Origin of the sequence: Bifidobacterium crudilactis (assembly GCF_000738005.1) — a bacterium.
Lineage (GTDB): Bacteria > Actinomycetota > Actinomycetes > Actinomycetales > Bifidobacteriaceae > Bombiscardovia > Bombiscardovia crudilactis.
On sequence record NZ_JHAL01000001.1, the window covers coordinates 519,045 to 574,389 of the forward strand.

The 55,345-nt window shown below is 57.9% G+C and carries 45 protein-coding genes, 2 tRNA genes and 2 pseudogenes (1 of these 49 running past the window's edge); 37 read left to right on the top strand and 12 right to left on the bottom strand.

All coding sequences use genetic code 11. The features are described 5' to 3' along the window. The 5 genes from DB51_RS01995 to DB51_RS02015 all read right to left on the bottom strand — a co-directional run. On the bottom strand, window positions 1–140 hold the 5' end (the start) of the coding sequence (locus tag DB51_RS01995; protein ID WP_034250855.1) for a P1 family peptidase. The gene continues 826 nt to the left of window position 1, outside the view; 140 of the gene's 966 nt are visible here — the first part of the coding sequence; the start codon lies at window positions 138–140; its stop codon lies off the left edge, out of view. 194 nt (window positions 141–334) lie between these two features. Continuing rightward, a complete protein-coding gene (locus DB51_RS02000) occupies window positions 335–1,852 on the bottom strand; it encodes an ABC transporter substrate-binding protein (protein WP_162174602.1) in 1,518 nt (505 codons plus the stop codon). A 209-nt stretch (window positions 1,853–2,061) separates the two neighbouring features. After that, window positions 2,062–3,492 (bottom strand): amidase, encoded by a 1,431-nt coding sequence (locus DB51_RS02005; RefSeq protein ID WP_051867164.1) that lies wholly within the window; start codon window positions 3,490–3,492, stop codon window positions 2,062–2,064. 686 nt (window positions 3,493–4,178) lie between these two features. Further along, complete coding sequence (gene fucP, locus DB51_RS02010; RefSeq protein WP_034250856.1) at window positions 4,179–5,519, bottom strand: L-fucose:H+ symporter permease; 1,341 nt, start codon at window positions 5,517–5,519, stop codon at window positions 4,179–4,181. A 127-nt stretch (window positions 5,520–5,646) separates the two neighbouring features. Continuing rightward, window positions 5,647–6,036 carry a VOC family protein gene (locus DB51_RS02015; protein ID WP_034250857.1) on the bottom strand — a complete coding sequence of 130 codons (390 nt, stop codon included), beginning with the start codon at window positions 6,034–6,036 and terminating at the stop codon, window positions 5,647–5,649. A 390-nt stretch (window positions 6,037–6,426) separates the two neighbouring features. Between DB51_RS02015 and DB51_RS02020 the strand changes: the two genes are divergently transcribed. Both DB51_RS02020 and DB51_RS02025 read left to right on the top strand, forming a co-directional pair. Beyond that, window positions 6,427–7,980 carry a hypothetical protein gene (locus DB51_RS02020; RefSeq protein ID WP_156958185.1) on the top strand — a complete coding sequence of 518 codons (1,554 nt, stop codon included), beginning with the start codon at window positions 6,427–6,429 and terminating at the stop codon, window positions 7,978–7,980. Between the two features lie 235 nt (window positions 7,981–8,215). Beyond that, a complete protein-coding gene (locus DB51_RS02025) occupies window positions 8,216–9,022 on the top strand; it encodes a YaaA family protein (RefSeq protein ID WP_162174603.1) in 807 nt (268 codons plus the stop codon). Between the two features lie 222 nt (window positions 9,023–9,244). Here DB51_RS02025 and DB51_RS02030 read toward each other — a convergent pair. Beyond that, window positions 9,245–9,321: transfer RNA gene (locus DB51_RS02030), tRNA-Met, on the bottom strand. A gap of 380 nt (window positions 9,322–9,701) precedes the next feature. Here DB51_RS02030 and DB51_RS02035 point away from each other — a divergent pair. The 11 genes from DB51_RS02035 to DB51_RS02090 all read left to right on the top strand — a co-directional run bounded on the left by DB51_RS02035 (window position 9,702) and on the right by DB51_RS02090 (window position 19,605). After that, entirely contained in the window at window positions 9,702–10,760 is a 1,059-nt protein-coding gene (locus DB51_RS02035) for a homoserine O-succinyltransferase (RefSeq protein WP_034250859.1), read from the top strand. A 254-nt stretch (window positions 10,761–11,014) separates the two neighbouring features. Further along, the gene (gene atpB / locus DB51_RS02040; protein ID WP_034250860.1) at window positions 11,015–11,827 is read left to right on the top strand and encodes a F0F1 ATP synthase subunit A; all 813 of its coding nucleotides are present in this window, start codon (window positions 11,015–11,017) and stop codon (window positions 11,825–11,827) included. Between the two features lie 66 nt (window positions 11,828–11,893). Continuing rightward, window positions 11,894–12,124 carry a F0F1 ATP synthase subunit C gene (gene atpE, locus DB51_RS02045; protein WP_034250861.1) on the top strand — a complete coding sequence of 77 codons (231 nt, stop codon included), beginning with the start codon at window positions 11,894–11,896 and terminating at the stop codon, window positions 12,122–12,124. 48 nt (window positions 12,125–12,172) lie between these two features. Beyond that, a complete protein-coding gene (locus tag DB51_RS02050; protein WP_034250863.1) occupies window positions 12,173–12,703 on the top strand; it encodes a F0F1 ATP synthase subunit B in 531 nt (176 codons plus the stop codon). A gap of 42 nt (window positions 12,704–12,745) precedes the next feature. Beyond that, window positions 12,746–13,576: a F0F1 ATP synthase subunit delta gene (locus DB51_RS02055; protein ID WP_034250864.1), complete on the top strand. Its 831-nt coding sequence runs from the start codon at window positions 12,746–12,748 to the stop codon at window positions 13,574–13,576. 46 nt (window positions 13,577–13,622) lie between these two features. Then, window positions 13,623–15,254: a F0F1 ATP synthase subunit alpha gene (atpA, locus tag DB51_RS02060; RefSeq protein WP_034250865.1), complete on the top strand. Its 1,632-nt coding sequence runs from the start codon at window positions 13,623–13,625 to the stop codon at window positions 15,252–15,254. A gap of 3 nt (window positions 15,255–15,257) precedes the next feature. Further along, entirely contained in the window at window positions 15,258–16,190 is a 933-nt protein-coding gene (locus tag DB51_RS02065) for a F0F1 ATP synthase subunit gamma (protein ID WP_034250867.1), read from the top strand. An 8-nt stretch (window positions 16,191–16,198) separates the two neighbouring features. Continuing rightward, the gene (gene atpD / locus DB51_RS02070) at window positions 16,199–17,689 is read left to right on the top strand and encodes a F0F1 ATP synthase subunit beta (RefSeq protein WP_034250869.1); all 1,491 of its coding nucleotides are present in this window, start codon (window positions 16,199–16,201) and stop codon (window positions 17,687–17,689) included. Next, entirely contained in the window at window positions 17,689–17,982 is a 294-nt protein-coding gene (locus DB51_RS02075; RefSeq protein WP_034250871.1) for a F0F1 ATP synthase subunit epsilon, read from the top strand. Before atpD ends, DB51_RS02075 begins: the two co-directional genes overlap by 1 nt. Before the next feature lie 219 nt (window positions 17,983–18,201). Next, window positions 18,202–18,978, top strand: a complete 777-nt coding sequence (gene nucS / locus DB51_RS02080; protein WP_034251303.1) for an endonuclease NucS — start codon at window positions 18,202–18,204, stop codon at window positions 18,976–18,978. Between the two features lie 390 nt (window positions 18,979–19,368). Further along, the gene (locus tag DB51_RS02090) at window positions 19,369–19,605 is read left to right on the top strand and encodes a glutaredoxin family protein (RefSeq protein ID WP_034251305.1); all 237 of its coding nucleotides are present in this window, start codon (window positions 19,369–19,371) and stop codon (window positions 19,603–19,605) included. A gap of 152 nt (window positions 19,606–19,757) precedes the next feature. Here the strand turns inward: DB51_RS02090 and DB51_RS02095 are convergent, their stop codons facing one another. Then, a complete protein-coding gene (locus tag DB51_RS02095) occupies window positions 19,758–20,747 on the bottom strand; it encodes an FKBP-type peptidyl-prolyl cis-trans isomerase (protein ID WP_034250875.1) in 990 nt (329 codons plus the stop codon). 76 nt (window positions 20,748–20,823) lie between these two features. On the opposite strand from DB51_RS02095, the gene DB51_RS02100 reads away from it, so the two are divergent. The 3 genes from DB51_RS02100 (at window position 20,824) to DB51_RS02110 (ending at window position 24,318) form a co-directional block, all read left to right on the top strand. Continuing rightward, window positions 20,824–22,251 carry a hypothetical protein gene (locus tag DB51_RS02100; RefSeq protein WP_051867167.1) on the top strand — a complete coding sequence of 476 codons (1,428 nt, stop codon included), beginning with the start codon at window positions 20,824–20,826 and terminating at the stop codon, window positions 22,249–22,251. Next, a complete protein-coding gene (locus DB51_RS02105; RefSeq protein ID WP_051867168.1) occupies window positions 22,248–23,255 on the top strand; it encodes a DUF8094 domain-containing protein in 1,008 nt (335 codons plus the stop codon). Before DB51_RS02100 ends, DB51_RS02105 begins: the two co-directional genes overlap by 4 nt. Window positions 23,256–23,349: 94 nt before the next feature. Further along, a complete protein-coding gene (locus tag DB51_RS02110; protein ID WP_034250877.1) occupies window positions 23,350–24,318 on the top strand; it encodes a co-chaperone YbbN in 969 nt (322 codons plus the stop codon). A gap of 87 nt (window positions 24,319–24,405) precedes the next feature. Here the strand turns inward: DB51_RS02110 and DB51_RS02115 are convergent, their stop codons facing one another. Next, window positions 24,406–25,038, bottom strand: coding sequence for a CYTH domain-containing protein (locus DB51_RS02115; RefSeq protein WP_034251310.1), 633 nt, complete (start codon window positions 25,036–25,038; stop codon window positions 24,406–24,408). A gap of 160 nt (window positions 25,039–25,198) precedes the next feature. Here DB51_RS02115 and DB51_RS02120 point away from each other — a divergent pair. After that, window positions 25,199–25,271 (top strand) — tRNA-Arg (locus tag DB51_RS02120). Between the two features lie 52 nt (window positions 25,272–25,323). On the opposite strand, the gene DB51_RS02125 is transcribed toward DB51_RS02120, so the two are convergent. Next, window positions 25,324–26,343 (bottom strand): LacI family DNA-binding transcriptional regulator, encoded by a 1,020-nt coding sequence (locus DB51_RS02125; protein ID WP_034250878.1) that lies wholly within the window; start codon window positions 26,341–26,343, stop codon window positions 25,324–25,326. Between the two features lie 273 nt (window positions 26,344–26,616). Here DB51_RS02125 and DB51_RS02130 point away from each other — a divergent pair, with 273 nt between their 5' ends. From DB51_RS02130 to DB51_RS02150, 5 genes are all read left to right on the top strand, one after another. After that, window positions 26,617–28,017, top strand: a complete 1,401-nt coding sequence (locus DB51_RS02130; RefSeq protein ID WP_034250879.1) for an extracellular solute-binding protein — start codon at window positions 26,617–26,619, stop codon at window positions 28,015–28,017. A 214-nt stretch (window positions 28,018–28,231) separates the two neighbouring features. Continuing rightward, window positions 28,232–29,071: a carbohydrate ABC transporter permease gene (locus DB51_RS02135; RefSeq protein WP_051867193.1), complete on the top strand. Its 840-nt coding sequence runs from the start codon at window positions 28,232–28,234 to the stop codon at window positions 29,069–29,071. Then, entirely contained in the window at window positions 29,068–29,883 is an 816-nt protein-coding gene (locus tag DB51_RS02140; RefSeq protein ID WP_034250880.1) for a carbohydrate ABC transporter permease, read from the top strand. The genes DB51_RS02135 and DB51_RS02140 overlap by 4 nt, the downstream gene beginning before the upstream one ends. A 50-nt stretch (window positions 29,884–29,933) precedes the next feature. Next, complete coding sequence (locus DB51_RS02145) at window positions 29,934–32,477, top strand: glycoside hydrolase family 31 protein (RefSeq protein ID WP_084674494.1); 2,544 nt, start codon at window positions 29,934–29,936, stop codon at window positions 32,475–32,477. Between the two features lie 184 nt (window positions 32,478–32,661). Continuing rightward, a complete protein-coding gene (locus DB51_RS02150; protein ID WP_034250881.1) occupies window positions 32,662–33,057 on the top strand; it encodes a Rid family detoxifying hydrolase in 396 nt (131 codons plus the stop codon). A gap of 153 nt (window positions 33,058–33,210) precedes the next feature. Here DB51_RS02150 and DB51_RS02155 read toward each other — a convergent pair whose 3' ends face one another. Next, the gene (locus tag DB51_RS02155; protein WP_034250882.1) at window positions 33,211–35,529 is read right to left on the bottom strand and encodes a glycoside hydrolase family 3 N-terminal domain-containing protein; all 2,319 of its coding nucleotides are present in this window, start codon (window positions 35,527–35,529) and stop codon (window positions 33,211–33,213) included. A 590-nt stretch (window positions 35,530–36,119) separates the two neighbouring features. Between DB51_RS02155 and DB51_RS02160 the strand changes: the two genes are divergently transcribed. The 14 genes and pseudogenes from DB51_RS02160 (at window position 36,120) to DB51_RS02225 (ending at window position 52,594) form a co-directional block, all read left to right on the top strand. After that, entirely contained in the window at window positions 36,120–37,091 is a 972-nt protein-coding gene (locus tag DB51_RS02160; protein WP_238548272.1) for an ABC transporter permease, read from the top strand. A gap of 9 nt (window positions 37,092–37,100) precedes the next feature. Beyond that, a complete protein-coding gene (locus DB51_RS02165; RefSeq protein ID WP_034250883.1) occupies window positions 37,101–38,027 on the top strand; it encodes a carbohydrate ABC transporter permease in 927 nt (308 codons plus the stop codon). Window positions 38,028–38,153: 126 nt separating this feature from the next. Then, the gene (locus tag DB51_RS02170) at window positions 38,154–39,779 is read left to right on the top strand and encodes a type 2 periplasmic-binding domain-containing protein (RefSeq protein WP_202961982.1); all 1,626 of its coding nucleotides are present in this window, start codon (window positions 38,154–38,156) and stop codon (window positions 39,777–39,779) included. A 185-nt stretch (window positions 39,780–39,964) separates the two neighbouring features. Further along, window positions 39,965–41,359, top strand: a complete 1,395-nt coding sequence (locus tag DB51_RS02175; RefSeq protein ID WP_051867169.1) for a glycoside hydrolase family 30 protein — start codon at window positions 39,965–39,967, stop codon at window positions 41,357–41,359. After that, a complete protein-coding gene (locus tag DB51_RS02180; protein ID WP_034250885.1) occupies window positions 41,356–41,643 on the top strand; it encodes a YesL family protein in 288 nt (95 codons plus the stop codon). The genes DB51_RS02175 and DB51_RS02180 overlap by 4 nt, the downstream gene beginning before the upstream one ends. Beyond that, a complete protein-coding gene (locus DB51_RS02185; protein ID WP_034250886.1) occupies window positions 41,643–41,975 on the top strand; it encodes a YesL family protein in 333 nt (110 codons plus the stop codon). Before DB51_RS02180 ends, DB51_RS02185 begins: the two co-directional genes overlap by 1 nt. 96 nt (window positions 41,976–42,071) lie before the next feature. Beyond that, a complete protein-coding gene (locus DB51_RS02190) occupies window positions 42,072–42,716 on the top strand; it encodes a TetR/AcrR family transcriptional regulator (protein WP_034251322.1) in 645 nt (214 codons plus the stop codon). Between the two features lie 231 nt (window positions 42,717–42,947). Further along, window positions 42,948–44,729 (top strand): annotated as a pseudogene (argS, locus tag DB51_RS02195) (arginine--tRNA ligase). 48 nt (window positions 44,730–44,777) lie between these two features. Continuing rightward, entirely contained in the window at window positions 44,778–46,331 is a 1,554-nt protein-coding gene (locus DB51_RS02200) for a diaminopimelate decarboxylase family protein (protein WP_051867170.1), read from the top strand. Window positions 46,332–46,441: 110 nt separating this feature from the next. Next, on the top strand, window positions 46,442–47,755 hold the full coding sequence (locus tag DB51_RS02205; protein ID WP_034250887.1) for a homoserine dehydrogenase: 1,314 nt from the start codon (window positions 46,442–46,444) through the stop codon (window positions 47,753–47,755). Between the two features lie 11 nt (window positions 47,756–47,766). Continuing rightward, window positions 47,767–48,834, top strand: a complete 1,068-nt coding sequence (gene thrB / locus DB51_RS02210; protein WP_034250888.1) for a homoserine kinase — start codon at window positions 47,767–47,769, stop codon at window positions 48,832–48,834. A 53-nt stretch (window positions 48,835–48,887) separates the two neighbouring features. Further along, window positions 48,888–50,213, top strand: coding sequence for a Maf family nucleotide pyrophosphatase (locus DB51_RS02215; RefSeq protein ID WP_034250890.1), 1,326 nt, complete (start codon window positions 48,888–48,890; stop codon window positions 50,211–50,213). A 168-nt stretch (window positions 50,214–50,381) separates the two neighbouring features. Beyond that, entirely contained in the window at window positions 50,382–51,185 is an 804-nt protein-coding gene (locus tag DB51_RS02220) for an ABC transporter ATP-binding protein (RefSeq protein ID WP_162174604.1), read from the top strand. Continuing rightward, complete coding sequence (locus tag DB51_RS02225; protein ID WP_034250892.1) at window positions 51,182–52,594, top strand: FtsX-like permease family protein; 1,413 nt, start codon at window positions 51,182–51,184, stop codon at window positions 52,592–52,594. The genes DB51_RS02220 and DB51_RS02225 overlap by 4 nt, the downstream gene beginning before the upstream one ends. Window positions 52,595–52,621: 27 nt before the next feature. On the opposite strand, the gene DB51_RS02230 is transcribed toward DB51_RS02225, so the two are convergent. Next, entirely contained in the window at window positions 52,622–53,566 is a 945-nt protein-coding gene (locus DB51_RS02230; RefSeq protein ID WP_034250894.1) for an AEC family transporter, read from the bottom strand. Between the two features lie 183 nt (window positions 53,567–53,749). On the opposite strand from DB51_RS02230, the gene dapE reads away from it, so the two are divergent. Further along, window positions 53,750–54,973, top strand: coding sequence for a succinyl-diaminopimelate desuccinylase (gene dapE / locus DB51_RS02235; protein WP_051867197.1), 1,224 nt, complete (start codon window positions 53,750–53,752; stop codon window positions 54,971–54,973). A gap of 197 nt (window positions 54,974–55,170) precedes the next feature. On the opposite strand, the pseudogene DB51_RS10395 reads toward dapE, so the two are convergent. Beyond that, window positions 55,171–55,345, bottom strand: a pseudogene (locus DB51_RS10395) (ornithine carbamoyltransferase); the annotation flags it as partial.

Genomic DNA, 55,345 nt, shown 5'->3' on the forward strand with positions numbered 1-55,345 from the left:
GCGGGCCCTCCTCCTCGTATGGCGACCCCGGCCGGGCTGAGATGGTCGAAAAGAAACACCGTGGCACCGGTTCCTCCCGCGTCATCGGTGTAGTTCGCATAGGCGAATCCGCCCACTGATGTTATGTCTATGTCCTGCATTGAGCTTCCTTGTGCTGGTCGATATTCAGGTGATTGCGTGGAATCCTGCCGGTGTGCGGTGTCCGCACTGTGCTCTGTTTCAGCTGCGTGATGGAGTGCATGTGTGCCGTTTTCCTGCACGCCGATAAGAAAGAGGTGCGCATCCCTGGGGATGCGCACCGGTGGTTATTCCGAGGGGACTTGAGGCCGCGGTATCAGGAGCGCTTGGCGCCGGTCAGGTCCAAGGCGATGCCGACATCGTTCTTGTTGATGCCGCTGACGTTGTTCTTGGTGACCACCAGCAGCTTGGGGTTGTAGAGCCAGTCCGCGGGTGCGTCCTTCTGAATCTGGGTGATTGCCTGATTCATATAGCTGTTGAACTCCTCGTCATCGCCGCTCTTCTTGGCGTTGGCAAAGGCATCCTGGACAGTCTGATTCGAGTAGTTCCAGTAGTAATCCGAGTTGCCGTAGTTGAAGACATTGCGCGGTTCGACATGCAGGATGGCCGTCATATCGTAATTCTTGTCGGTCAGGGTGTTCTGAAGCCAGACCGCCGGGAATTCCTGAGTTTCCAGGTTGACGGTGAAACCGACCGCCTCAAGTTGGGTCTTGACGACCTGGGAGATGGATTGCGCATAGCTCAGGCTTGGCACGGTGAAGTTGATGGTCGGATTGCTCACGCCGGATTCCTTGACCAGTTCCTTCGCCTTGCTCTGGTTGTAGGCGTAGGCATCTGATTTCTTGTACCAGGCATCGGTCGGTATGGAAGGCGAGGAGATGACGTTGCCGTAGCCGTTGAGCACCGTGTCGACGACCTTGCTTCTGTCGACCGCGTACATCACCGCCTGCCGCAGGTCGGCATTGTCGAATGGCGCTTTCTTGGAATTCATGGCGAGCACCAGAATGCCTTGCGCATTGCCGACATCGATTCTGTAGTTGTCGTTGTTCTTGAACTGGTCGAGCTGGTCGTAGGCGGTGAAATTGTAGATGGTATCGATGTCGCCGCTCAGCAGTGCGTTGGAGCAGGACGTGGTATCCGTGTAATACATCAGTTCAACGGTTTTCAGACTCGGCTTGGTGCCCCAATAGGACGTATTCTGAGCCAGGGAGAGCTTGCTGCCGACAGCATAGCTTTTGACGGTGAACGGTCCTGTTCCTACGGCTTCGGTTTTCAGAGAGTCCACTGCCTTGGGGTCGAACATCGCTCCCAGCGGGCCTGTGAGCCAGAAGAGCACGTTGCGATCAGGCGATTTCAGCACCACTTTCGCTTCGTCCGCCGACGGCGTGTCCACATGGTCGATTGCCGAGAGGTTGGTCGGGGTGTTGGCCTTCCATGTGTTCAGACGTTCCAGGTTGTATTTCACCGTGCTGGAGTCGAAGCTGTCACCGTTGGAGAATTTGACTCCCGACTGCAGTTTGAAGGTGTATGTCAGTCCATCCTCGCTTACGGTCCAGCTTTTCGCGAGCAGCGGTTCGATGGTTTTGCCGTCGTCCTTGAGCTTCACGAGGCCTTCGTACACGTTGACCATCAGAGCTTGGGGTATCGCGGCTCCTGAGGTTTGGGTCATGTCGAGGTTGGCCGGTGATGCGGTCAGCCCGACTTTGAGGTCCGTCGATGCCGATGACGCGCTGGACGAGCCGGTGCCTCCCGCGCAGGCCGCTGTGAACAGCAGACTTGCCGCGGCAAGTGCGGCAGCGACGATACGGACGATGCCCTTCTTGTGTGCTTTCATGGTTTCCCCTTCGATGGTGATGGTCGGTTCATACGATATTGAGCGAACCGGGTCCATGGTGACTGGGTTGGAATGACTGGGTAGGAATATGTGGGTGGGATTGACTGGTAGGAACTGGATGGGTGGGGATTATCGGGTACGGCTTGCGGTCGGGCTTGTCTCAGGAATGATGAGCCGACCGGTGCCGTGAAGAAATCGCCTGACGGACCTCATGCTGACGGTTTTTCCCAGATTCTCGGCCATGAGGTGACCACGGCCTCTGCGGGCTTGATGTCCTCGTAGAGTTTGCTCATCCATATCACGCCCGCCTCGTCGAATCGCTGACCTGCTATCTGCAGTCCAATCGGTTTGCCGTCGGAGCTGAAGCCGCAGTTCACGCTCGCGGCAGGTTGCCCCGACATGTTGTATGGCAGGCAGAAGGCGATGTGAGACATGGCGTGCTCGACGTCATTGCTCGGCATCGGCCAATCAACCGGATAGGTGACATCCGGGGAGACGGGGGAGAGGATGAAGTCGACATCCTTGGTGGCGGTCAGTGTCCGCTTTGCCAAGGCCAGCTGCTCGTCACTGCCGCGGACTGCTTCGGCACTGGTGATGGCTGAACCGGCAAGGCACCATTCGGAGATGAAGGGGAGCATCACAGCCTTGCCGTTTTCGGGAAGGTTGACGTAGTCCTTGTAATGCACGGCTCTCCAGAACAGGTCGATGAGGTCGATGCTGTCCCCGACGAAAGGCTCCAGTATTTCGACATGCGCCCCTGCCTGTTCGAACAAAGCCGCAGCATTCGACACCGCTTGTCTGACTTCCGGTGTGACGGGAGCCCCGGCCCCCGCATCGAGCAGCAGGCCGATGCGTATGTCCTTGAGCTGTCGCTGCGTGTCGAGCCAACCCTGAGCCGCTGTCGGAAGACTGTACGGATCGCGCCAATCGGGTTGTGAGGTCAGGTTGAGCGTGGTGCCGATGTCGTCGAATCTGCGTCCCATGATGCCGATGGAACGGCCGTAGTAGGGAGGGTCCACCGGAATGCGGCCGAATGTCGGTTTCAGACCGACGGCACCGTTCCAGCTTGCGGGAAGCCTTACGGAACCTCCTATATCGCTGCCGAAGTTCACAGGCGAGTATCCTGCTGCGGATGCGGTGCCCGCCCCCGCGCTTGACCCGCCCGGATTCCAATCGGCGTTCCAAGCGTTGCATGTCGTCGGGTGGTCGGTCGAAACGCCGGACGACAGCATGCCCCACTCCGGCATGGCTGTTTTCCCGAGCGTGATGCATCCTGTGGCGTTGAGCAGGTCGTAGACGGGGGAGTTGAGTGTTGCGGGTTCTGAGTCCGCAAAGGATTTTGAGCCCCAGGTGGTGACCTCGCCAACGACATTGACGTTCTCTTTGATGGTCAGTGGAACGCCATCCAACGCTCCGAGTGCCTCGCCTCGCCGCCAGCGTTCCTCCGATGCCTTCGCAGCCTGAATAGTCGATTCCTGCCTGTCATAGCGTTTCGCCATCGCATGCAGTACGGGTTCGGCCTCATCCATCAGAGCGCTTTTGTGGGCCAGCACCTCGACCGGTGACAGCGTCCCCTCACCGTAGGCTTTAGTGAAATCCTCGATGCTGAAATCGTCGATATCGCTGAGTGACGCTGTCATGCCGATGCCTCCTCATATACGGGTCGGGCACATGACGAAGCAATGCGTCAAGGATGCCCTCTGCCCTCTGTTGTTTTCCGAGTCCAAACCGAAGCGTCGCTTCCCGAATCGGCCTGGTGCTCATCCACCGCTTCCACTGTCGAGTCGCGTCGACCAATGTGCACGTTGCCGACCATGTTCAGTTGGAACAGGTGCGGTTTGAGGCTATGGTGACGTGTTCTCGTCCCCCGCGATGTGTGTGTCATCCTCCACATTGAACATTTCGCGTTCATATCTGCCCGTTTCGTTTCCGTTAACGCATCTGCCTCATCCTCGTTGAGGTATGGGCGGGGAATCCGGACGATGTGGAAAGGCCGACGGTGTTCTGGTTCCCGGCGTTCAAGTCCGGCAGCGACACGGAGGCGGGGCATTTCTGCTATACCGCTGCAGGACGCGCAACGATTGGCAGTTCTTCAGGGACAGGCGTCCGGATATGTATGGAGCCATCACTCAGGCCTGATGAGTCGTGAATGCGTGATGCCCCGCGCCCATATATGTATGGGCGCGGGGCATCACGCATGATTCCTGCTGGTCTGAGCTCAGGTCAGGCCAGGTCGGTTCACAGACCGACCGTCTCGTTCAGTGCTCTGTTCAGCGCTCAGGTGGATTGCCGACGGAGTGCTGAACGAGACCTTGCCGAGGTTGCATCATTGCTTTGCCAGCGCGAGTTCCTTCTTCTGCTGCGGGGTGAGAGTGTCGTGCTTCATCTCGGACCAGAAGTACCAGGCGACGACCAGCAGTTCGATTGCCGGCAGAATGAAGGAGAACTGCATGGAGGTGGCATCGGAGAGCGCTCCCTGCAGAGCCGGAAGAACCGCGCCGCCGACGATGGCCATGACGATGATTGCCCCTGCCGTTTCGGTGTAGCGTCTGTCCTGAACGGTTTCCAAGGTGCGTGAATAGATGGTCGGCCAACCGGGCCCGAGGAAGAAGCTGACTCCGACCGCAAGCCATACCGCAGCGATATTGTGGATGGACACGGTGCCGACCAGCATCAGTGCGCCGAGTGCCAGGTAGACGGCGAGCACGCGTGTCTCTCTGAACTTGGAAAGCAGATAACTGCCGAAGAAACGGCCGACGAAGAAGAAGGCGTAGCTCCACAACATGAAGTTGGAGGCATCGCGGTCGCTGAAGGACGGGAACATGTTCAGTGCCAGACGCATCGTGAAGGACCAGATGCCGGTCTGGGCGCCGATATAGATGAACTGGGTGAGGATGCCCCTCTTGTAGCGGTTGTTCTTCGACAGATAGGAGAGCGTCTCCTTCAGGCTTGCGGAGGCTATCTTGCCTTCGGTGGTCTTCGGGCGCCCGGTGGGGAACTTCGTCACCGCGAACAGGATGATGAGCACTCCGAGGGCGATGAGCACGTACTTGTAGGGTGACAGCGTCCTGCTGAGCTGCGCGGTCCCATAGGCCTGGGCTGCGGCTTTCGAGAGTCCTGTCATCTCCGTTTTGAGGTTCGTGTCCTGGAAGACGAGGTATTTGCCCAGCAGAATGCCGACGATTAGGCCGAGTGCGTTCATGGTCTGCGAGATGTTGAGCCGCAAAGTGCCCAGACGCTTGGGGCCGAGCAGTGTGGCGTAGGTGTCGCCTGAGGTTTCCAGGAAGCTCAGGCCGATTGCCTCGATGAAGATGGCGAACAGAAAGATGCCGTAGGTTGCGAACTGGGATGCCGGGAAGAACATCAGGCAGCCGAGTGCGAACAACGACAGACCGGCGATGATGCCCGCCTTGTAGCTGGTCTTCTTGATGAACAGGGATGCCGGGATGGCGATGATGAAATATCCGCCATAGAAGGCGCTCTGCACGAATGCCGTGGCGAAGTCGCTCAGGTCGAAGACGGCCTTGAACTGCGTGATGAGTATGTCGTTGAGGCTCGATGACACCGCCCAGATGGCGAAGAGAATCGATACGAGAACGAATTGCAATATTGGCGTGCGGTTGAGATAGCCGTCGGGCTGTTCAATCCAGCGTTGTTTTGATGACACAACTTCCCCCAAAGTCTGTGTGCCTGAGTATGCAGACCTCTGCAAAGGTCTGGGAATGCCGGGGCATTGATGTTGCCGTGTGTGGCGATGACTGGTGTGTGACGGTGAATTTCCGGATTGTCGGAAATCAGAGAATCTGGCAGAACTCTATGGTTTCGCCATTCGGCCCGAGGACGTTGAAGTATGCGATGCCGTTGTCCCAGAAGGAGGGGATGTGCTGAATCGAACCTTCCACGAAGTTCAGGCCCAGCTCTTGCGCCGCTGCGAAAGCCTTGTCGATGTCCGTGGTATTCAGAGCGAAGTGGTTGATGGCACCTGTGGTATTGGGCGTGGAATCCACCGTCCAGACCTCAAGCGTGAGATTGGCGAACCTCAGGAAGGTGCAGGTGCTGTCCCCGTTGGGGAAGCTGCCTGCCACCTCGAAGCCCAAGGCCTGGTAGTAAGCGATTGTTTCATCCATCTTGGTGGTCGGTATGCCAACATGCTGGATGCCAGTGATATATGCGGTCAGGTTCATGACGTCTCCATTGTCCGTACTGTATTAACCTCGTTAATATACTAGCACCGTTAATGCATACATACCTAGTTGAATCTGGTTTTGAGACGTGAGTAGGGGGATGAAGCTATTCCCACGGTGTGTTGAAGATGAGTTGGTTGAGATTCGCGCGAAACCGACATGCCGCAACCATGCGGCAGACGGATTTCCAGCATGATGTCACGCAGCGTGCCCTGCGAGGCATCATGGAAGCGCGAAAGCCTCGTGCGGGCACGACATCATACGGAGTGTGAAAGCGGCCGGAGTGACGTTCCAGGTAGATTGAGTCATGGGGTTGGGAGCATTCCCCCGCGGTTCTTGTCGGTCTGATGGCAGTTCGTCTGCGGGGGAGTAGTGGGGTTAAGGGGTGTGGTGGTTATGGGTCGAGTGGATTTTCGTGGCGTGCCGGTTGAGACGGCGTTGGCCCGTGTACGTTTGAGGACTGCGGTGCTGCTGAGCCTGTGCTGGGCGTCTGCTGTTCTGTTCATGGGGTTCACACTTCCTTCCGCCGGTCTGGTTCATCCCCCGGCGTGGATTCAGGTATGCCAACTGGTGGTGTTCATTGTGGGCGTCTCCTTACTGCTGGTGACCCGTGCGTGGAACAGACAGGTCGGTCTGGCACTTATGGACAAATTGGAACGTGATTTTGATTTCGCTTGGTACGAGCGGTACATGGATATGGCCGTGGCAGAGGCGAAGGGCGAGCGGGCTCGTCGCAGACTTAGTGTGCACACTGCTCTGGCGAAGGCGCGACTGCGGTATATTCGGGGAGATTTCGACGGGGCGTTGGTCTTGCTGTCCGGGGTGAATCTGCAATGGCTTCGTCGTCGCGGCCAGCGCGCAGTTTCCACCATGGCTTGCTGTGTGCAAGGGTATATGGCTGCTTTGCTTGCAGGTCGTCAGGGTGAGATGCTGGCCTATTATCGCCTGTTGACGGGTTTCGCGGCTCCGAACCGTCACTACCGGGAGATGAAGGAGCATGCGCTGCTGGTGTTGTCTCAGCGAGCTGGGGTGATAGCTGGCAGCGGTGCGATGAGCGCTGTGGAATTCCGGCGAGAGGCCGCCCCTTCAACGCCGTTTGTACAGCTAGAGAACGCCTATTTTTTAGGATTGGCGGAGTATGCGCGGGGTAATGCGAGTCATGCCGATGAGCTGATGCGTCAGGTCGTCGAGCTGGCCTCGGCCAACGGGGAAGTGTATTTCGTGCGAAAGGCTCAGGAACGCATCGGTTCTGTTGGTCAGCGGACCGGAGCAGATGCGCCTGTTGACATGGGTGTAGTGCCGTCAACGAGTGCGCAGTCATCGGATGTGAGGGTTCTCGTGCTTCCTGAGCAGCGTACCGGGTGGAATCCTATGGCGGTTGCGGGGTTCATACTCTCGCTTCCTCTATGTGTCGTCGGTTTTGTGCTGTCGTGCATCGGGCTGAGGCAGATTGGCAGGCATGGCGGACGCGGCCGTGGTCTGGCCATCGCCGGAGTCGTGGTGTCGCTCATCGCGATGGTGAGTGTGGGCTCCCAGGTGTACTCGTGGAGTAGGGATGGGTGCATTCCGCAATACCAATCCGCAGCTGGTGTCGACCCGTCGTCGAAGCCGAAGGATGTGGAGCTGCTGTTGGACGCTTCTGCTTACCCGGAACAGAGGAAGCTGTGCACGTTCATCAACCCTCATACCCCGGCTTCGGTACGGGCACAGGGCAATACGCTGCAAATCACGTACACCTTCGACGGCGAGCCGACCGTGACGTCGACGCTTGAGAACACAGCAGCCAGACAGCTCGACGACAACACCGCCGCTTATGTCGGTGAAGCAACGTTTTACATGAGCCTGGTCACGGACCCACACGTGCGTATCATCGTGATGTATCAGACCAGCACCGGGACGCGTGTGACCGAACGCACATATACGCCATACAAGCTCGCTTCATGACCTGCTCCGATTTCGGAGATGCCATCTTGGATACCGCATAGCTGACGTCGCAGATATCGTTACGTTCTTATGCGTCCGGAGGCTGTATGCTTCCGAAAGACACGACGAGTTACCCGGTGCACCGTGGTGCTGGAAATTCGTCGATGAAACGTGTCCCTACTGTTACATAGGTTGTACGCACGCTGATAGTTTCGCCTTGCATCCGACAATCGGGCCTGCCGATAGAATGTTCGACGTGCGTATTCTTCTTCCGCCATCCGAGGGCAAAACGTGGCCAGACTCCGGGCCTGCATTGGCACTTCGGGGCCTGTCGTTTCCTGAACTCACCGATGCACGAAGGCGTGTGCTCGAAGCGCTCATCGATGTGTCCGGCATGGAGGATGCCGCCGGGATTCTCAAAGTCGGCAAACGTGTCATGCCCGAGGTGCAGGCGCAACGCGAACTTCGCGATATGCCCTGTGCACCCGCATATCAGGTGTATACCGGCGTGCTGTTTCAGGCCGCACAGTTGCATGACGGCGACGAGGTGATGATTTTCTCGGGCTTGTTTGGTGTGACCACTGCAGAAGACCTCATTCCGGCATATCGCTTGTCGATGAACACGTCCCTCCCCGGCATAGGCAGCTTGAAAACGTTCTGGCGGCGTGAATTGACCAAGGCCGGATTCGGTCGAGCAAACTGCGTGGCAAAGCACGGCACGACCACAGATGCGGCTATCGACGATTCCGTGGGGACCACTGTGGATATGCGTTCCGGAGCGTATCAGGTCACGACTCCGCATGGGCAGTGGTGGGATCTGCGTGTGCTTGATTCACATGGCAAGGTGGTCACTCATGCGGCCAAGCACTATCGAGGACTGCTGACGCGAGCGTTGCTCGATGCGCGGCATGAATCACAGGAAGGGCACCCGGGCGTTTCTGCCGATATCAGGGAGCATGAGAAATCCATAGATGTGGCGCGGGTGGCACGAAGCTTGGGAGACGTTGAGATTGCGAACGATGGCCTTCGCCATCACATCACCTTAAGACTCCAAGAGAGTTGAGTCGGCGCGTTTTGACGCCTGAGCGCCGAGAGTCCGGTATCCCATCAACCGGGAATTAGATAACTGCACTAAAAGGACAGCTTTTTCGCCCAGAATATGCCGAATTGCTGTCCTTTTAATGCAGTTATCGTGTTGGGCGCCACCCGTGCATGCCAAAATGCGAAGAGCCGCTTAACCCCTAAAAGAAGAAAGACCAGGAACCTTGCGATTCCTAGCCTTGATTGGTAGCGGGGTCAGGATTTGAACCTGAGACCTCTGGGTTATGAGCCCAGCGAGCTACCGAACTGCTCCACCCCGCGACGGCTGCCTTACGACAGCTCTATCTACTTTAGGGGTGAAGCTGAGAATGTCAAACCGGTGTGGCGCACTTTGCTGGCAGAGGAAGTTTCTGCTTCGCCGAAGAACCAGGACAGTCGGACCGACGCCGTGGCGGTTCCTGACATCAGCGGAGACGGGTAGACTCTGCCGATCAGACCCGCCGCGCCTCCCATGTCCGTACCCCATTGCCGCAGAACCGATGCTCCACCCGATGCCCCACCTCGCGCCCCACCATGTTGCTCCGCCAAAGATGTCCACCACAGTGCCGCATGCTGCTATCACCCCTACCTGCAACTCCTCATAAGCACAGCTGATAGCGAGAGGGCTGTTCACTTCGGTCAGGCTTGCAATAATGGAGGGCATGCCAATCAATATTCCAAGTGGTCTGCCAGCAAGGGCGATTCTCGATTCGGAGAGAATCTTTGCTTTGGAGCGCCCAGAAGCCGAACAGCAGGACCTGCGTCCGCTGAGACTCCTGATATTGAACCTGATGCCGAAAAAGATTGAAACCGAAACAGAATTATTGCGGCTTATTTCCAAATCACCTCTTCAGGTTGAGGTCGATTTCATGAAAATCGCCAGTCATAAGGCCACGCACACCAGTCGAGACCACCTCCTGAAGTTCTATGAGCCCTTGAGTGAGGTTCGGGACAACTATTACGACGGATTCGTCGTCACCGGGGCCCCCGTGGAGCATCTGCCCTTTGACGAGGTCGATTACTGGGACGAGTTCAAGGAGATATTGGATTGGGCTTCATCGCATGCCTTCTCGACTCTGTACTTGTGCTGGGGGGCGATGGGTGCTCTCAACTACCGTTACGGTGTACGCAAGCACGTTCTCGACAAGAAAATTTTCGGTGTCTTTCCGCAGTATTTGCAGGACGAGTACTGCTTCATCACCAATGGATTCGATGAAATCATTCTGCAGCCGCATTCCAGGCTTGCGTCGATGGACGAGGGCGACATCGCCGCGAACCCTGATTTGCAGGTGCTTACCTGGGGAGAGGAGTCAGGTCCCGGTCTGATAGCCACGCGCGATTTTTCCGAAGTGTTCGCCTTGGGCCACTGGGAGTACGGAAAATACACCCTTGCGGACGAGTACGCGCGGGACATGAGCAAGGGCATGACCAATGTGCCGTTCCCGAAGAACTACTATCCTCACGACGACCCGTCGCAGGAGCCGCTGTTCGCCTGGCGAGCGCACGCGAATCTGTTGTGGCGCAATTGGCTGAACTGGGTCTATCAGACCACGCCGTATGATTTGGGCGCGGTTCCGGAGCTCAGGGCAAACAAACGTCTGGGCACGGATCGTTCGATTCGTCATGCACCCGGAAGCCCACGCCGAGACGGATACGCCATATTCGCAAAAGACGGGTATGGTGTGATTCAGAACGTGCGGGGTACGAACGAAACGGCATGATTCCAAGCCTAAGCGGGCGAGACGGCGCAAAACGCCGTCAAAGCCTTGCGGCACAAGGGCTTAAGGGTCATGTCCACATTCGCAAGTAGACCATTCACTAGCCATTCGGAGCAGAATGTCCGCGTCTACGGGATTCGCTTCCCGAAGGTGCTGGCGGACTGCTTTATGGGTGATGTGAGGAAACCTTCGCGTCACAATGTCATCGAATACTGGCGTTATATTTAATGCTGGTCGGGAAAAGCAGGAGGCGTTAGATGACGGGTTTGTACGGTGCACAAACGCTGGTAGCCGCGTCGAACGAGCCGGATTATCCGACTATCCAAGACTTCCTTCCTCCGGAGATCCTCTTCCAAGGAACTCCTTTCGCGATCAATCGCATCATCCTGGTTCGTATCATCGCCACCGTGGTGCTGTTGCTTGTCCTCGGCATCACTGCTTCGCGGGCGAAGCTCATTCCCGGAAGATGGCAGTCGGCCGTCGAGTGGGTTCTGGACTTCGTGAAGAACAGCATCGTGTACGAGGTCATGGGGGAGCTGCGCGGCAAGCGCTATGTGCCGATGATCACCACGGTGTTCATGACCATCGCCGTATTCAATCTTTGCGGTGAGATATCAGGTCTGAACATCGCTGCAACGGCGACCATCACCATGCCTTTGGTATTCGCCATCTGGACCTTCTGCCAGTATTGGGGCGCGGCGATACGTGAGAAGGGTCTCGGGAAGTATCTCAAACAGGAACTGATTCCTGAGGGAGTTCCTGCACCCGTGCTCATTCTCGTTGCTCCGATGAATCTTCTCGAGATTCTCGTCATCCGCCCGCTCTCACTGACCATCCGTTTGTTCGCCAATATGATGGCGGGGCATATCGTTCTTGCCCTGTGCCTGGCCACCACGCAGTTCTTCCTCTTCGAGGTTTCGAACAAAGCGATGATGCCCTTGGGCGGTCTGATGTTCGTCGCCGGTTTCGCGATGACCCTGTTCGAGATGTTCATTGCCTGCCTGCAGGCCTTCATCTTCGCAATTCTTTCCACTGTATACATCAATCTCAGCTACCCGGAGAACGACTAGACTTCGAGTGGTCATCGGTTTTTTCGAGGTAACAAGCTCGAATAAACCACCAGAAAGGAATCAACTATGGATATGGTTACTCTCGCACAGGTCGCTGGCAACCTGAGTGCTATCGGCTACGGCCTTGCGGCTATCGGACCTGGCATTGGTCTGGGTATCGTCATCGGCAAGACCATTGAAGGCACCGCACGCCAGCCTGAGCTTGGTGGCCGTCTGCAGACTCTGATGTGGATCGGCGTTGGTCTTATCGAGTTCCTTGCACTGCTGGGCATCGTCTGCGGCTTCCTCTTTAGCTGAACGTCGAATGATGGCAAGCAATTGGATAGGTGAAAGGAGGGTGACGAAGTGACGATAGCAGCAGAAAACGGAATCAGTCTGTTCCTGCCGAAGACCTACGACATCGTGTGGTCTTTGATAATCCTGGTGATTGTCGCGGTGTTCTTCTACAAGTTCTTCCTGCCCAAGTTCCAGGCGATCTTCGATGAGCGTGCAGCCAAAATCGAAGGTGGCATCGAGAAGGCGGACAAAGCCCAGAAGGATGCCGAGGCCGCGAAGAAGAAGTATGAGGATCAGCTCGGCGAAGCGCGTATCGCAGCATCGAAGATTCGTGATGACGCACGGGCGGAAGCCTCGCACATCATTGCCGATGCTCGCAGTCGTGCGGAAACCGATGCTTCGCAGATCACCTCCAATGCACAGCGTTCCATCGAATCGCAGCAGCAGCAGGCCTTGGTGAGTCTGCGCGGTGAAGTCGGCACTCTGGCCACCGCTCTAGCAGGCAAGATTCTCGGATCGAAGCTGGAAAGCGAAGAAGTGCAGAAGTCGATGATCGATTCGATGATCGAGCAACTCAATGACGGAAAGAAGGAGCGCTGACGGCCCGAACAGGGTTCGTCTCACGCTTCTGAAGGAGGTGACATGCGAGGAGAAACGTCGCTGAACTCCGACCGGTGCGCCCGGGAGAAGTTCGCACCGATGCTGCGCGAGGCCAATGTGCAGGCGGGCGTCGTGTCAAGCGAGTTATTCGATTTCGCCAACCTGCTGGATTCGAATCCGCGGATTGAGCGGGCGCTCACCGACCCTTCTCGTCCGGCTTCGGACAAGAAGGAACTGGTCGATAGGCTTCTCGAGCAGTCAGGAGCGTTGCCCTTGACCAAGGAGATTCTCGAGGATCTCGCCCAGCGTGGTTGGAGCAAGGTGGAGCATATAGCGAATGCCGTGGAGGATCTCGCTGTGGATGCCACGCTCTATTACGCGGACGTCAAGGGAGTGACCGCAACCGTGGCCATCGAGCTCGCGAAGATTCATTCCGCGTTCCTCAATATGGCCCAGGTTCGTTCGCGGCTTTCCGACACACAGGTCAGTGCAGACACGAGAATCAAGTTCCTCAAGCAGTTGCTTGCAGGGCAGCGTCTGAACCCTCTGACTCTGGTGCTGGCGGAACACGCGACCAGGGATCTGCGCAACCGTCGTTTCCTGTCGACGCTTTCGTGGCTTATCAACGAGATCTCCCGCCATATGGGGGAGCAGGTGGTCACCGTCGTTTCGGCCGTGCCTCTGACGCGCGAGCAGTTCAGCGGCATCATCAGCGCATATTCAGCCAAGCTGGGCAGACCGGTGCATATCAATTCCGTGGTGGATCCCAAGGTCCTTGGGGGCTTGAGAATCCAGTTCGGCGCTGAGGTGCATGACAACACGGTCGTCGCACAGCTGCAGCAGCTGCGGCGCAAGGTTGGGGTAAGCGCGTGATACGCATGCGAAAGACTTACAAACAGTATAAGAAAAAGGAGTGATCATGGCGGAACTTACCATTGATCCTGCCACGATACGCAAGGCGCTCGATGATTTCGTCGAGTCGTACAAGCCGTCGGAAACACCCACCCAGGAGGTCGGGTATGTCCGTACGGCTGGCGACGGCATTGCGCACGTGGAGGGGTTGCCCGGCTGCATGGCCAATGAGTTGCTGACTTTTGAAAACGGCACTCTGGGCTTGGCGTTCAACCTGGACGCCCGTGAAATCGGCGTGGTTATCCTCGGTGATTTCGCAGGTATCGAGGAAGGCCAGGAAGTCAAGCGGACGGGTGAGGTGCTTTCCGTCCCCGTTGGCGATGGCTACCTCGGTCGTACGGTGAACCCTTTGGGCGAGCCTATCGACGGTCTTGGCGATATCAAGAGCGAGGGGCGACGCATTCTGGAGGCTCAGGCCCCGGATGTGATGCACCGTCATCCGGTGGACGAGCCGATGTCGACCGGCATCAAGGCCATCGACGCCATGACGCCAATCGGCCGAGGCCAGCGTCAGCTCATCATCGGTGATCGCCAGACGGGAAAGACCGCTCTGGCCATCGATACGATTATCAACCAGAAGCAGAACTGGGAGTCCGGCGATCCGAAGAAGCAGGTGCGCTGCATCTACGTCGCCATCGGGCAGAAGGGTTCCACCATCGCTTCGGTGCGTGCCTCCCTCGAGGATGCCGGTGCCATGGAATACACCACCATCGTGGCATCTCCGGCTTCGGATTCGGCAGGCTTCAAGTACATCGCCCCGTACACGGGCTCGGCAATCGGCCAGCATTGGATGTACAACGGCAAACACGTGCTCATCGTCTTCGATGATTTGAGCAAACAGGCCGAAGCATACCGCTCCATCTCGCTGCTGCTGCGTCGTCCGCCGGGGCGTGAAGCGTACCCGGGTGACGTGTTCTACCTCCATTCCCGCCTGTTGGAACGCTGCGCGAAGCTTTCCGACGGACTGGGCGGCGGTTCGATGACCGGTCTGCCGATCATCGAGACGAAGGCCAACGATGTTTCCGCTTACATCCCGACCAACGTCATCTCCATCACCGATGGCCAGATCTTCCTGCAGTCGGATCTGTTCAACGCCAATCAGCGCCCTGCCGTCGATGTGGGCATCTCGGTGTCCCGAGTCGGTGGCGCCGCTCAGACCAAGGCATTGAAGAAGGTCTCCGGAACGCTGAAGATCTCCCTGGCCCAGTACCGCTCATTGGAATCCTTCGCGATGTTCGCATCCGATTTGGATGCTGCGTCGAAGGCCCAGCTGACCCGTGGAGCACGACTGACCGAGCTGCTGAAGCAGCCTCAGTTCACGCCGTACCCGATGGAGCAGGAGGTCGTTTCGGTATGGATCGGCACGCACGGCAAAATCGATGACTTGGATCTCAAGGACGTGCTGCCCTTCGAGAAGGGTCTGATGGATTATCTCGATCACAATACGAATGTCCTCAAGACCATTCGCGAGACCGAGGACTTCACCGATGACACGGAGCAGGCTCTGGAAGCTGCCGTGACCGAGTTCCGCGGAACCTTCGTCACCAAGTCCGGAACACCGCTCGAAGGTGCGAAGAAGAACAACGAGGCGGGTCCGGCTCCTATCGAGCAGGAACGAATCGTTGCGGGGGCGAAGTAAGCTATGGGCTCCCAACTCGCATTCAAGTCAAGGATCGCCTCAACCGCGTCGCTGGAAAAGATTTTCAACGCGCAGGAGATGATCGCGTCCTCGCATATCTCCAGAGCCCGCAATGTGGCTTTGGACGCGAAGCCGTACACTGATGCGATTTTCGATGCGGTCCAGTCCCTGGTGGCGCACACGCATATCACTCATCCGATCGTGCAGAAGAACGAGGAGAACGACCGCGTCGCTGTTCTCGCTCTGACGGCCGACAGAGGCATGGCAGGAGCCTACACCTCGTCGATCATCCGCGAGACGGAAGGCTTGCTTGCCGGCCTTGATAAGTCCGGCAAGAAACCGGAGTTGTACGTGTACGGGCGCAGAGGCGTGTCCTATTACAAATACCGTAATCGGGACATTGCCGGAACCTGGGAGGGCGACAGTGACCAGCCTGGCGTCGAGGTGGCGGAGGAGATTTCCAAAGCCCTGCTCGAAGCCTATATGACACCCGCCGCAAAGGGTGGTGTGGCTGAGCTCTATGTGGTGTTCACCGAGTTCGTAAACATGGTGGTGCAGAAGGTCCGCGTGTTGAGGATGCTTCCGGTCGAGTTGGTCCATACGCCGAAAGCGGTCCATGTCGACATCGAACCGTCAGTGCCGCAGGAGGAGAAGGATAAGGCAGCTCCTCTCTACGCCTTCGAACCAGGTGTCGACGAGGTGCTCGACGCGATTCTGCCGAAATACATCCAGTCTCGAATCCACGAATGTCTCCTGACGGCTGCGGCTTCGGAAACGGCTTGCCGACAGAACGCCATGCACACCGCTACGGACAATGCACGAAATCTCATCGACGATCTGACACGTAAGCTGAACGCTTCGCGTCAGTCTTCGATAACGCAGGAACTTACCGAAATTATCGGCAGCGCAGATGCGTTGAACAAAGAGGAAGGGTAGGAACGCCAATGGTTGGAGAGCAAAGCACTCAGACCACAGCGGCGCCTGACGAGGTCGCAGAACCGGATCAGGGTCGTATCACACGTGTCCAAGGCTCGGTTATCGACATTGAGTTCCCGGTGGGTCATCTGCCGGATATCTACAACGCCTTGACCGTCAAGATCAATTCGGTGGGAAATACCGAAGGCGAGACCCTGCATGAAATCACCCTTGAGGTCGAGCAGCACCTTGGCGACTCCATCGTGCGTGCGGTCGCACTGAAGCCTACGGATGGTCTGGTCCGTGGCGCACTCGTGACGAATACGGGAGGCCCGATCGAGGTCCCCGTGGGCGACGTGACCAAAGGACATGTCTTCGACGTGGCCGGTCACATCCTCAACGCCAAGGATGACGAGCACATCACCATTTCGGAGCGTTGGCCGATACACCGCAATCCACCGGCATTCGACCAGTTGGAGTCGAAGACCGAGATGTTCGAAACGGGCATCAAGGTCATCGATTTGCTGACGCCATATGTGCAGGGCGGCAAGATCGGACTGTTCGGCGGAGCCGGTGTGGGCAAGACCGTGTTGATTCAGGAGATGATTCAGCGTGTGGCTCAGAACCACGGCGGTGTCTCCGTGTTCGCAGGTGTAGGTGAGCGTACCCGTGAGGGCAACGACCTGATCGGAGAGATGGCGGAAGCCGGCGTGCTCGAGAAGACTGCGCTGGTGTTCGGACAGATGGATGAGCCCCCGGGGACTCGTCTTCGCGTGCCGCTGACCGCTCTGACGATGGCGGAGTACTTCCGTGACGTGCAGAATCAGGACGTGCTGCTCTTCATCGACAACATCTTCCGGTTCACGCAGGCGGGTTCCGAGGTTTCCACACTGCTGGGGCGTATGCCTTCCGCAGTGGGTTACCAGCCGAACCTTGCCGATGAGATGGGCGCCCTGCAGGAGCGCATCACCTCCACCAGAGGGCATTCGATTACGTCGTTGCAGGCTATCTACGTGCCCGCCGACGATTACACCGACCCTGCTCCCGCGACGACATTCGCCCATTTGGACGCCACCACCGAGCTTTCCCGCGATATCGCTTCGAAGGGTATCTACCCGGCCGTGGACCCGTTGTCGTCGAACTCCCGAATCCTCGACCCTCGATACGTCGGTCAGGCTCATTACGACTGCGCGAACCGCGTCAAGGCGATTCTGCAGCGCAACAAGGAGCTTCAGGACATCATCGCACTGATCGGCATCGACGAATTGTCCGAAGAGGACAAAACCACCGTCAACCGTGCACGTCGCATCGAGCAGTTCCTCGGGCAGAACTTCTACGTGGCCGAGAAGTTCACCGGACGTCCTGGTTCGTATGTTGCCGCTGACGAGACCATCGAGGCATTCACCCGTATCTGCGACGGCGTGTATGACGATGTTCCCGAACAGGCCTTCACGGGGATCGGCGGAATCGACGATCTGGAGAAGAAGTGGCATGACATGCAGAAGGAATACAACGCATAATGGCCGGTGAAGAGAAGTCCACGATGCAGGTGAACATCGTAGCCTCCGATCGTCCGGTGTGGTCCGGAACCGCAAGGTCCGTGACCATACCGGCCTCCGAGGGCGGCATGGGCATACTGCCGGACCACGAACCTGTGCTGACCGTCATCCGGGAAGGTGTGGTCACCGTGACCGAGGCAGAGGGCACGCAGCACTCCTTCAACGTCAATGACGGTTTTATCGCCTTCGATTCGAATAAGCTGACGGTCGCGGTCGAACGCGGTTCACAGCTGAAAGACGGGCAACAGGATTAGGTTCCGTTCCGTGCCTGTTGCGCCGGAAACCGTCCAGCGGCGTTTGAACGGTATCCGTGCGAATTGAGAACGGTTGCGCGCAATAAGGTGCCGAAACGTGGAGCATCGCCTGAGAGGGCGTGTCTCTCCACGTTTCGGCACCTTTGCCGTCTGTGGGTGTCTAAGCGGTGATCGTATGCCGGTTGTGACACGGTCGACCTCCGCGCTATGGTGACACCTATGCGCATAATCGTTGCCGACTGCACCGCCGTATATACAGGGAGACTCAATGCATCCTTGCCTTTGGCCAGGCGGGTGCTGCTTATCAAAGAGGATTCCAGCTGTCTGATTTTTTCGGAGCTGGGTTCATACAAGCCGCTGAACTGGATGGCGGCTCCTTGCACGCTGCGTGAACTGGAACCTGACGGTGACGCGACGGCACTGCAGCACGAGGAATTCCTTGATGCCGCACTTCAATCGGATGCAGGGGCGTCTGCGGCTCAGTCCGACAAAGAGGCCATGCAGCTTCCGGAGAAGATTATCAGGGTCAATTCGACCAAATCGGATGATGTGCTCACGGTCTCCTTGATGAACATCGTCAGTGACCAGTATTTCGCGTTGGGCACCGACCCCGGTTTGACGAAGGACGGCGTCGAAGATCACCTGCAACGCTTCCTTGCACAGCAGATTGAACGTCTTGGAGAGGGAACCAGCCTCGTCAGGCGTGAGTATCCGACGGCTATCGGTCCGGTTGACATCATGGCGGTAGATGCCGAGGGCAAGCATGTGGCCGTGGAAATCAAACGACACGGTGGCATAGACGGTGTCGAGCAGCTGACCAGATACTGTGAGTTGCTGAACCGCGACCCCCTGCTTGCGCCTGTGCGCGGCGTCTTCGCCGCCCAGACGATTACACCCCAGGCCAAAACCCTGGCGGAGGATCGGGGATTCTCATGCCTGCTGCTTGACTATGAGGACATGAAGGGTGTGCAGAGCGACGAACTGACTCTTTTCTAGTGCAAACACGGGCAGGGATGCGGTTGTGTAGGGATATTCAGTCGCACAGCGTGTATCCGCGCGATTGATGAATACCGGAATGGCGGCATTCCAACCTTCCTCCGTGCAAGCCGCGGATCGGGCATTCGGCAATCCCTACATAACCGTGTTCGGTGCAGAGGACACCGTTAAAATGTCGTCTTCGTCACATCTGCAGCCGCTTGGCGCATCACGGTGTCTCGACGGTATCTTCGAATTGCCTGAAATATCAAGGAAATTGAGCACGGACACTAGATATAGGGGTGCAAGCGTCAACACGCCACGAGAGATAGTGGTTTTGTTTTCAGACTACACGCGTGTAATCTCCAAGAACACGAGAATTACACGAATGTTTTTTTGGGAGTGATCACGATGCCGATAACCGTCTTTGCGAAGCCTCATTGCCCGCAGTGCGATGCCACCAAGCGTCAGTTCAACAAGCTTGGCGTCGAATACGATGTCGTGGATCTCACCCAGGACGCACAGGCTTTGGAAGACTTTCGTGCCGCGGGATATCGCCAGGCACCCGTCGTGGTCGCAGGCGAAGATACCTGGACCGGTTTCCGTCCGGACATGATCAAGAAGGTCGCCGAGTTCATCAACGCCTGATAGCCGTCGCTTTCGGCGGCTGCTGTTCACCGAAGCTTTGTTGATGCCCACAGATTGATTTGTCGTTGACATAAGAGGTGCGCCCCCATCCGAGGACTGAGTCATCAGTCTCGGATGGGGGCGCACCTCTTGTATTGCAGTCCGCGTCGGGATTAATATGCCGCGAGGATATCGACCACGAATACCAGGGTCGAGTTCGCCGGGATGCTTGATTGCGCTTCCGAACCATAGCCCAGGCTCGGAGGAATGATCAGCAGGACCTGTGAACCCACGGTCTGTCCGGCAAGACCCTGCTTCCAACCCGAAATCACCTGACTCAGGCTGAAATCGGTGGCGGTGCCTCTATCCCATGAGGAGTCGAACTGTTTTCCGGTGCTTGCGAGCCATCCGGTGTAATTCGCGCTGACGGTCTGCGTATCCTTGACTTCGGCTCCGCTGCCCTTGATGAGGGTCTGGACGACCATGTCACTGCCCGGCTTGTAGTCGTTCATGTCCAGTGACGGCTTGCCGGTCTTGTCGAGCGTGACCTTCGGCAGATTGGAGGGAATATCGGTGACCGCAGTGCCTTCGGCGCGTGTCAGGGCCTTGGACTTGGAGACCAGGGTCATCACCATCAGATATGTGGTGGCGTTCGATGACGTCGTCGCCGTGCTGGTGGAGGTGTCCTTGATGCCGAAGGCTATCGTCGTGTTGATTTTCTGACCTTTGAGCAGGTTATAGTAGGCCGAGTTCATCGAGGATGTCCGTATGACCATCGAGCAGTCGGGGGTGTTCTTCTCCCAGGTCGAATCCAATTCCGAGCCGTTGACGGCGCTGATGGCGATGCTCTGAGCGCAGACACGGTCGCCGTCCTGAAGCGCCTCGCCGTTTCCTTCCTGAAGGATGGAGTAGGTGTTGTTCTGAACGTCGAAAGGCTTGGAGAAGCTTACCGTCGGTTTTTTGCCGAGTTCGCCTTTTGCCTCGACGCCGGTCATTTTGGAGAGTTTGACGCTGGAGCTGGCGGAGGAGGACGAGGAAGCGCTGGAGGAGGAGCTATCGGAAGCCGAACCGCTTCCGCAAGCCGCCAGACCGAGGCACATCGTCAGGGCGCAGCACACTGAAAGCGCCTTGCCGAACTGGTGTTTGCTGAGTATATGTCGCATATTGGCTAACTCTAACGCCTTGTCCTGATTTTGCGATTAAGCCGAGGGTTTGGGGAACCTGTAGAATAGCGGTGTTATGGATGGAAAAGCACACGAAAAGAACGAAGACTCCGCAGGGGGAGCACCTTCGCGTCGCAGCAGGCTGATGAGGGGTGTCGTCACTCCCGTCCTCGGCCTGCTCGCCGTTGCATGCATCGTGTTGGGGATTATGAACGCGACCGTATGGAAGCCGAGTCGGAACATTTCGGCTGACACATCGGTGACGTCACGGTACATCACCACGGACCCGGGTGTTCTGAACCTTGTGGACGATCAGGTGGATGTGACTCTCAAGGCCTCGGATGCCCAGGCGACCGTATGCATGGCCATCGGTTACGCGCAGGATGTGTCAGGGTGGCTGGCAGGTCATCGGTATACGAGAATCACCGGTCTCGATACCTGGAACACGCTGGAACAGCGCAGCACTGCCGCCGCATCGGCGCAGTCCTCAGAGAACGCGGTGGCGTTCCAGGATTCCGATATGTGGCTAAGCACGAAATGCGCCACAGGGTCTGTCAGCATGAAGATCACCGATGACAGCAATCGCACGGTGCTGATAGCCGACACCGACGCGAGTGCGGCTCAGGACGCGAATTCTCAGGGCAGGACGTCGATGACGATGAGCTGGGTACGCACCCAGGTCCCCGATTTCGCCATGCCCTTGTACTTTGCCGGAGGTCTGCTTGCGGTTCTCGGTGTGATGACGGCATCGGTGTTCGCCATGGAACCGGAGCGAAGGCGTAAACGCGAAGCCGAGGGCCATGAGGAACAGGAGCCCGAGATTACCGTACTCCAGGCCTTCACCGGCACCTTGTCACCTATAGGACGAGGCATACGTTCGGCGGTCAGGTCGAAATCCGCTTCGAAGTCTGCGGACAAGGACAGGAACGGCAAACGACGCGACAGGTCCCGTAGGCACCTCACTCAGGATGAGGCCTTCTCCACGGAGCCGGAGGAAAGTCTGGGCACACCCAAGATTATCGACGCCGGTTCGCGCAACATGGTTGCCGACCAGCAGCACAAGCACAGGCATCACGGTCTGCAGGCCGTTGTCGCCGCGGTCGAGGATGAGATGCATCCCGTTCACGAATCAGGTGACGGCGACGCTGAACGCCATAGCAGGCACGAGAACCCGCACGAGAATGCACAGGAAGATAGGTCTCGTTCAGATGCCGAGCGTTCCGAGACGGAGCGTGAACACCGTTCGGAGCGTTCATCACGGCGTGCGCAGCGCATGAATCGCAGCTCGAAGCCATTGACGCACTCTGAAGATGCAGTACAGGCATCTTCCTCCGAAGAGACGACGGTTATCAGCAACGAGGATCTGGCGGCATTCTTCGCCAGATTGTCCTCGGAGGAAGCCAAGAAGGATAACTCGGCGGAAGACAAGGCCGACGATTCCGCAAACCGTGACGCCGAGGTGAGTGAAAGTGCCGGTAAGAACACGGCAGGGGAGGAGCAATGACTATCAGAAAAGGTATGAAGGCCACATTCTGTGCGATTCTGGCGGGTTCTCTGGCGTTTACCCTTGCCGCCTGTGAGGGGCAGGTGCCGCAGGTCTCCACATCCACGTCGAGTTCCAAAGCTCCTGATCTGACTCAGAAGCAGGAGAAGGCGATACGGGACAAGATTCTCGACAGTCTGAACAAAGCCAATGAGGCGAAGGACCCTTCATTGCTTGAGTCCAGGGTCACCGGACCGCAACTGCAGATACGTACCAGCGAATTGAAGGTCGCTCAGGCCACCGGCACGCTCGATGCGAAGACCACGATTCCCAGTGACATCATGCAGACGGTCATTCCGACCGATAGCGGTTGGCCGCGTTCGGTGTTCACCATCACCACCACCACCTCGGACCAGCAATCGAAACGACTTCTGGTGCTTGATCAGAATTCGGCACGGGAGAACTTCAAGCTTTGGGGCGTCGCACGGCTCTTTCCCGGGGCTCAGTTGCCGAAATTCCAGGTTCCCAGCATCGGCTCCCAGATGGGACAGGTGAATGACAGCGGACTCGTCGCCACTCCGGCCCAGGCGGTGCAACGGTATGCGGATCTGTTGCAGAACGGGGCTTCCAGCAAATACGCCGATGAGTTCGGCGCTGATTATTTCCGCCAGGATCTCGGGAAGCTTACGGAAACGGTGCAGGAAGGCATCGCCGCCAACAACGGTACTCAGCAGCAGGTCTTCTCCGCGCAGGCCGACGGCATCAAGGTAATGCGTTCCTCGGATGGTGGTGACCTCGTGGTCGCCCAGATCAATTCGGTCTGGACCAGAACCGCCGGTGAAGGACGTGAATCCCTTCCCGCCTCAGATGCGGAGAAAGCCTTGTTCGGAACGACGACGGCGACCAGCACCATCAAGGCGAGTTATGTGAACGTCGTGGCGATGTATATTCCGCCCGCAGGTTCGGATGCGAAGATACAGGCAGTCGGCGCCGAGCGTCAGCCGATTACGGTCGAAGCTCAATAATGCAACTTTTTGCGCGGACTGGTCGTTGCATCCATCGCGGCCTTTGAACCGTTCAACGGCGGTTCGCAGAGATATGAGTAAGCAGGAGGGTCATATGGCAACAAATAATCAAGGATTCCAACCCGGGGTCTCTTTGGCGGGCGCGGTCGATCTGGAAGCTCTCAAGCATCAGGCGAAGGCTCAGCCGGGTGAAGCGGGCGGTGCCCCGGCGGCAGGCGGATATGTCATCGACACCACATCATCGGGTTTCCAGGCGGTGATGCAGACTTCGGCGACGTTCCCGATTCTCTTGCTGCTATGGGTGCCGAGCGATAAACGCCTTTTCCCGCTTGCCAAGGCGCTGGCGGATGCGGTCAACGTGCAGAAGGGCAAGGTGCAGCTCGCGCGTATCGACATAGCTGCCGAACCTGAGATCGCGCAGGCCTTCCGCGTCCAGGGAGCTCCGGCGTTATTCGCTTTGATAGGTGGAAGACCCATGCCTGTGCTGCAGGGGATGCCGTCGGATGAAGAGCTCAAGCAACTCACCGATGAACTCATCCCGCAGGTCATCAGCCTCGCACAGCAGTCAGGAGTGACCGGCACCGCGCCGTATCAGGAGACCGCGGACTCGGCTTCGGATGAACAGACCGAGGCAGCTGAAGATGCTCCTGCGCTCCCCGCCGCTCACCAACGTGCACACCACCTCGCCGAGGAAGGCGATTATTCAGGTGCTGCCGAGGCGTATGCGGCGGTGCTCGAGGATGACCCTAGCGATACGCTTGCGGCCAGGGAACGTGCCAAGGCCTTGCTGCTGGCTCGTTCAGCGGCGTTGGATGTCAGGGTCGTGCGACAGGAGGCGGCGGAGCATCCTGATGATGCGGAGGCGCAGCTGTCCGTCGCGGATGTCGATATGATCGGCGGGCAGATCGGCGACGCCTTCGACCGGCTGCTCGAGTATTTGGGAAGTCATCGTGACCAGATGGAGCCCGTGCGCCAACGGCTGCTTGAATACTTCCTGATTCCCGAGGCTTCCGATCCTCGGCTGAAAACCGCACGTCAGCGTCTCGCCACGTTGATGTACTGACAGGCAGGTGGATGACCGCGCTTCCTGAAGGGTGTCGGCATTGACGTCGTTGTCCCACCGTGTGGCGCGGGCATTGACGTCGTAAGCTCAGTGCTTCTCTCTGCGGTTCGTGCCGAAGCCCTCCAGGAAATGCGGGCCCGTGGTGAGCAGCTCATATTCGAATTGCTCCTTCCACAGCGCATAGGGGCGTTCCGCCAGACCGTCGTTGGAGAAGCGAACGTCGTCCGTGATTTCAGTGACGCAGAAGTCCGGTATTACCAGGTCGGTGACGGGGCCGCGTCTCTCCGCTTCCGCCACGATAAGCGGCGCGTTGCTTCCGCCGAAGACGTCGATGTCCCAGCCGTCTTCCCCAAGCCAGGCGCTATAGCGGTTCTTGACTATGGGAGAGCCTCCGCGAAGCACGAGTTCGACGGCGACATCCGGGTCGATGTCCCTCTCCGCTTCGTACCGGGTTCCACCGATTGCCGGCCCCTTGACGGTGACGGAGGCGTCCGTGAACGCGTCACGGTGGCGTTGCAGCGTCGCGATCGCCTGAGTCTTACCATCCATGGCCAAACGGACGTTGTGCGCTTGGAGTCTCACCCGGAGTGCGAAATTATCCTGATGGACGTAGTAGCTCTGAACGATGAGAATCGGTGCGTCGCCGTCATCCAGATCCGCAGGGAAGGCATGGCAGAAGAATCGTCGTTCGTATTCGAAGTCGCTCAGATCGTCTCTCATGCCATCATTGTAGGGTCTGGCGGTGATGTGGGCACGCTGGTGCCGGTCGCCGGGCGGGTGCATGTGCCACCTGCGACGCTTAGAGGGGAGGGGCTTTCGATGCCGCGTGTGCATTTGACGCGGTATTGGCATAGTATGGACGGGTTGCCGTTAGGCATACGGGCTTGTAGCTCAGTGGATAGAGCGTCTGCCTCCGGAGCAGAAGGTCGTGGGTTCGAATCCCATTAAGCCCACTTTCCCGGTAATGCCTTGACTCATGATGCCACTGCGGTCAGTGAATACCAGTCACCGGTGGTGTGTTGAAGGCTGTGCCCGAGTCGTGGTGTGCCTCAGAATGAGTTCGACCGGTACGGTCTGATGAGCGGCATCGACATGCTCGCCTCGGATCAATGCCAGTGTTTTCTTCGCGGTAATCATTCCGAGTGCGCGCGGATCCTGTCTGACGGTGGTCAACCCGACTTCCTCGGCGAAGGTGCTGTCGTCGAAACCTGTGATCGATATGTCCTTGGGAACGTCCATCCCGTATTTCCTTATCTGGAACAGAAAGGGCACGGCGAGTGAGTCCTGGTGGAAGCAAAGGGCGGTTGCGGGCTCTTGTTGTCCTAGCAGCGCCGTCATGGCCGCATTGATGCAGGTGTCGTCGTCATCGACCTGCAACACCTGCTGATGTATGCCCAGTTTCTCGCAGGCTTTGATGAATCCCGTAACCCGCAGTTGTGAGCTGAAGCTCAATGAGGATCCGAACGACTCGAGAATATACATGATGTTCGTATGCCCTAGTGTATGCAGATGGCGGACAGCCAGCCCGATGCCGGTGCCGTCGTCGATGCTGACGGAGGCGCTGAATCCGGAAGGCGAAGAGACGTTGATGCCGACGATGGGGATGTTCATGGATTTAAGTCTGGTTACTTCTTCAGGAAGAATGTCGAAGGAGGATACGATTACCGCGTCCGCATTGCGGCGCAACGGGAGATCCGCAAAAAAGTCCTTCCGCGTTTCGAGACTGTCTATCGGATACAGCACCAGGTCATATCCTTCCTCGCGAAGCACCGCGTTCAGACCTGACATGATTCCCGCAGTGAACCATTCAATATCGGCGCTGCCAATAAGCAGGGCGATTCTCAGTGACTGCCCCGATTTCAGGGTGCCTGGTGCTCGCGAAACGGCGAAGTTGAGGGATTCCGCTGCTTTGAGAACCTTGGCTCTGGTGGTTTCCGAAACGAGTTCCGGCCGGGTGAAGGAACGGGATACCGTTGCCACCGAGACACCTGATTGTCGTGCGACTTCGCTGATGCTGGCTTTCATCGCTGCCTCCTATCTGCAAGCTGTAGCAATCGTATCCTTTGAATCGAAGAATCGTTGTTGTCCCTGGCGTACTGCTCGTATGCCCGTGGTTACGGCCGCCGTCTGTCCACAATGCGCCATCGGGTGCACGAGCACAGTGTAGAGAAACAAGGGCAGTATTGCAAAGCTTTGCATAAAATGACAATATTTACATGAGAATTTGTTTTGACAACTCAGAAGTCCTAGTTGTAAAGTAGTCGTGTTCTTCAATACTTACAACGAAGTGAGGGAAAAATGAATCTCAAACGCTGTGTCGCTGCTTGTGTTGCAACGCTTAGCATTATTTCACTGGCTGCTTGCGGCGGTGGCTCTGGTGAATCTTCAGGAGTAACCGATACCAAAAGCGACAAAGGGCTCGAAGTCCTTGGCGAGAACGTCAAATACGACCCCAATCATCTCGTCAACGGAGGTAAGCCGATATCGGTCGATTACTGGACTTGGGGAGATAAGAGCACCGATCCGGTGATCTCACTGATAAAGGATTACGAAAAGATTTATCCCAATGTCAAAATCAATGTGGTAACTGTCACGTGGGACGACTACTGGACTAAGCTCCCGCTGGCGCTCAAAGGCAAGAACGGGCCTGCGTTGTTCAACGTGCACAATTCGCAGGATGCGTTGCTGCGCCCATACCTCGCCAACTATGATATTCCGATCAAGGATCTGGAAGCCGACTACACCAATGTCAACACACATGAGGTCGACGGCAAAGTAGCCTATATCGATTCGGTCATCAACACCGGCAACATCTATTACAACAAAACGATGTGGAAGCAAGCAGGTCTGACTGACAGCGACATCCCGAAAACCTGGGACCAGCTCGTCGCCGTGGCGAAAAAGCTTACGAAGTTCGATGGGTCCAAGATGGTGCAGGCCGGTTTCAATATCAACGGGGACAGTACGTATGACGCGCTTTGGCAGGGCCTGAATTATCAAAAGGGCGAGTTGATGTTCAACAAGGCGGGCACGAAGGGCAACTACGACAATGCCGTCACCAAGGAGAATCTCCAGTTCCTCAAGGACCTGTATGACAAGGACAAGGTAGGAGCCACGAATTTCGGTGACGACGCGACCCAGAGTTTCGGCAACGGCCAGACCGCAATGGTGTATCGCTGGGGGTGGATGGAAGGCACGATGAAGGAGAAATACCCTGATATCGACTACGGCGTATTCGCTACTCCGACGTTCACCGAAGATACGCCGTTCGCCTATGACCGGTATAACGGCGAGTCAACCGCCGGAATCAACAAGAACCAGAACGAAGAGCAGCAGAAGGTGGCACAGGACTTCGTCAAATACATGCTCGCCAATGACGACTTCCAGCGTTATGCGGTGCAGGCCCTGAATTCCTTCCCTGCAAAGAAGAGCATGCAGAATGATGAGCAGATTCTGTCCAATCCTGTTATGGCGGCGATCAAGCCTCGTATAGACAGGCTCATCTGGCCTGGACCTGCCCCGTCGACTATGGAGACCAGCCCCAAGCAGGCCTTCCAGAACGTGTTCCAGAACGGCACATCGATTTCCAAGGCCGTCAGCGACGCACAGACGCAGATCGATAAGGATATGAAGAGCGGCAGTTTCACTTCGGTGGAAAGCAAGTACGCATTCTATGACGAGGCCGCCGCTCAGCAGTGAGCGTAGATCTCTATCGAATTTTGGGGGAACTGCGTATTCAAGGCGTGCGGTGCGCACCTTGAATACGCAGATTCCTGGCGAATCTTGACATTGCAGGAAAACAAGCGTTTGGAAATGGGCGGAAATGGCAGCTTCACAGAGTGATCCTGGCGTGCTGGGGAAACGGCGCCGGGTCAGGGACGGGAATGACACCGTGGTGCAACGGGTGTTCAATATGCGCAATATCGCGGTCACTGCGTTAATCGTATATTTCAGTATCTTCATGGTCTATCCGATATACAAGGCTTTCGCGGGAAGTCTGCATGAGTGGAATCCACTGGTAGGTACATACAACTGGGTCGGATTGGACAATTTCAAGGCCGTGCTGACTGACGGTCTCTTCTGGAAATCATTATGGAACACCGCATATTTCTCGGTGTTCTCCATCGTGTTCAGAATCATCCTGGGCCTTGGCCTGGCACTGCTGCTGAGCTCTCGCCTGGTGAAGGCGAAAGATTCGCTGCGTGGATTGTTCTATATGCCGACGATCACACCTCTGGTCGCTGTGTCCTTTGTGTGGATGTGGATGTTCGATCCTCAATTCGGCATGATTAACAAAGTCACAGGTCTTGACATCAACTGGCTTAATGATTCGCATTGGGCGCTGCCTGCGATCATCATCATGACCATCTGGAAAGACTTCGGTTACGCCACGGTCCTGTACCTGGCGGGCCTGATGAATCTGCCCAGGGACGTCTATGAGGCGGCCCAGATTGACGGTGCCAACTCGTGGCAGACTTTCTGGCGGATTACCTTGCCGTTGCTCAAACCGACCACGCTGTTCATCGTGATCACCTCGTTGATCACCTATGTGCAGGCCTATGTGCAGATTCTGGTCATGACCGAAGGCGGCCCCGGTACGGAGACGTACACCATCAGCTATCTGATTTTCGATCAGGCTTTCCAGAAATACGACTTTGGCACCGCTTCGGCAATGAGCGTCATTCTCTTCGCCATAACCGGAGTCCTCACCATACTGATGTTCAGAGCGTCCGGAGACATGGAGCAATCATGAAAAAAGCAGCCTCTATCACGTTGACGATTCTGTTGTTCGCCTTGGCGTTCATCACGATCGTTCCCTTCCTGTGGATGCTGATCTCATCCTTCGCGACCAACAGTGACATCGTCAAAATCACCTCCTCGATTTTCCCGACGCCGACGACTCTGTCCAACTATTCGGGAATTCAGCAGAAATTCGACTTCCTCAGACTGTTCGCCAATTCGCTCTTCGTGGCAACGGTGAAAACCATCATCATCATCTACACCAGCGCCGTCCTGGGGTATGTGTTCTCGAAGATGCACTTCCGGGGACGGGATGTGTTGTTCGGCGTGGTGTTGAGCACCATGATGATTCCCTGGGCGGTAACCATTATTCCTCAGTATGAGATGATGGTGGATTTCGGTTGGCTCGATTCATACAGATCGCTTATCGTTCCGGGTCTCGTGAGCGGTTTTGGGGTCTTTCTCTTCAAGCAGTCGATTGGCGGGATCTCTGACGAGCTGATTGAGGCGGCGAAGTTGGACGGAGCCAGCGACTCAAGGATCTTCCATCGCATCATTCTGCCGATAAGTCATAACACCATTGCGGCTCTGGCTATTTTCACCTTCCTCTGGAACTGGGAGGACTATCTCTGGCCCTTCCTGATGATCACGGACGATAAAAAACAGCTGTTGTCGGTTGGGCTGAAAATGTTCAACGGTCAGTATGGGACCGACTACGGTGGTCTGTTCGCGGCGACATCTATTGCGATCATCCCGGTGATTGTCGTCTACATGATTTTCCAGAAACAATTCATCGCCGGCATAGCGTCAGGCAGTGGAAAGTGAGATCCTCCTCGGATCACCACACAACTCGATTGAAAAAGGAACGCACGAGTATGAAGGAATCCCAAGCCCTTGTGGCTTTCACGCCCACGACCGAGGCAGGTATGAACCCTGACGCTATCGTGCAGGGCGAATGTTGGCGCATCGGTATTCTTGATGAGGCACTGCTCAGATTCGAGTGGTCGGATGACGGTGTTTTCGAGGATCTGCCAACACAGATAGCCTGGAACAGGTCATTCGGTCCAACGCCGGAGTACCGAGTCACGCACCACGGCGACCTCACGATTATCGATACCGATGCGCTGCACGTGACCTATGACGGCAAACCCTTCTCCAAGGAGGGACTGAGCGTGGTCGTCAAGGGTGTCGATTCCCAATTCAACACCTGGCATTACGGCGAACATTCTCGTGGCAATCTCAGAGGAACGGCAAGGACCTTGGATGAGGCGGACGGTGCGATACCCCTTGGGGAGGGGCTGTGCTCCAGGGACGGCTGGGCCGTCATCGATGATTCCGCATCGAAGGTGCTGGCACCCGCCGATCGAGTGAAGGGCGAGCCCAATCCGTATGGTTCCTGGATCTTTGCAAGGGAACACCAGGAACAGGATCTGTATTTCTTCGGTTACGGGCATCGATACCGTGATGCGGTGAAGGCCTTCTACGCGTTGAGCGGTCATACGCCGCTCCTGCCACGTTTCGTGTTCGGCAACTGGTGGAGCAGATTCTACAAGTATGATGCCGCGGAGTATCTGGCGCTGATGGGTCGCTTCGTGAAGGAGGGGCTGCCTTTCACCACCGCGGTCATCGATATGGATTGGCACGTCGTCGACATCGACCCGAAGTATGGTTCCGGGTGGACAGGGTATACCTGGAATCGTGAGCTCTTCCCGGATCCGGAAGGTTTCCTGTCGTCCTTGCATCGGCGAGGGATGAAGGTCACGTTGAACGTTCATCCCCGTGACGGCATCAGGGCGTTCGAGGAAGGATACGTCAAGGCGGCCGAAAGTCTGGGAATTGATCCGCGTACGGGGCAAACGGTTGATTTCGATCTGACCCGTCCGCGTTTTGTGCAGGCGTATGCTGACCTGCACCATGATCTGGAACGGCAAGGGGTGGATTTCTGGTGGCTGGATTGGCAGCAGGGTGGTGTGACGCGCATGGAGGGGTTGGATCCCTTGTGGATGCTCAACCATCTGCATTATCTGGATTCCGGTCGTGAAGGGCGCTGGCCGCTCACCTTCTCGCGTTATGCGGGACCGGGCTCGCACCGCTATCCGATAGGCTTCTCGGGAGACACCTTGGTGTCTTGGGATTCCTTGAAATTCCAGCCGTGCTTCACGGCCACGGCGAGCAATATCGGATATGGCTGGTGGAGCCATGATATCGGCGGACACATGTACGGCTCAAGAGATGAGGAGCTGGAAGCGAGGTGGTACCAGCTCGGAACTTTCAGCCCGATCAACCGTCTGCATTCCTCAGCCTCATCGTTCAATACGAAGGAGCCGTGGAACTTCCACGCCGAAGTCAGATCGGTCATGGACGAGGCATTGAAGCTTAGGCATCGTCTGATTCCCTATCTGTATACGATGAATTGGAGAGCGGCGTATGACGGCGAGCCGTTGGTTGAACCGATGTATTGGCAACATCCCGAGATCGAGGAGTCATACGAGGTTCCCAACCAGTTCCGTTTCGGCACCCAGTTGATCGTGGCGCCGATCACTGAGCCGGTCGATACCGAGTCGAGGTTGGGCCACGCCGACGTCTGGTTCCCGCAAGGGGAGTATTTTGATTTCTTCGACGGAAGACGATATCTGTCGAGCGGCAGTGCAGGGCGCATGATGCAGGTCTGGCGCCCCTTGGACAGGATTCCGGTGTTCGCCAAGGCGGGCGGTATCGTGCCGCTGCAGCAGCTTCCTCCTGCAGGCGCCGAGGCAGGGCGCAGGATCAACGATGTGTCGAATCCCGAAAGCCTGACGTTGGTGGTGTTCCCCGGTGACAACGGAAAATTCGTCTTACGCGAGGATGACGGAACCTTCCCGGAGTCCGCCGATTTCGCCAGGGCTGCCGAACAGGCCGGACTTGTGGAAACGACGGTGACCCTTGACTGGCATGTGGATGGTGCGAGACTGAGCATTGTTCCGGATGCGGGGAGTCTGCGGACCATGCCCGATTCCCGCAACTGGCAGATTATCCTGCGCGGTGTCGAACCCACGGATGCTCGGGTGTTCGTGGATGGGATCGAGGCCAGGTGCGATCTTTCCTACGACGCAGACACGTCGAGCATGAGGGTGGATGTTCACGGGGTTCGGCGTTCCTCTCACGTGGACATCGATTTCACCGACGTTGAGCAGAGCGGAGTGAGACTGCGTTCGCAGAATCTGCGTGACGAGGTATTCGATATTCTCTTCGATGCTCAGATGCCGTATCTCACCAAGGAGAAAGTCTTGGCTGCGGTGGATGCGGATGGTATGGAAAGTCTGTCCGGATTGAGAGCGCTGAATCGAGGACCACGTCGAGTCGGCGACTTGCAGTGGTCGCACCTGCCTGATTCGGTGATGGCTGCTATCGAAGAGGTCATGCTGCGCTCACGACGATGAGTGTGACAACATCCGATTTCCTGTTGCCTCATGCCATTGGTGGTATGAGGCAACTCGACTCCGTCTTCGTGCAGCACGGTGTAGGTTCTCGCATCTCGGCCGGGTGATGGAGGTTTGATGGCCGGCGGCAACGGCGGTATCTTGAATGATGAAGGAAGCTTATCGTCGTCGATCGAGGAGAATCATGAGCGCCAACATTCAGGAAGTTGCAACCGCATACGCACCTACCGCACTGGGTGCTTACAGCCAGGCCGTGAAGGCCAACGGTTTCGTGTTCGTTTCCGGTCAGCTCGGCATAGACCCCGCAAGCGGTGAGCTTGCCGGTGAGTCTGCAGCGCAGCAGGCCACTCAGGCCTTGCGCAACATCAAGAACATTCTCGACGCTGCGGGCAGCGGTATGGAGAATATCGTTCGTGCGACCATCTATTTGAAAGACGTCGACGACTTCGCGGCCGTGAACGAGGAATATGCCAAGGTGTTCATCGCTTCGGTGAAGCCGGCACGCGTGGCTTTCGGCAACAACATGATTCCCAAGGGCGCTCTTGTCGAGATCGACGCCATCGCGGTGGCGGGCGAGTAGGCGCTGACCGGTCCAGGTCGATTGTGTAGGGATTTCTGGCTATACCAAGAGTCTCTGCATTGCAAAATGGCGGATTCACTGACGTGAATCCGCCATTCGTTGAAACATCCCTACACAAACCGCTTCACAGCGGGCATGCCTGGAGGTTTCGGCTTAGTTGACGGTGAATTTCAGCGTCTGGCAGTCCGAATCCTTCGAGGACGAGCCGATGAGCACCTCGAAATCGCCGTTCTCGACCACGCGCTTCTCCTCGGCGTCGACCAGTGTGCAGTCCGCGACGCTGAGGTCGATGGTCGCGGTAGCGTGCTCCCCGGGATGTACCAAGACCTGGGTGAATCCCTTGAGTTCCTTGTTCGCCCAGCTGACGGAGGTCACCACATCGTGAATGTAGAGCTGCACCGTCTCCAGCGACTGCCTGTCGCCGGTGTTGTGCAGGGTGACGCGTGCGCGGAGCGTGTCATCGGCATGAACGTCATCGAGCGAGCGGCTCGGGTCGATTTCGCCATCGCTGCCTAGAACGTCCAGGGTCGCGGTCTGGTATTCAACGGTTGAATAGGATAGTCCCTGGCCGAAGCAGTAGGCGGGTTCCTGGGTGAGATCCGCGTAGCGCAGACCGTGTTGGCCGCGTATCTGGTTGTAATACGTTGGTTGCTGTCCGCTGTGCCGGGCGAAGGATATCGGCAGTCTGCCCTTGGGCTCGATTTTGCCGAGCAGAAGTTCCGCCAGGGCTCGCCCCCCCTGCATTCCCGGATTGCCTGCCCAGATGACGGCTGCCGCGTCTTCTGCGCACGAGGGCAGTATCAGCGGTTTCGAGGCCATCAATACGATGATGAAGGGCTTCCCGCGACGTTTGCAGGATTCGCTGACCGCTTCCAACAGAGCGTTCTGAGCGCCGAACAGCTCCAGGGTGGCCGTCGACCTGCCTTCGCCCACCAGTTCGATGACATCGCCGACGACGGCGACCGTCACGTCCGCGGCTTCGCTGGCGGATACGGCTTCGTCGAGCATGGCGGGATCGGGAGAGCACGCCTGCTGGACCGGCGGTCTCGGCTGCCCGTCGGGGAAGTATGCGCCTGCAGGGTCGCTTTCCAGCGTGAGGATATCCGCGCCCTTTGCATACCGCACATCCCAATCCTGGGGAATTTCGCTGCGCAACCCGTCGAGCACGGTGGTCACCGTCTCTCTGGGCTCCTCGTGAATCCAGCCGACCTGACCCGAACCGCCGGCCCAATCTCCGAGTTGGTTGTTGGGGTCGTCCGCAAGCGGACCCACGAGTGCGATGGTCCGAGGCGCAGGCGACGTCGTGTGCGCGGGCAGGAGCGGTAAGGTGCCGTCGTTGCTCAGCAGCACCAGCGATGCCCTGGCCGCTTCGAGGTTGAGCTCGGTGTGCTCGGGTGTGCCGATGTCGCCGGCGATTCTGGTCTGGTCCGGTATGCGCGGATTCTCGAAGAGGCCGAGTGCGAATTTCAGTCGAAGAATCCGCCCGACAGGCGCATCCAGGTCGGTCTCCTCAATCATGCCTTCCTCAAGGGCATCCAGCGCTCCTTCGTAGAAGCCCGGTGTGCTCATGATCATGTCGTTGCCTGCCTTGATGGCGGCAGCCGCTGCATGCTTGTAGTCCGGCTGGATGTTCTGTTCCCAGACCATGCGTCCGACATTGTCCCAGTCGGTGACCAGCATCCCCTGATATCCCCATTCGCCTCTGAGTACATCGTTGAGCAGCCATCGGTTCAAGGTGATAGGGATGCCATCGGTGCTCTGATAGCCGAGCATGAAGGTGCTGCAACCGGCTTTTGCCACGCGTTCGAAGGGAGGCAGGAACCAGGAGCGCATCTTGCGGTGAGAGATGTCGGCTTCGGAGGCATCGCGCCCTCCCTGTGTCTCCGAGTATGCGGCGAAATGCTTGGCGGTGGCCAGTATGCTGGTCGGGTCGTCGAGACCCTCGCCCTGGTAGCCTCGGACCATGGCGGCGGCCAGTGTGCCAATCAGCAGCGGGTCTTCTCCGAAGGTCTCGTCGACCCGGCCCCAGCGCAGGTCGCGGGCTATGCAGAGCACGGGGGAGAAGGTCCAGTGCACTCCCGTGGCGGAGGCCTCCACTGCGGTTATTCGTGCTGAGCGTTCGAGAAGGTCTGGATTCCAGGATGCGGCCATGGTGAGCTGGGTCGGGAAGATGGTCGCCCCCGGCCAGAATGAATAGCCGTGGATGCAGTCTTCCCCGACGATGAGCGGAATGCCCAGCCGTGTTCGTTGTACCAGTTCCGCGGCTTCGACGAGATTCTGTGGGGATGTGTGAAGAATGGAACCGACATGGATGTCGAGTACCTTGTGTTCAAGATCGTGTTGTGCGTCGAGCTGCATCAGCTGCCCGACTTTTTCCTCGACGCTCATGCGTGAGAGCAGGTCGTCGATTCTGGTCCCGATGCCCGCTTGGGGGTCGAGATATCGAGGTGTTGCCGAGCCGTGGTCGGTCATAACCGTCCCTTTCTGTGTTGAAGCCGGAACCGTGCAGTGCGGCCGTGGGCTGTGTCGCGAAGCGCTGCGTCGGTGCTGCATACCGTGATTGTTTCATGACCTGCGACCATGCAGGCCTGTCCGCCTTCGTTGCCGGTTGTCTGTCGCCCAATGATGGGGCAAACACATATTAGATTACTGATGAGTAAGTAAAAAATCAAATTATCATCTATGGAAAACGCCGAGCAAATCCTATAATTCGTTGCTATAACAGCAAGAATAAGGAAGTTTGACCCAAGATTTGACATCTAACTGACCAGTCAGTATATTGATGTTCGTACAAATAGCAGAACGATGACGTTCCGAATTGTCCGCACACGAAACCAACGACAGGGAAGCACCCTAGGATGCCTTCGTTCCCTGCAGACGGGGCACGCGTGTCGGTAATCATGACAGCGGAATGTCAGCAACAGAACTCGTAGTCGACGGTACGAAACCGTGGAATGCGGATTCTTCCGGACCCTGCAGCACGCGCATCACGTCGCAGTGAAGCGTCGAATGCGCAGGATCTCGGGGAAACCGCAGCACAGCATTACAGAAGGGGGTATGCATTGCAAGCCTCAGCACACGATATGCCGCAAGCCAAGGGCGCGAAGCCGGGCATGATGGCAAGAATGCGACAGTGGTGGAGTCAGTTCATCTATCAATGGCAGTTGCAGGCGATGGTCGCACCCGGCATCATCTTCATGATTGTCTTCAACTTCATTCCAATCTATGGTCTGGTGTTGGCATTCAAGAACTACACGGTCGTGGATACCATCTCCGGAGCTCCCTGGGTGGGGTGGGAGAATTTCCGTATCATCCTCAGTGACAAATATTTCTGGGATTCCGTGTGGAACACCATGGGCATCAGTGCCATCAAGCTCTCGCTCGGGTTCGTGCTGCCGATCATCCTTGCAGTGATGATCTACGAGGTGCCATGGGGTCCGTTCAAACGCATCGTGCAGACGCTCACCTATCTCCCGCACTTCTTCTCGTGGATCATTCTCGGCGGCATGCTCATCAACTGGCTTTCCACCAACGGTCTGCTCAACGAAATACTGAATTTCGTCGGTATCAACGCATCCTCGAATTATCTGCTCGATGCCGACAAGTATTGGGGTATCGCAGCGCTTTCGGACGTATGGAAGGAAGCGGGCTGGGGAACGATTCTGTATCTGGCGGTTATGGCGGGCATTGACCCGTCCCTCTACGAGGCCGCCGAAATGGATGGGGCATCGAAGATACGCCGTATCTGGCATATCACGATACCGGAGCTGGGCACGATGATCACGTTGAATCTGGTGCTCTCCGTCTCCGCGCTCTTCGGTTCGAACCTGGACCAGACGCTGATTCTGATGAACACGCAGAACCAACCCAAGTCGGAAGTCATCAACTCCTATGTCTACCGAATAGGCCTCACCCAGGGGGACTTCTCCTATGCCACGGCAGTAGGCCTGGGCGTCTCCATCGTCTCGGTCGTGCTTCTGGTCATCACCAATGTGGTGAGCAAGAAAATCAACGACAACCAGTCCGTCCTGTAGGGGGAAGCCATGAGAAGAACAGCCAAGGTCAAGCTGGATAATCCGCAGGCCATGAACGCCGGGAAGTCGGTGCGTCACGGGTCGATGACCTTCAACATCATGAACACGGTGCTTCTGGTGATATTCACCCTGCTCATCGTGATACCGGTGTGGAATATCGTGATTTCCTCATTCGCCTCCAACCAGTCGTTGAGCGAGGGTGGATTCGTGTTCTGGCCCAAGGCCCTGTCCTTGGACAACTACCGCTCAGTGTTCCAGGACAACCAACTCTGGCACGCCCTGCTGATATCGGTGCTGAAAACCGCGATAGGCGTGGTCGCGCACACCCTGTTCTGCGCGGTGTTCGCCTATCCGCTCAGCAAAGCGTATCTCAAAGGACGCAAACTCTATTCCGCGATGGGCATCATCACCATGTTCTTCAGCGGCGGCATGATTCCGACGTATTTGCTGATCAAATCGCTCGGACTGCTGGATTCCTTCTGGGTCTACATCATCCCGGCGCTGTTCAGCTACTACGATGTGATCATCCTGATGAACTTCTTCAGGCAGGTGCCCGCATCTTTGGAGGAATCCGCCAAAATCGACGGTGCCAGCGAATGGCGAATCTTCCGCTCGGTGATTCTGCCGCTGTCGAAGCCGGCGCTCGCCACCATCGCGCTCTTCCACGGCGTGGCCCAATGGAACGACTTCATGACCACCAAGCTGTATATCACCAACGAGAATCTCTATCCTCTGCAGATGCGACTGTACGACATCATCGTACGTTCCCAGGCGGCCTCCGATATGGGCAATGTAGGTCAGGTGGTGCTGGATACCACATCGCGCGGCGTCCGATTGGCGACCATCATGATTACCATCGCCCCGATTCTGGTGCTGTACCCATTCGTCCAGCGATATTTCGTCGGCGGAACGATGCTTGGCGCGGTGAAAGGCTAAGCCTGTCACACGGCTGAAAGGGGGCGCTGGGACAGCAAAGGAAGCAAAGCCATCCAGATGCCAACGCGAGAGCTTGGTTCTGGCCAATGACAAGAGGAACGAATACAGAGCAAAGGAGCTCATGAAATGAGAAGTATGAATAGAGCGGGCAAAGTCGTGGCCGCAGCGGTTTCGGCCGTGTTGTCGTTGACCGCGCTCGCCGCGTGCGGTTCCGGGGACGCCAAGGATGCGACGGCCTCGCTTCCTGATCCGACATACAAGGTGTCTGCCAGCACCCCCGCGTGGAAAAGCGATACCAGCAAGGACAACACCCTGACCTGGTATGTCAACGCCGACTGGTGGAACAAATCCTTCGGCAAGGACATGATTACCGCGCAGATCAAGAAGGACCTGAACCTCGACATCACCTTCGTCACCGGAGACGACACGAAGCTCAACACCTATTTCGCCAGTGGCAAGCTGCCGGACATCATCACCACCTTCGACTCCACATCCAAGGTGTCGCAAACGGCGAACCAGTGGGCCCTGCCCCTGGAGGAACTTGCCAAGAAATACGACCCGTATTTCTCCAAGGTCGCCAAGAAGGAGACGCTCGACTGGTACAGGCTCAAGGACGGCAAGGTGTACGGCTATCCGTCGTATTCGAACACGACCGCTGATTACAAATCCGGCATGATTCATCCGACCAGCGCCTTCATCGTAAGGAAGGATGTGATGAACGCCATCGGGCAACAGGACTTCACCACACCCGAGGGCTTCGTCAAGGGTATGCAGGCCATCAAGGAGAAGTTCCCGAACCTGACGCCCTTCGGCTTCAACGACTTCACCGACAACAACAGCTCGCTGCAATCCACCGTCCAGGACATGCTCGGCGTGCCCATCACCACCAAAAGCGATGGGTATTACGACCGTGATCTCGACGCCGACTACGTCAAATGGCTGGAAGCCTTCCGCGAGGTGCACGCCGCGGGCAACATCTCCGACGACAGCTTCGCCGATGATGCCGATACCTTCAAGGAGAAGGTGTCCACAGGGCAATACGGAGCCATCATGATGCAGAATTTCGTGTCCACCGGAACCCAACTGCAGACCTTCGCATCCAAGAACCCCGATTCTGCCTATGAGGCCGTAGACGGCATCAGCAGCACCGAAGGGCGTGAGCCCACCCTGAGCCAGTCGGGGCTGAGCGGCTGGTCCATCAACTACATCACCAAGCAGACGAAGAATCCCGCGAAGGCCATCCAGGTGTTCGAATATCTGCTGAGCGACTACGGGCAGATGCTGACGAATTTCGGTATCGAAGGCCAGACATACACCAAGAGTGCGGACGGCACCGTCACTTGGACAGAGCAGGCCAATCAGGTGAGGCTCAACGAAACGGAAAAATGGCAGAAGGAATACCGCATGGGCGAGTTCGTGCTCTTCGGCCATGACCGCTACAAGGCGCTGAACAAGGCATCCTACGTGGACGCCGTCTGGCAGATGCAGGACTGGGGGCAGAAGTACCTGACACCGCAGTTCAAGATCGAGAACATCGCGCCGGATACCGGTAGCGCGGAAGCCCGTTCGCTCTCCGCCATTCAGACCAACTGGTCGACCACGATGGTCGGCATGATTCGCGCCGGGAGCCAATCGGATTTCGATGGCATCCTCAAGAAGTACAAGCAGTTCCAGAAGGACAACAACATCGAGCAGGTCAACACTATCCGCAGCGAGAAGATCAAGACCAACGTCAAGAAATTGACGGATTGATTCCTTCCGAAACCCGTGCCGTCGAAGCCGCACGGCAGAAAGCGCGGCCTCGACGGCACGGGGACGGGGCGATGCCCCTCGCGGCGGGGTTATGGTGGCATCGGGCCGGAAATCATGCCGAATCGGATTCCGGGCCGCCGTCCCGCAAGGCATATGACAGATGAGAAAAGGATGCGGTGGTGGATATGAGCGCTGTGAAAACCGCTGATACGCGTGGGGTGGGCGTCGGTCAGGCGAGAGCGTGGCTGAGCACCGATGCGGCCCATATGATGCAGGCCGTTTCCCTCGACGGTGACGCTCCGGCGGAAGCCGCCCATGAGGTGCCGCTGGAGATAGACCATGCACGGCGCTTCCAGAGCATCCTCGGTTTCGGAGCCTCGTTCACCGACTCTTCGGCCTTCCTGGTGAACGGTCTTGATGCGTCTGCACGGCAAGAGGTCATGAGACGTCTGTTCAGCCGTCGGCACGGCATAGGGCTGTCCCTGCTGCGCAATCCGATGGGAGCCTGCGACTATTCGAGATGGGTCTACAGCTATGACGATATGAGCGGTGGTGCGACCGACGAGGATATGCGGCATTTCTCCATCCGGCATGACCTTGCGGATATCGTTCCCCTGACCAAGGAGGCGATGGACCTCAATCCCGACCTTCGCCTTATCGCATCCCCCTGGAGCGCACCTGGCTGGATGAAGGACAGTGGCACGATGATTACCGGGTCGTTGCTCAAACGCTGGTACTCGGCCTATGCCCGGTATTTCGTCAGATTCATTCAGGCGTATCGAGGCCAGGGCATAGCTGTGCACGCACTCACCGTCCAGAACGAGCCCCTGTTCGAACCTCCGCATTATCCGGGAATGCCGATGAGCGCAGCCGAGGAGTTGGAGTTCGTGACTTCCTTCCTGCGCCCCGCGCTGGAAGGTGCGGGGCTTTCGCCGGAAATCTGGGGCTATGACCACAACTGGGACCATCCGGAGTATCCCGCCCATCTGCTTGAGCACGGCCGGAAGGCTTTCGATGGCATCGCCTGGCATTGGTATGGAGGCGAGGCGGCGCGGCAAAGCGAGCTGTCCCGGCAATACGACGATGCCCCCGTCTATTTCACCGAAGGTTCGGGAGGTGATTGGATACCTGCGTTCGGACCTGCTTTCGGCAATCTGATGAGGACGGGCATCGAGATCCTTCGTCACCGTTCCCGTTCGCTGATGCTGTGGAACATCGCCCTCGACCGTCACAACGGACCGGTCGTTCCGGGATTCGGACGAAGCACATGCCGTGGTCTACTGAGAATATCCAGGGGTGCCAAGGTCGAGTACACCCTCGACTACTGGGGTCTGGCGCATTTCAGCTCGGTTATCGCGGCCGGTGCGGTGAGGGTCGAAAGCACCCAGAGCGGGTCGCTCAGGAGCCTGGTCTGTGACAATCCCGACGGCACCACCGCCATGGTGCTGTTCAACGACGGGAATCGGCCCGTAGATGTGCGAGTGAAGGATGCTGAGCTGGACACACTGTGCCGTCTGCCGTCACAATCCGCCATGACCTTGCTTGCCAGGGTGTCCACGTGGCGTGAGGGGGAACGATGAAGGAGTTTTTCTCCATTGACGGCAAAGTGTATGCCGTGTTGAATGTGATGCTCGAACTCCTGGAACTGAACCTGCTGTTCATGCTCGGGTGTCTTCCGGTGCTCACCATAGGCACCAGCGTCGCATCGCTGTATGAGGTCGTGTTTCAGATTCGTGCCGAGGGAACGGTCCGAGTCTTCGACAGATTCCGCAGGGCGTATCGCGAGAATCTGCGCAGGGGCACGGCACTCTGGGCGATCGTCGCCGGCGCCTTCGGCGCAATGCTGCTGCTGCGTACTGGTTGATGTCGAACGCGACTCAGGGCAACATCGTCGTACTGATACCCGTCTGCGTACTCATCGCCGTGATGATGTTGGCCGCGATGCTGATATTCCCCATTGCAGGGCGATATGACATGACCGTGCCTGCGATACTCAGAGCGGCGCTGTCGCTGTCGCTGCAACATGTGCTCTTCACCGCGCTCGCCTTCATGCTGATGCTGGTCATCATCGTGGTCATACCGCTGTTTGCACCGAGATTGTGGTTCCTGTGGATATTCTTCGCCTTCAGTGTGACGGCGTATCTGCAGAGTTGGCTCTTCATGAGGGTCTTCGACATGCAGGCAAAGGCGCAGTGAGCCTGATAACTGCCGACGCGATGCGGCAACGTGCGATGCTTATGATACATATAATGCCGATCAGTCATGGTGATCGCAACGAGATTTGGAGCGACGATGGCAGACGAACAGCGTAACGAAAAATCCACGAAGCACAGGCCGGAAACCTCCCGCAAACGTCGGGAGATACTCAAGGCTGCGTCAGAGGTGTTTGGTCTCAAAGGCACCTCGAACGGCACCCTCGAGGAGATTGCTGACCGGGTCGGCATGACCCGGGCGGGAATTCTGCACCACTTCGGTTCCAAACGCGGCCTGCTCCTGGCAGTTCTGCAATACAGGGATACCAGCGAGGTGGAGCATCTTGAGGAGCACCATATTCCCGGCGGTGCGGGACTGTTCCGTCATCTTGTCGAAACGGCCCGGCGCAATGCCTCGCGTCCCGGAATCGTGCGTACCTTCGTGACCCTGTCGTCCGAATCCATCACCGACGACAATGCAGGTCGGGACTACTTCCTGAATCGCTACAGCAATCTTCGCGAGGAAATCACCCAGGCCCTCATCGATATGGCGAAGGAACGCAAAGCCACCATCGACATGGCGAAGGCCGATATGGCGGCTTCTGCGATTCTTGCAATCATGGACGGTCTGCAGCTGCAGTGGCTGCTGGACGGCGAACATGTCGAGCTGCCGGAAAGCACGGAGTTCGCGATGAACGCCCTGGTCTGGTCGGTGTTGAACAACCTCGAGGAGCAGGCGTTCTGAGCCGACTGCACGCCGGACCACCCTCTTTCCCCGTCAGCCAGTCCGAGATATACGGTTTCCTGCTGAAGAGGAGATAACTGCACTAAAAGGACAGCAATTTGGGAATTTTTCTCCGAAAAGCTGTCCTTTTAGTGCAGTTATCGTATTCGACCCTCGATGTCCCGGTCCGGTAGCGTCCCGGCGGTGTCTTCCAACACCCGTTCTGTCTGGGCAAACATTAGACTTGTGAGAATGAGCCCTGAAGCATTAGCGGAAGTAATTGCAAAAACCATCACCGAGCTGGTCGAATCCGGCAATGCCGGAAGTCTGGCGCAGGACGCGATTCCCGAGGCGGCCTCCATCAACGTAGCCCGTCCGAAGGATCGATCGCATGGTGACTGGGCCACCAACGTGGCGATGCAGCTGGCCAGGAAGGCCGGCGTGCAACCGCGTCAGCTCGCCAACGCTCTTGCGGAAGGCCTGCAGTCGGCGCAAGGCATCTCATCGGTCGAGGTGGCAGGTCCGGGGTTCATCAATATCGTACTGGATTCGGCTTCGGCGGCAGCCGTGGTCGATACCGTCCTCGAGCAGGGTGATGCTTTCGGGCATAACGACCATCTCGGCGGGCATACCTTGAATCTCGAATTCGTGTCGGCCAATCCCACCGGACCGATTCATATAGGCGGCACGCGCTGGGCCGCGGTCGGCGACTCGATGGCAAGGATATTGCAGGCCAACGGCGCCGAAGTGGTGCGTGAATACTATTTCAACGACCACGGCGAGCAGATCGACCGTTTCGCGAAGTCCCTGGTGGCCGCGGCTCATCATGAGCAGGTGCCTGCGGACGGATACAAAGGCGCCTATATCGACGAAATAGCGGCCCGCGTGATCGACGAGGCGAAGGCTGACGGCGTTGATGCGCTGGCGCTGCCTCGGGTTCGTGACGAGCAGGGCGACGAAGGAGCCAGCGAGCAGCGGGAGGAGTTCCGCAAACGCGCCGTACCGATGATGTTCGCCGAGATCCAGGACTCCATGAAAGAGTTCAGAGTCGACTTCGACGTGTGGTTCCATGAGAACAGCCTCTACGAATCAGGTGAGGTGGAACGCGCCATCAACGAGCTGCGCGAGCAGGGGGACATCTTCGAGAAGGACGGCGCGACCTGGTTCGCATCGACCAAATACGGTGACGACAAAGACCGCGTCATCATCAAATCCGACGGGCACGCCGCCTACATCGCCGGTGACATTGCCTACTATCTCAACAAACGCCGTAGGGCCGACCATCCATGCGATGTGGCCATCTACATGCTGGGCGCGGACCACCACGGATATATCGGCAGGATGATGGCGGTCTGCGCCGCATTCGGCGACACTCCTGAAGTCAACATGCAGATTCTCATCGGTCAGATGGTCAATGTGATGAAGGACGGCAAGGCCGTGCGCATGAGCAAACGCGCAGGAAACGTCGTCACCATCGATGATTTGCTTGAGGCAATCGGCGTGGACGCGTCGCGCTATTCGCTGGCTCGCACCGATTATCACCAGAGCGTCGATATAGATTTGAACCTGCTGGCGTCGCATACCAATGAGAATCCGGTGTACTACGTGCAGTATGCTCACGCGCGTTCATGCAACGTGGACCGCAACGCCGAACAGGCCGGCATACGCATCGCCGATGCCGATCTCTCGCTGCTGGATACGCCGGCCGACGGCGAAGTGCTTGCCGCGCTCGCGCTGTATCCGAATGTGCTGCAAATGGCGGGCGACCACCGTGCGCCCCACAGAATCGGCGCACTATCTCGAAGACCTGGCCTCCGCATACCACAAGTGGTACCAACGCGGAACGAGTGGTTCCGATGGAACTCACCGACCCGGAAAGTCGTCTGAAGGGCGAGGAACGCGACGCCCTGTCGGTTGCGAAGAATCCCGAGACGTCTCGCGCCGCCGCCCGGCTCAAGCTCAACGACGCCGTCCAGCATGTGATCGCCGGAGGCTTGAAGCTCCTTGGTGTGAGCCGCGCCGGATAAGATGTAGTTCATGAGCGAAGCGACGTCATCACACACGAATCAGGAATTCACCGCAATGTCGGCCATCTGGCCTGACGGCGCGCAACGTGACTCCGAAGCCTGCGTCCGTCTGCATGGCATCAGCGTCAAGGAGATGGCCGCACGCTTCGGCACGCCGCTCTATGTGGTGGATACTCAGGAACTGACCGAGAGGGCGCATCGCTTCGTGTCCGCGGTCAGTGAGGCCTTCCCCTATACCAACACGCATGTGAGCTATGCGGGCAAAGCCTTTCTTAGCAAAGAAGTGGTTCGTCTGGTGCTCGCTCAGGGCATGCTGGTGGATACATGCAGCATGGGGGAGATGCGCATCGCCTTGGCTGCGGGGGCTCCCGGACGAAGACTGGTGCTGCACGGCAACAACAAGTCCGATGAGGAGATTCGTCTGGCAGTTGAGCAGGGATTCGCCAAAATCGTGGTCGATTCCCCGGACGAACCGGAACGTATCGCCGCCATCGCGCATTCCCTGGGCAAAACCGCGAAGGTCATGCTTCGGGTCACCGTGGGCGTTCATGCCGGGGGACACGAGTTCATCTCCACCGCGCATGAAGATCAGAAATTCGGTGTGCCGCTGCTGCCTGTCGGTGCGGATCGGCATGTGTTCGACTTTGAACATGACGATGTCGCTGAGAACAATGCAGCGGAGTATGACGTCTCGGGACCGCACGATGCCAAGGTTCAGCAGGTCTCGTCGCTGTACGTGCCGAGTGGGAAACGTCCTGACGATGATTCTGCGGTCAGCGCCGCCATGGATGCGGTGGCCGACGGTCCTGCCATCGCCGTCCTCAAAGACATCCTTTCGCGCCAACCCGATTTGGAACTCGTCGGTGTGCATGCGCATATCGGCTCGCAGATACATGATGCCAACGCCTTCATCGAATCCGCCAGACGTCTGATGGTGCTGCGCAAGACCTTCTGGGCGACCGACGGTTTCCTGCTGCCGGAGACGGATCTGGGCGGCGGGTATTCGGTGGCGTACACCGATGACGACGAATCCATGAACATCGAGGACACCTTCGCGCACATGTCACAGGCCGTTGATGGCATCAACCATCGGCTTGGTCTGCCTGCGCCCGTGCTCTCCTTCGAACCCGGAAGGTGGATTATCGCCCCCTGCGGCGTGACCTTGTACCGGGTCGGCACGGTGAAGACGATACATCTTGCCGATAGTGCCACCAGAACCTATGTCTCTGTGGACGGCGGAATGAGCGACAATATCCGTCCGGCACTGTACGGAGCCCAATACACCGCGGAGCTTGCCAATAGGCGAGGTGCGGATGAGGGGATTGACGCCAGAGTGGTCGGTCTGCATTGCGAATCGGGTGACATTCTGGTGCAGAGCGTCAGACTTCCCGCCGATATCCGTCGTGGCGATCTACTCGCCATTCCGGTTACGGGCGCATATGGGCGGACGATGGCCAGCAATTACAATCAGGTCCCCATTCCTGCGGTCGCGGCGGTTTCGGCCGATGGAGCCCACCTGATGCTTCGACGACAGAGCGTCGATGACCTGCTGGAACTGGACGTCGATGAGGGTGCGCATCAGGATTCGCCCGGCAACCGTCCAGCATGACTTCGACGGTGTGACCGAGGATATTCAGCAGGTACTGAGTTCATTCGTCATGTTGACGTAGGATGATTGAGCTGTTGGGTATTACTACCGCTTACAGGAAGGACAGACGAGTGTCTGAGAACAACAATGCCCCTATCCGAGTAGCTTTGCTCGGAGCGGGAACCGTGGGCTCGCAGACGGCACGTCTGCTTGTCGAGCAGCAGGAAGAGCTGGCGAATCGCATCGGCAGGCCGATGGAACTCGTCGGCATCGCAGTGTTGGACCCTTCGGCGGTGAGCGATCCGTGGATAGACAAGTCCCTGCTGACCACCGATGCTGCCGAATTGGTCACGCGTGCGGATATCGTCATCGAACTTATCGGGGGCATCGAGCCTGCGCGCACCTTCCTGATGAAAGCCATCGAATCCGGCGCCAGCGTGGTCACGGCGAACAAGGCATTGCTGGCCAAATGCGGTCCCGAGCTGTACCAGGCGGCAGCCGAGCACGGCGTGGACATCTACTTCGAGGCGGCTGTAGGCGGAGCGATTCCCATCGTTCGCCCCCTGCGTGAATCCTTGGTCGGAGACCGCGTACTGAGCGTCATGGGTATCGTCAACGGGACCACCAACTACATTCTTGACGAAATGACCACCAAAGGTCTGGACTTCGACGAGGCGCTGAAGGACGCACAGCGCAAGGGATTCGCCGAAGCCGATCCCACCGCCGACATCGAGGGGCTGGATGCCGCCGCCAAGGCCGCAATCATGGCTCTGCTCGCCTTCCACACGGATGTGCGCATCGATGATGTGCCGGTTGAAGGCATCACCAAAATCACTGCGGACGACATCGCCGCCGCAACCGCCGAAGGCAAGGTCATCAAGCTGCTTGCCGTGGTCGACCAATCCGAGGCCGGTATCTCGGCGCGTGTCTATCCGGCGTTGATGTCCCTCGACCATCCTCTGGCTTCCGTGCATGGAAGTTTCAACGCGGTGTTCGTCAAAGCCGAGGCGGCGGACGATTTGATGTTCTACGGCCGTGGCGCTGGCGGGGCGCCCACCGCTTCCGCCGTCGTCGGCGATGTGGTCACCGAGGCCCGGCATATCGCGCAGGGTTCGGTCGGTCCGGTCATTCCGATCTACGCGACCTTGCCGAAGGCACCACTGGACGCCTCAAAGGCCGCTTTCGCCGTCCGCTTCCTGATTCACGACAAGCCCGGGGTGCTTGCGGCCATCGCCCAATCCTTCTCGCAGCACGGCATCTCCATCAACGGCGTGAACCAGGACATCAAACCGACTCTGCATGATCCGGGCTACAGCGGCGAAATCCAGCAGTTGCGACTCGTGACCCACATGTGCGATGAGGTCACCTTGCGCGAGGTCGTGAAAGAGGTGTCCGAGCTGGATGCGGTGACCGGCGACGCTTCGATTCTGCGCGTTCTCGACTGATTGGTTCGCATATGAGCACCATGCCTGAGAGCATTCATGTCCACGTTCCGGCGACCACAGCCAACCTCGGTTCGGGTTTCGACGCGGTCGGGCTTGCACTGGATTACCACGACACCTTGAGCTTCTCCCTGGGGCAGCTCGACAGCGATGCGGTTGACGTGGAGATAGAGGGAGAGGGCGCCGACACCCTCCCCAGGGACGCCTCGCATCTTGTGGTGAAATCATTCCGCGACGCGGCCAGGGACCTCGGCATGCCGATGCGCGAGCTGCATCTTTCGGCACGGAACCGGATACCCCAGGCCAGAGGTATGGGGTCCAGCGCCGAGGCCATCGTGGCGGGCATCAGCGCCGCATATGCCTTCACCCACGGCGGTGTGCTGGACAGGGACTATGTCTTCGCTGCCGCAGCCAAGGTCGAAGGTCATCCCGACAATGTGGCTCCTGCCGTATACGGAGGACTGACCTTTTCCTGGAAGCTCGAGGAGGGTGCGGAAGCGCTCGGCTCCCAGGCCGAGCATGCTTCTCAGGGCTCTGAGAGTGCTGGGAACAACCAGGTCACGGGCGATCTCTCCGCCGGCTACCACACCGTGCGTTATCCGGTCTCGACCGATATTCGCGCCTACGTCTTTGTGCCCGATTTCACCCTGTCGACCAGTGATGCGCGCCATGCCCTGCCGAAGCAGGTGCCTTACGAGGATGCGATAGTCAATGTCTCTCGTGTGGGGTTGCTTCCTGCGTCACTCTGCCCGGCTTTCTACGGCGACGGCGAGGGTGCGGCTGCGATGCAGGGCAGCGGTCTGGGGCGAAATCAACTGCTGTTCTGCGCCACTCAGGACGCGCTGCACCAGCAATACAGAGGCCCTCTGATGCCTCAATCCGCAGCTCTGATGGAATGTCTGCGAGGCAGGGGCCTGGCAGCCGCCGTCTCCGGAGCAGGACCATGCGTGCTGGTGTTGCATAGCGGCGACGTGGATGAGGAACTGCAATCCTTGGCGGGAGAACAACTCGAGTCCGGCCATTGGAAACTTCTGCCTCTGGCAATAGACCTTGCCGGGGTGCAGGTCGAACAGCAAGAATAGAACACCGAACGGGTGTGCATCGGATGCAGAAGCCTCCGATAGAAGGGACGGGTATGTCGATTCCGTTGATTCTGGCCTCCAAATCGAGACCACGTAGAGATTTGTTGTACGCTGCAGGCATTTGCCCCACCGTCCGTGAATCGCATGTGGATGAAATCGCAACCGTCGACCAGACCGCTCAGGAACGTGACATCGACCCCAGTACCATGGCCGCCGAGGACCGCGTGGCCACATTGGCCCGGGCCAAGGCTCTGGCCGTCGCCCAATCCTTTGCAGACGTGGCGCAGACCGCGCGCGAGGCCGAAGGCGATTTGCAGATTTCCCTTCCTCTACAGGACGGATACGGCAGCATCGCGAAGGTGACGCCGATTCAGGAGGCCATCAACGCCCATCAGGGTTTGACCTCGGCGACTGTCGGACCTCTCGTCATCGGATGCGACTCCATGTTCACACTGGATGGCGTGGTGTACGGCAAGCCGCACAGCGAGGAGAACGCTCGGGAGCGTCTTCGTGCGATGAGGAAGAACACCGGCACTCTGTGGACGGGGCACTGCCTCATTGATGTGGCTTCAGGCCGTGAACTTCATGCGGTGAGCCACGCTCAGGTGAGTTTCGGCGACTTCAGCGACGAGGATATCGAGGACTACATCGCCACGAAGGAACCTCTTGAAGTGGCGGGGTCCTTCACGCTCGAAGGATTCGGGTCGGCGTTCATCGACAATATCCAAGGCGACCCCAGTGGCGTCGTGGGACTCAGCGTGCCGACCTTGCGCGGACTGGTCGAGTCCTTGGGGATTCGATGGACCGAGCTGTGGAATCTGACGCGGGAACAGAAGCGCGGCGTCAACCCTGATAATCCGAATGCACCGAGCGATAACGTGCACCAGCCGGGAGATGGGTGGATAGATTGCGCGTGCGGGCATCGACACTGGGGGCTGAACGGAGCTTCCGGCGTGCTGCTGGCCAGAAGAGACGAGCACAGCGGTGCCATCACGGATGTGCTGTTGCAACACCGGGCGATGTGGAGTGCCGAGGGCGGCACCTGGGGTGCTCCGGGTGGAGCCACCGCCGATGGCGAGAGCCCACTCGAAGGCGCTCTGAGAGAGAGCTTCGAAGAGGCGAACATCAATCCCGAGGACATTCAGGTGGTTGGTTCCTATCGTGAGGACCACGGCCCATGGGGATATGCCACGGTGTTCGCCTTCGAAAAACCGGGGCATCAGGTGAATCCTCAGGCGAATGACGACGAGAGCATGTCCGTCGAATGGGTCCCTATCGGCAAGATCGACGAATACAAGCTGATTTCGCCTCTGCAACGGGATTGGCCCGAATTCGAGAAGCGTCTGCACGAGCTTGCGGCTGAGCATAGGCCCAACTGACTCCAAGGCAGTCACCTCCACTTCGTGACGGAGCTCGAGGTGGCTGCTGACAGTGCCTGCTGACACCGGCTGCTCATACCCGAGGATGATTGAGCAGTGTGAAAAGCCCAGGCATATCGTTCTTACACATGATGTGCAGAGTTGCGTTGCATTCATAGCATAGGAGCTATGCAAAGCAAGAACAATGAATTTCAGTCCGCACCCTCTCCGACGCGTGCTCCCGAGCTGCGACCCGTGCTTGAAGCGCGGGATGTGGTGATGGACTATGTCCAGGAACGTGCGCCGCAGCGCGGGCCTTCAACGGCAATGCACCAGTTGGCGTTAAGCCATGTCTCCATGAGCCTTGCGTCGGGAGAGTCCCTCGCGGTCATGGGGCCGAGCGGGTCGGGCAAATCCACCCTGCTGCACGTGTTGGCGGGAATCGTCAAAGCGACTTCGGGAACGGTGTATTTCGATGGGGCCGATATGGGTCGTTTCAGCGATACCGAACGCACCAAGTTGAGACGCTCGAAGTTCGGTTTCGTATTCCAGTCGGGGCAGTTGCTTCCGGAACTGCCTGCGTTGGAGAATATCGCGCTGCCGGTCATGCTCGGTGGTGTCGAGTACAAGCAGGCGATCAGCATGGCCTTCTCATGGTTGGATGCTCTTGGCATGGGCGAGTTGGCCCAACGTAGGCCAGGGGAGATGAGCGGCGGCCAGATGCAACGTATCGCCATCGCCCGAGCGCTGTGCATCAGACCGAGTGTGGTGTTCGCCGATGAACCGACCGGTGCGCTTGACCGCAAAACGGGTGCGAATGTGATGACGGTGCTGACCCAGGCATGCAGCCAGAACGGGGCGTCCTTGATTGTGGTAACCCATGACCCCAGTGTTGCGGCCTTCTGCAGCAGAACAATCACGATGAGGGACGGACTGCTCTTCGACCATGACATCGCCGATGTGCAGGATGCGCCGACGGGACGGCGGTCATGAGCAGCTTTGCATTATGGAGACTGTTCCATCGGGGCAGCAATCGCAAGGTCACGGCCACCTCTCTGCTGGCCGTAATCGCCTTCGCGGCGGCAAGCGCCATGTTCCTCACCGTTCTCGGAGGGGTCCACGCATTCGTATGGAGAGCCTCACCGTCGCATGGCTTTGTGGACGCCTTCACCTTCCAGGAGTCTCAGGCGTCGCAGACACCGCAATCCTCGCAGTACGGTGTGTACCTCGTCTATGTGGTGCTTGCGCTGTTCGCATGCATGCTTCTGCTCGTACCCTTCGCATCCCTTTCGGCGTCGGCTGCTCGTCTTGCCGCCGCGAGGAGGGATGCTCGTCTCGCCGCGTTGCGTCTCGCAGGAGCGACAACGGGTCAGGTGTCGAGGTTGACGGCGTTGGAAGCGGCGGGACAGGCCCTGTTGGGTTCCGTTCTCGGCATGGTGATATATGTGGCGCTGATTCCGGCCATGATGCAGATACCTTTTCAAAACAGTCTTTTTCACTTCCATGAACTCTGGGTCGGACCGCTGGCACTGGCCTTGGTCGCCTTGCTGATGACCGCTCTGGCTTTGCTTTCCTCATTGTCCGCACTGATGCGTGTGGTGGTGAGTCCACTCGGCGTCAGCGCCAGAGTGACGCCTCCGGCCTTGCGCAAATGGCGTCTGGTGGTCTTCGTGGTGGTGATGGTCCTTGCCGTGGCTCTAATGCGGACCCCGTTGGCGAAATACTTCGGTCAAGCGGTTGCCATAGCGGTACTGTTCGGCGTGATTGCACTGTGTTTCGCGCTCATCAATCTCATCGGACCTTGGGTGATTGCGATGAGGGCGAGAATGCGCATCCGCAGGCCCCGCAATGCCGAGACGCTGTTGGCTATGAGACGCATACTGGACAATCCCAAGCGCGCCTGGAGGAATGTTTCGGGCATCGCTCTGGCGGTGTTCATATCGGGAATCACCGCGATATGCGCCTATATCGGTTCTTCCGTGCAGCAGGCTTCGGAACAGGATGCGATGCTGCTCAAGGATATCGGTACGGGTGGCTTGGTGACACTGGTGTTCTCCGCGGTGCTGGCGGCAGTGTCATGCGGCGTGATGCAAGCAGGAAACGTGTATGACCAGGCGGAACAGTACAGGATGCTGATGCTTGAGGGGGCCGACAGGAAGACCATGTCGAAGGCGCGTCTCATCGAAGTCATGACACCTCTTCGAGTTGTGGTCGTGGTTTCTGCGGGTAGCAGCCTGCTGCTCATGCTGCCGATATTCGGTTCTGCGATGACCCAGCCAGGGACGCTTATCGGCTTCTTCGCAGGCATCGCACTGTGCTTCGTGCTCGTAGGCATCGGCGTTGCTGCGGCAAACCGTGTATCCGATGGTATCGCCATCACCGATGTTCGTGGTGATGACTGAGGTCTGAACGATGGCTGGGGTCGTGCTTCAGGTGAGTGTGGCTGCGATGAATGCGATGATGAAGGGCGAGGTGATGGTGCTCAGCAGGATGCCGTCCCTGGCGAAGGTCAGGCCGACATTGTATCGGGCTGCGTAGTTGTACACGTTCTGACCGGTCGGCAGTGCGGCGAGGACCACGCAGCCGTAGAGCTCGGTTCCCCTGAAGCCCAGCACGAAGTATGCGATGAGGAATGCGATTATCGGCATGATGACGTTCTTCAGCATCACCACCGTCGCTGTCGCACGACGGTTCGAGCCCTTCCGCATCGGTCGGCTGCCGCGCAGGGACATGCCGAAGGCCATAAGAATCATCGGTACCGCGGAGTCGCCAATCATGCTGATGGGTTTGAATATGACATCGGGAACGATGAACATCCCGCTTCGTGCCGCGATTGCCGAAACCGCTATTCCGCCGAGGGAACCCAGAAGCAGCGGCTGATGCAGCGGTTGCTTGACCACCTCTTTGAATGAGAATCGGCCGGTCGTGGTGACGTCGAGTGCGGTGAGGCCCACCGGGGTGAACAAGGCCTGCTGCATCACCAGAATCGGTGCCACCAGAGCGGGATTGCCGAGAATATAGGTGGCTACCGGCAGACCGATGTTGTTTGAATTCAGATACAGGGAGTTCAGCGAGCCGATAATCGCGTCCGCTGTTTTCATATGGAAAAACATCGAATTCAGCAGAAGGAACAGCAGACCCACGGCCAAGGCGGATGCGAAGGCGACCACGATGCTTGGATGGAAAATATCCTGTATCGGCTGTTTGGACAGAATGGCGAACATCAGGCAAGGGCTCGAGATGAAGAAGCTGAATCGGTTGAGCACCATCTGCGCGGTCGGGCCGCCGATGCGATACCTGGCGGCGATGTACCCGGCCAGAATCACGATTCCAATGACACCGAAGCCCTCCATGGCACTTATCAAACGTGGCATTATGACTCTTCCGGTGGTGTATTACTGGCTTCAATACTGCCACAGCCGGTGAACTGATGGTGCGATGTCTCAGCAGATGGGCGTTTGGTCGGCATGCCACGGTGTTCGCCGACCGCCGGTTAAGATGGGCACATGGAATCCGAAGCAAGCATCTCGCAATCAGCCAAATCCCAGGAGCCGACCATGCGCGACGGCAACGTGCACGAAGGTGTCACCTTCACCGTTGACCCCGCAGGCAGTGAGCGGGAGAATCTGGCCGCATTGTTCACGCAGATTATGGAATGCTATTCGGTCAGCGGGCAGGAGCATACGCTTGCCGACTCCGTGGAGGAGTTCCTCACCCGGCAGGCTCACCTGGTTGTTCGGCGTCACGGCGATACCGTGGTCGCTTCCACGCGATTGCATCGTGACGCACGCGTTGTTCTGGCCGGGCATATCGATACCGTACCGGTGATTAACAACTTTCCGCCGCGATGGCTGGAGGCCGGTGACCCGCTGATTCGCGATGAGATTTCACAGGCGCATCCTGACGAGCGGGTGATGTGGGGCAGGGGAGCCACCGACATGAAGGCATCCGATGCGGTGCTGCTCTACCTGGCCGCCACGCTGACAGAAGCTTCATATGACCTCACCTATGTGCTTTACGACCATGAGGAAGTGGCCGCCGAATTCAACGGTCTGAGGAAGGTCGCCGAAGCCCATCCTGATTGGATTCAGGGGGATTTCGCCATTATCGGGGAGCCGACCTCATGCGCCATCGAGGGCGGATGCAACGGCACCATTCGTTTCGATGTCATCACGCATGGCGTGGCCGCACATTCGGCGCGCGCGTGGATGGGAGAGAACGCGATTCACAAGGCGGCGGATATTCTGAACCGCCTCAACGCCTACGCTCCGGCTACCGTCAACGTTGACGGACTGGAATACATCGAGGGGCTCAACGCCACGCTGATATCCGGTGGCACGGGCACGAATGTGATTCCCGACGAATGCCGGGTGCATGTCAACTACCGCTTTGCCCCGAACAAAACACTCGAAGAGGCGAAAAGCCTGATGTTCGGGGAAGGCGCCGGCCTTGCTCTTGGGGGCGGTGTCGCTCCGGCTGTCGGCGGAGTGTTCAAGGGTTTTGACATCGAGATGAAGGACGAATCACCTGCGGCCCGACCCGGCATGGATGCGGAGCTGACGAGGTCACTGGCCAATCTGGTGTTCGAACGCACCGGAAGCAAGCCCCAGGCGAAACTCGGCTGGACCGATGTGGCACGGTTCTCCCAGTTGGGCGTGCCCGCCGTGAATTTCGGTGCGGGCGACCCTCTTCTGGCGCACAAACATGACGAGCAGATACCCGAATCCGACCTGCTGCTGATGACGAATATCCTGCGGCAGTGGCTCAGCCGCGAGAACTGAGGGTGAGAGCTGACTGTGACGACTGGATGTGAGCAGTGACTGTGGAGATGACCGTGGGAACTGAGGTTTCGCCGCCGGTGATGTGAGGCCAGCATCAGCTTCGGGAGTAAATACGAACATGCTGTACTATATTGTTCATCATGTTCGTCGCATGTTCCTTTCGCTGATTCCAGGCGTTMCGMTGGGTTAAGMACGSCCAATTCGGCGACACCCACCGAAAGCTTGATCGCGTACGCGTGCTCGGCTTGTCGAAGAGCACCGCCACCGCCTGGGGTCCTTCAAGGGACGCGAAACAGCCGATTTTCGCGGAAGCGCATACCCAATTCGAGTATGTCGAGCTGTTCGTCATGGGAACATCATCATCCCTGAGCA

Coding starts and splice junctions, on each gene's coding strand:
- DB51_RS02175 (WP_051867169.1), top strand. CDS start 39,965: ATGAGCGCTGTGAAAACCGCTGATACGCGTGGGGTGGGCGTCGGTCAG.
- DB51_RS02065 (WP_034250867.1), top strand. CDS start 15,258: ATGGGCTCCCAACTCGCATTCAAGTCAAGGATCGCCTCAACCGCGTCG.
- dapE (WP_051867197.1), top strand. CDS start 53,750: ATGCGCGACGGCAACGTGCACGAAGGTGTCACCTTCACCGTTGACCCC.
- DB51_RS02055 (WP_034250864.1), top strand. CDS start 12,746: ATGCGAGGAGAAACGTCGCTGAACTCCGACCGGTGCGCCCGGGAGAAG.
- DB51_RS02155 (WP_034250882.1), bottom strand. CDS start 35,529: ATGACCGACCACGGCTCGGCAACACCTCGATATCTCGACCCCCAAGCG.
- atpB (WP_034250860.1), top strand. CDS start 11,015: ATGACGGGTTTGTACGGTGCACAAACGCTGGTAGCCGCGTCGAACGAG.
- DB51_RS02005 (WP_051867164.1), bottom strand. CDS start 3,492: ATGACAGCGTCACTCAGCGATATCGACGATTTCAGCATCGAGGATTTC.
- DB51_RS02110 (WP_034250877.1), top strand. CDS start 23,350: ATGGCAACAAATAATCAAGGATTCCAACCCGGGGTCTCTTTGGCGGGC.
- DB51_RS02150 (WP_034250881.1), top strand. CDS start 32,662: ATGAGCGCCAACATTCAGGAAGTTGCAACCGCATACGCACCTACCGCA.
- atpE (WP_034250861.1), top strand. CDS start 11,894: ATGGATATGGTTACTCTCGCACAGGTCGCTGGCAACCTGAGTGCTATC.
- DB51_RS02180 (WP_034250885.1), top strand. CDS start 41,356: ATGAAGGAGTTTTTCTCCATTGACGGCAAAGTGTATGCCGTGTTGAAT.
- nucS (WP_034251303.1), top strand. CDS start 18,202: ATGCGCATAATCGTTGCCGACTGCACCGCCGTATATACAGGGAGACTC.
- DB51_RS02200 (WP_051867170.1), top strand. CDS start 44,778: ATGTCGGCCATCTGGCCTGACGGCGCGCAACGTGACTCCGAAGCCTGC.
- DB51_RS02095 (WP_034250875.1), bottom strand. CDS start 20,747: ATGCGACATATACTCAGCAAACACCAGTTCGGCAAGGCGCTTTCAGTG.
- DB51_RS02170 (WP_202961982.1), top strand. CDS start 38,154: ATGAGAAGTATGAATAGAGCGGGCAAAGTCGTGGCCGCAGCGGTTTCG.
- DB51_RS02230 (WP_034250894.1), bottom strand. CDS start 53,566: ATGCCACGTTTGATAAGTGCCATGGAGGGCTTCGGTGTCATTGGAATC.
- DB51_RS02135 (WP_051867193.1), top strand. CDS start 28,232: ATGCGCAATATCGCGGTCACTGCGTTAATCGTATATTTCAGTATCTTC.
- DB51_RS02000 (WP_162174602.1), bottom strand. CDS start 1,852: ATGAAAGCACACAAGAAGGGCATCGTCCGTATCGTCGCTGCCGCACTT.
- DB51_RS02185 (WP_034250886.1), top strand. CDS start 41,643: ATGTCGAACGCGACTCAGGGCAACATCGTCGTACTGATACCCGTCTGC.
- DB51_RS02130 (WP_034250879.1), top strand. CDS start 26,617: ATGAATCTCAAACGCTGTGTCGCTGCTTGTGTTGCAACGCTTAGCATT.
- DB51_RS02100 (WP_051867167.1), top strand. CDS start 20,824: ATGGATGGAAAAGCACACGAAAAGAACGAAGACTCCGCAGGGGGAGCA.
- DB51_RS02075 (WP_034250871.1), top strand. CDS start 17,689: ATGGCCGGTGAAGAGAAGTCCACGATGCAGGTGAACATCGTAGCCTCC.
- DB51_RS02190 (WP_034251322.1), top strand. CDS start 42,072: ATGGCAGACGAACAGCGTAACGAAAAATCCACGAAGCACAGGCCGGAA.
- DB51_RS02145 (WP_084674494.1), top strand. CDS start 29,934: ATGAAGGAATCCCAAGCCCTTGTGGCTTTCACGCCCACGACCGAGGCA.
- DB51_RS02165 (WP_034250883.1), top strand. CDS start 37,101: ATGAGAAGAACAGCCAAGGTCAAGCTGGATAATCCGCAGGCCATGAAC.
- atpD (WP_034250869.1), top strand. CDS start 16,199: ATGGTTGGAGAGCAAAGCACTCAGACCACAGCGGCGCCTGACGAGGTC.
- DB51_RS02090 (WP_034251305.1), top strand. CDS start 19,369: ATGCCGATAACCGTCTTTGCGAAGCCTCATTGCCCGCAGTGCGATGCC.
- DB51_RS02015 (WP_034250857.1), bottom strand. CDS start 6,036: ATGAACCTGACCGCATATATCACTGGCATCCAGCATGTTGGCATACCG.
- DB51_RS02035 (WP_034250859.1), top strand. CDS start 9,702: ATGCCAATCAATATTCCAAGTGGTCTGCCAGCAAGGGCGATTCTCGAT.
- DB51_RS02105 (WP_051867168.1), top strand. CDS start 22,248: ATGACTATCAGAAAAGGTATGAAGGCCACATTCTGTGCGATTCTGGCG.
- DB51_RS02225 (WP_034250892.1), top strand. CDS start 51,182: ATGAGCAGCTTTGCATTATGGAGACTGTTCCATCGGGGCAGCAATCGC.
- DB51_RS02125 (WP_034250878.1), bottom strand. CDS start 26,343: ATGAAAGCCAGCATCAGCGAAGTCGCACGACAATCAGGTGTCTCGGTG.
- DB51_RS02215 (WP_034250890.1), top strand. CDS start 48,888: ATGTCGATTCCGTTGATTCTGGCCTCCAAATCGAGACCACGTAGAGAT.
- atpA (WP_034250865.1), top strand. CDS start 13,623: ATGGCGGAACTTACCATTGATCCTGCCACGATACGCAAGGCGCTCGAT.
- thrB (WP_034250888.1), top strand. CDS start 47,767: ATGAGCACCATGCCTGAGAGCATTCATGTCCACGTTCCGGCGACCACA.
- DB51_RS02220 (WP_162174604.1), top strand. CDS start 50,382: ATGCAAAGCAAGAACAATGAATTTCAGTCCGCACCCTCTCCGACGCGT.
- DB51_RS02140 (WP_034250880.1), top strand. CDS start 29,068: ATGAAAAAAGCAGCCTCTATCACGTTGACGATTCTGTTGTTCGCCTTG.
- DB51_RS02115 (WP_034251310.1), bottom strand. CDS start 25,038: ATGAGAGACGATCTGAGCGACTTCGAATACGAACGACGATTCTTCTGC.